This is a genomic window from Rothia endophytica (genome assembly GCF_039543885.1).
Lineage (GTDB): Bacteria > Actinomycetota > Actinomycetes > Actinomycetales > Micrococcaceae > Rothia > Rothia endophytica.
In genome coordinates, this window is sequence record NZ_BAABKP010000003.1 from 57672 (window position 1) to 115342 (window position 57671).

At 56.0% G+C, this 57671-nt stretch carries 49 protein-coding genes and 1 riboswitch (2 of these 50 cut by a window edge); of the genes, 25 read left to right on the forward strand and 24 right to left on the reverse strand.

Annotation, left to right across the window (positions count from 1 at the left end; all coding sequences use genetic code 11):
• The 8 genes from ABD982_RS08420 to ABD982_RS08455 form a co-directional block, all read left to right on the forward strand.
• On the forward strand, positions 1–6 hold the end of the coding sequence (locus tag ABD982_RS08420) for a DedA family protein (protein WP_345446419.1). Its footprint begins 621 nt before the window's first position; only the last 6 of its 627 coding nucleotides appear in the window; its start codon lies beyond the left edge, outside the window; it ends in the stop codon at positions 4–6.
• 165 nt (positions 7–171) lie between these two features.
• Positions 172–705, forward strand: coding sequence for an isopentenyl-diphosphate Delta-isomerase (idi, locus tag ABD982_RS08425; protein WP_345446421.1), 534 nt, complete (start codon positions 172–174; stop codon positions 703–705).
• Positions 706–707: 2 nt separating this feature from the next.
• Positions 708–1763 carry a polyprenyl synthetase family protein gene (locus ABD982_RS08430; RefSeq protein WP_345446423.1) on the forward strand — a complete coding sequence of 352 codons (1056 nt, stop codon included), beginning with the start codon at positions 708–710 and terminating at the stop codon, positions 1761–1763.
• The gene (locus tag ABD982_RS08435; protein WP_345446425.1) at positions 1760–2638 is read left to right on the forward strand and encodes a phytoene/squalene synthase family protein; all 879 of its coding nucleotides are present in this window, start codon (positions 1760–1762) and stop codon (positions 2636–2638) included. The genes ABD982_RS08430 and ABD982_RS08435 overlap by 4 nt, the downstream gene beginning before the upstream one ends.
• Positions 2635–4170: a phytoene desaturase family protein gene (gene crtI, locus ABD982_RS08440; RefSeq protein ID WP_345446427.1), complete on the forward strand. Its 1536-nt coding sequence runs from the start codon at positions 2635–2637 to the stop codon at positions 4168–4170. Before ABD982_RS08435 ends, crtI begins: the two co-directional genes overlap by 4 nt.
• On the forward strand, positions 4167–4532 hold the full coding sequence (locus ABD982_RS08445; RefSeq protein ID WP_345446428.1) for a lycopene cyclase domain-containing protein: 366 nt from the start codon (positions 4167–4169) through the stop codon (positions 4530–4532). The genes crtI and ABD982_RS08445 overlap by 4 nt, the downstream gene beginning before the upstream one ends.
• Entirely contained in the window at positions 4529–4870 is a 342-nt protein-coding gene (locus tag ABD982_RS08450) for a lycopene cyclase domain-containing protein (protein WP_251380315.1), read from the forward strand. Before ABD982_RS08445 ends, ABD982_RS08450 begins: the two co-directional genes overlap by 4 nt.
• A gap of 2 nt (positions 4871–4872) precedes the next feature.
• Entirely contained in the window at positions 4873–5748 is an 876-nt protein-coding gene (locus ABD982_RS08455) for a prenyltransferase (protein WP_345446431.1), read from the forward strand.
• A gap of 71 nt (positions 5749–5819) precedes the next feature.
• Here ABD982_RS08455 and ABD982_RS08460 read toward each other — a convergent pair whose 3' ends face one another.
• Both ABD982_RS08460 and ABD982_RS08465 read right to left on the reverse strand, forming a co-directional pair.
• Entirely contained in the window at positions 5820–7016 is a 1197-nt protein-coding gene (locus ABD982_RS08460; protein WP_345446433.1) for an RNase H family protein, read from the reverse strand.
• A 233-nt stretch (positions 7017–7249) separates the two neighbouring features.
• On the reverse strand, positions 7250–8278 hold the full coding sequence (locus ABD982_RS08465; RefSeq protein WP_345446435.1) for an ornithine cyclodeaminase: 1029 nt from the start codon (positions 8276–8278) through the stop codon (positions 7250–7252).
• Positions 8279–8431: 153 nt separating this feature from the next.
• Here ABD982_RS08465 and ABD982_RS08470 point away from each other — a divergent pair, with 153 nt between their 5' ends.
• Positions 8432–8863: an Lrp/AsnC family transcriptional regulator gene (locus ABD982_RS08470; protein WP_345446437.1), complete on the forward strand. Its 432-nt coding sequence runs from the start codon at positions 8432–8434 to the stop codon at positions 8861–8863.
• 77 nt (positions 8864–8940) lie between these two features.
• Here ABD982_RS08470 and ABD982_RS08475 read toward each other — a convergent pair whose 3' ends face one another.
• The 3 genes from ABD982_RS08475 to ABD982_RS08485 form a co-directional block, all read right to left on the reverse strand.
• Positions 8941–10509 (reverse strand): amino acid permease, encoded by a 1569-nt coding sequence (locus ABD982_RS08475; protein WP_345446439.1) that lies wholly within the window; start codon positions 10507–10509, stop codon positions 8941–8943.
• A 266-nt stretch (positions 10510–10775) separates the two neighbouring features.
• A complete protein-coding gene (gene ilvD / locus ABD982_RS08480; protein WP_345446441.1) occupies positions 10776–12620 on the reverse strand; it encodes a dihydroxy-acid dehydratase in 1845 nt (614 codons plus the stop codon).
• Between the two features lie 185 nt (positions 12621–12805).
• Complete coding sequence (locus tag ABD982_RS08485; protein ID WP_345446443.1) at positions 12806–13630, reverse strand: MerR family transcriptional regulator; 825 nt, start codon at positions 13628–13630, stop codon at positions 12806–12808.
• Positions 13631–13888: 258 nt separating this feature from the next.
• On the opposite strand from ABD982_RS08485, the gene ABD982_RS08490 reads away from it, so the two are divergent.
• From ABD982_RS08490 to treC, 3 genes are all read left to right on the forward strand, one after another.
• Positions 13889–15088 carry a cobalamin-independent methionine synthase II family protein gene (locus ABD982_RS08490; protein ID WP_345446445.1) on the forward strand — a complete coding sequence of 400 codons (1200 nt, stop codon included), beginning with the start codon at positions 13889–13891 and terminating at the stop codon, positions 15086–15088.
• Between the two features lie 454 nt (positions 15089–15542).
• Positions 15543–16280 carry a trehalose operon repressor gene (treR, locus tag ABD982_RS08495; protein WP_345446446.1) on the forward strand — a complete coding sequence of 246 codons (738 nt, stop codon included), beginning with the start codon at positions 15543–15545 and terminating at the stop codon, positions 16278–16280.
• Positions 16281–16418: 138 nt separating this feature from the next.
• Positions 16419–18074: an alpha,alpha-phosphotrehalase gene (gene treC / locus ABD982_RS08500; protein WP_345446447.1), complete on the forward strand. Its 1656-nt coding sequence runs from the start codon at positions 16419–16421 to the stop codon at positions 18072–18074.
• Between the two features lie 43 nt (positions 18075–18117).
• On the opposite strand, the gene ABD982_RS08505 is transcribed toward treC, so the two are convergent.
• The 5 genes from ABD982_RS08505 to ABD982_RS08525 all read right to left on the reverse strand — a co-directional run bounded on the left by ABD982_RS08505 (position 18118) and on the right by ABD982_RS08525 (position 24199).
• Complete coding sequence (locus ABD982_RS08505) at positions 18118–19215, reverse strand: ABC transporter ATP-binding protein (RefSeq protein WP_345446448.1); 1098 nt, start codon at positions 19213–19215, stop codon at positions 18118–18120.
• A gap of 27 nt (positions 19216–19242) precedes the next feature.
• Entirely contained in the window at positions 19243–20544 is a 1302-nt protein-coding gene (locus tag ABD982_RS08510; RefSeq protein WP_345446450.1) for an ABC transporter substrate-binding protein, read from the reverse strand.
• Positions 20545–20614: 70 nt separating this feature from the next.
• Positions 20615–21577 (reverse strand): carbohydrate ABC transporter permease, encoded by a 963-nt coding sequence (locus tag ABD982_RS08515; protein WP_345446452.1) that lies wholly within the window; start codon positions 21575–21577, stop codon positions 20615–20617.
• A 3-nt stretch (positions 21578–21580) separates the two neighbouring features.
• Complete coding sequence (locus ABD982_RS08520) at positions 21581–22522, reverse strand: carbohydrate ABC transporter permease (RefSeq protein WP_251380328.1); 942 nt, start codon at positions 22520–22522, stop codon at positions 21581–21583.
• 141 nt (positions 22523–22663) lie between these two features.
• Positions 22664–24199, reverse strand: a complete 1536-nt coding sequence (locus tag ABD982_RS08525; protein WP_345446455.1) for an MFS transporter — start codon at positions 24197–24199, stop codon at positions 22664–22666.
• Positions 24200–24296: 97 nt separating this feature from the next.
• On the opposite strand from ABD982_RS08525, the gene ABD982_RS08530 reads away from it, so the two are divergent.
• Entirely contained in the window at positions 24297–24866 is a 570-nt protein-coding gene (locus ABD982_RS08530) for a TetR/AcrR family transcriptional regulator (RefSeq protein WP_345446457.1), read from the forward strand.
• A 121-nt stretch (positions 24867–24987) separates the two neighbouring features.
• Here the strand turns inward: ABD982_RS08530 and ABD982_RS08535 are convergent, their stop codons facing one another.
• Positions 24988–25167 (reverse strand): hypothetical protein, encoded by a 180-nt coding sequence (locus ABD982_RS08535; protein WP_345446459.1) that lies wholly within the window; start codon positions 25165–25167, stop codon positions 24988–24990.
• Between the two features lie 151 nt (positions 25168–25318).
• Positions 25319–25410, forward strand: a riboswitch (SAM riboswitch).
• 79 nt (positions 25411–25489) lie between these two features.
• On the opposite strand from ABD982_RS08535, the gene ABD982_RS08540 reads away from it, so the two are divergent.
• The 5 genes from ABD982_RS08540 to ABD982_RS08560 are packed head-to-tail and all read left to right on the forward strand — an operon-like array spanning position 25490 to position 30507.
• Positions 25490–26305 (forward strand): methionine ABC transporter ATP-binding protein, encoded by an 816-nt coding sequence (locus ABD982_RS08540; RefSeq protein WP_345446461.1) that lies wholly within the window; start codon positions 25490–25492, stop codon positions 26303–26305.
• The gene (locus ABD982_RS08545) at positions 26298–26960 is read left to right on the forward strand and encodes a methionine ABC transporter permease (protein ID WP_251380333.1); all 663 of its coding nucleotides are present in this window, start codon (positions 26298–26300) and stop codon (positions 26958–26960) included. Before ABD982_RS08540 ends, ABD982_RS08545 begins: the two co-directional genes overlap by 8 nt.
• 34 nt (positions 26961–26994) lie before the next feature.
• On the forward strand, positions 26995–28359 hold the full coding sequence (locus tag ABD982_RS08550) for an LLM class flavin-dependent oxidoreductase (protein WP_345446463.1): 1365 nt from the start codon (positions 26995–26997) through the stop codon (positions 28357–28359).
• A 29-nt stretch (positions 28360–28388) separates the two neighbouring features.
• Entirely contained in the window at positions 28389–29264 is an 876-nt protein-coding gene (locus tag ABD982_RS08555) for a MetQ/NlpA family ABC transporter substrate-binding protein (protein WP_345446465.1), read from the forward strand.
• Positions 29265–29289: 25 nt separating this feature from the next.
• Positions 29290–30507, forward strand: coding sequence for an acyl-CoA dehydrogenase family protein (locus ABD982_RS08560; RefSeq protein ID WP_345446467.1), 1218 nt, complete (start codon positions 29290–29292; stop codon positions 30505–30507).
• 57 nt (positions 30508–30564) lie between these two features.
• On the opposite strand, the gene ABD982_RS08565 is transcribed toward ABD982_RS08560, so the two are convergent.
• The 3 genes from ABD982_RS08565 to ABD982_RS08575 form a co-directional block, all read right to left on the reverse strand.
• A complete protein-coding gene (locus tag ABD982_RS08565; protein ID WP_345446469.1) occupies positions 30565–31578 on the reverse strand; it encodes a magnesium and cobalt transport protein CorA in 1014 nt (337 codons plus the stop codon).
• 80 nt (positions 31579–31658) lie between these two features.
• Positions 31659–33968 (reverse strand): glycosyltransferase, encoded by a 2310-nt coding sequence (locus ABD982_RS08570; protein WP_345446471.1) that lies wholly within the window; start codon positions 33966–33968, stop codon positions 31659–31661.
• A 139-nt stretch (positions 33969–34107) separates the two neighbouring features.
• Entirely contained in the window at positions 34108–35397 is a 1290-nt protein-coding gene (locus ABD982_RS08575) for an adenylosuccinate synthase (protein ID WP_251380338.1), read from the reverse strand.
• Between the two features lie 302 nt (positions 35398–35699).
• On the opposite strand from ABD982_RS08575, the gene ABD982_RS08580 reads away from it, so the two are divergent.
• Together ABD982_RS08580 and ABD982_RS08585 are read left to right on the forward strand one after the other, a co-directional pair.
• The gene (locus ABD982_RS08580) at positions 35700–39608 is read left to right on the forward strand and encodes a S8 family serine peptidase (protein ID WP_345446473.1); all 3909 of its coding nucleotides are present in this window, start codon (positions 35700–35702) and stop codon (positions 39606–39608) included.
• A 166-nt stretch (positions 39609–39774) separates the two neighbouring features.
• Positions 39775–40764: a glycosyltransferase family 2 protein gene (locus ABD982_RS08585; RefSeq protein ID WP_345446475.1), complete on the forward strand. Its 990-nt coding sequence runs from the start codon at positions 39775–39777 to the stop codon at positions 40762–40764.
• A gap of 209 nt (positions 40765–40973) precedes the next feature.
• Here the strand turns inward: ABD982_RS08585 and ABD982_RS08590 are convergent, their stop codons facing one another.
• A complete protein-coding gene (locus tag ABD982_RS08590; RefSeq protein WP_345446477.1) occupies positions 40974–41414 on the reverse strand; it encodes a DUF4870 domain-containing protein in 441 nt (146 codons plus the stop codon).
• 125 nt (positions 41415–41539) lie between these two features.
• Between ABD982_RS08590 and nadE the strand changes: the two genes are divergently transcribed.
• A complete protein-coding gene (gene nadE / locus ABD982_RS08595; RefSeq protein WP_251380342.1) occupies positions 41540–42361 on the forward strand; it encodes an ammonia-dependent NAD(+) synthetase in 822 nt (273 codons plus the stop codon).
• A 120-nt stretch (positions 42362–42481) separates the two neighbouring features.
• On the opposite strand, the gene ABD982_RS08600 is transcribed toward nadE, so the two are convergent.
• Positions 42482–43783, reverse strand: coding sequence for a M18 family aminopeptidase (locus ABD982_RS08600; protein WP_345446480.1), 1302 nt, complete (start codon positions 43781–43783; stop codon positions 42482–42484).
• Positions 43784–43804: 21 nt separating this feature from the next.
• The gene (locus ABD982_RS08605; protein ID WP_345446482.1) at positions 43805–44956 is read right to left on the reverse strand and encodes a CPBP family intramembrane glutamic endopeptidase; all 1152 of its coding nucleotides are present in this window, start codon (positions 44954–44956) and stop codon (positions 43805–43807) included.
• A 106-nt stretch (positions 44957–45062) separates the two neighbouring features.
• On the opposite strand from ABD982_RS08605, the gene ABD982_RS08610 reads away from it, so the two are divergent.
• The gene (locus ABD982_RS08610; protein WP_345446484.1) at positions 45063–46349 is read left to right on the forward strand and encodes a hypothetical protein; all 1287 of its coding nucleotides are present in this window, start codon (positions 45063–45065) and stop codon (positions 46347–46349) included.
• A gap of 70 nt (positions 46350–46419) precedes the next feature.
• On the opposite strand, the gene ABD982_RS08615 is transcribed toward ABD982_RS08610, so the two are convergent.
• Genes ABD982_RS08615 through ABD982_RS08625 form a run of 3 tightly spaced genes read right to left on the reverse strand, consistent with a single transcriptional unit; the run spans position 46420 to position 48715 of the window.
• Positions 46420–47703 carry a glycosyltransferase 87 family protein gene (locus tag ABD982_RS08615; RefSeq protein WP_345446486.1) on the reverse strand — a complete coding sequence of 428 codons (1284 nt, stop codon included), beginning with the start codon at positions 47701–47703 and terminating at the stop codon, positions 46420–46422.
• Between the two features lie 4 nt (positions 47704–47707).
• Positions 47708–48160 (reverse strand): hypothetical protein, encoded by a 453-nt coding sequence (locus tag ABD982_RS08620; protein ID WP_345446487.1) that lies wholly within the window; start codon positions 48158–48160, stop codon positions 47708–47710.
• Between the two features lie 57 nt (positions 48161–48217).
• Positions 48218–48715, reverse strand: coding sequence for a DUF456 domain-containing protein (locus tag ABD982_RS08625; protein WP_251380348.1), 498 nt, complete (start codon positions 48713–48715; stop codon positions 48218–48220).
• Positions 48716–48794: 79 nt separating this feature from the next.
• Here ABD982_RS08625 and ABD982_RS08630 point away from each other — a divergent pair, with 79 nt between their 5' ends.
• Together ABD982_RS08630 and ABD982_RS08635 are read left to right on the forward strand one after the other, a co-directional pair.
• Positions 48795–51689, forward strand: coding sequence for a multicopper oxidase domain-containing protein (locus ABD982_RS08630; protein WP_345446488.1), 2895 nt, complete (start codon positions 48795–48797; stop codon positions 51687–51689).
• Between the two features lie 140 nt (positions 51690–51829).
• Positions 51830–52450 (forward strand): lytic transglycosylase domain-containing protein, encoded by a 621-nt coding sequence (locus ABD982_RS08635; RefSeq protein WP_345446489.1) that lies wholly within the window; start codon positions 51830–51832, stop codon positions 52448–52450.
• Between the two features lie 73 nt (positions 52451–52523).
• Here the strand turns inward: ABD982_RS08635 and ABD982_RS08640 are convergent, their stop codons facing one another.
• Positions 52524–53723: a cytochrome P450 gene (locus ABD982_RS08640; RefSeq protein ID WP_251380351.1), complete on the reverse strand. Its 1200-nt coding sequence runs from the start codon at positions 53721–53723 to the stop codon at positions 52524–52526.
• A gap of 232 nt (positions 53724–53955) precedes the next feature.
• Between ABD982_RS08640 and ABD982_RS08645 the strand changes: the two genes are divergently transcribed.
• Positions 53956–54339 carry a cupin domain-containing protein gene (locus ABD982_RS08645; RefSeq protein ID WP_345446491.1) on the forward strand — a complete coding sequence of 128 codons (384 nt, stop codon included), beginning with the start codon at positions 53956–53958 and terminating at the stop codon, positions 54337–54339.
• Positions 54340–54397: 58 nt separating this feature from the next.
• On the opposite strand, the gene ABD982_RS08650 is transcribed toward ABD982_RS08645, so the two are convergent.
• From ABD982_RS08650 to ABD982_RS08660, 3 genes are all read right to left on the reverse strand, one after another.
• The gene (locus ABD982_RS08650; protein ID WP_345446492.1) at positions 54398–55891 is read right to left on the reverse strand and encodes a DUF1846 domain-containing protein; all 1494 of its coding nucleotides are present in this window, start codon (positions 55889–55891) and stop codon (positions 54398–54400) included.
• Between the two features lie 180 nt (positions 55892–56071).
• Positions 56072–56794: a glycerophosphodiester phosphodiesterase family protein gene (locus ABD982_RS08655; protein ID WP_345446493.1), complete on the reverse strand. Its 723-nt coding sequence runs from the start codon at positions 56792–56794 to the stop codon at positions 56072–56074.
• A gap of 149 nt (positions 56795–56943) precedes the next feature.
• On the reverse strand, positions 56944–57671 hold the 3' portion of the coding sequence (locus ABD982_RS08660; RefSeq protein ID WP_345446494.1) for a LamB/YcsF family protein. 55 nt of this gene lie beyond the right edge of the window; 728 of the gene's 783 nt are visible here — the last part of the coding sequence; its start codon lies off the right edge, out of view — the gene reads right to left on this strand; it ends in the stop codon at positions 56944–56946.

A 57671-nucleotide genomic window follows, 5' to 3' on the forward strand; every position in this document is an offset into this window, starting at 1 on the left:
GCCTAAAGTAACAAAGAAGGACGCCGCACCCGGGCCGGGTGCGGCGTTCTTACTTTTAAAGAGGAAAAACCACTTTACCTTGGTTAAATAATAAAAGGGGGGTGTTGAACGCTTCAGACCAGCCAAAAACAAGTAGTCTTCTGATAATTGCTCCTGGGAGGATATGAACTTATGGACGTCGTGCTAGTCGACGAGCAGGGCCAGCCTGTGGGCGTCGCGCCCAAAAATATGGTGCACACAGCTAAAACGCCCCTACATCTTGCATTCTCGTGTCATGTGCTCAACGGGAACGGGGAAGTTCTGATGACCCGCCGGGCCTTGAGCAAGAAAACCTGGCCCGGGGTATGGACCAATTCTTTCTGCGGTCACCCCACGCCCGGCGAAAGTATCACAGACGCACTAACACGCCACGCACGGGGGGAGCTCGGTGCCACGCTAGAGAAGGTAAGCATCGAATTACCTGATTTCAGATACCGTGCCGTAGATGCCAGCGGTGTGGTTGAAAACGAAGTATGCCCGGTCTTTACCGCACATTTGAACGGTGGTTTGACCCCGCACCCAGCTGAGGTTCTAGAGTACCGTTGGGTTTCTCCATCCGACCTTAGGACTAGTCTTACCGCAACCCCTTGGGCCTTTAGCCCCTGGCTCACCTTACAGGCGCCTCTGATGGAACTCTATTCAAACTCCGCTGCAGAAAAGGGCTAACAGTGCTAGCTCCACCGGTAAAAACCCAGCAGTCCTTTGAAAACTACCTTTCCCAGCTTGTTGAGTTAAATACTCGATCAGCGGTTTCTATGGGGCCGCTCTATGAGCAACTATGGTTGAGTATTGCAACGCTCAGCGCATCGGGTAAACGAATCCGCCCCACCCTGCTTCTCACCGTATTTGACGCCTACGATGGAATCGCTCATGATGCCGCACTAAAAAGCGCTGCTGCGCTAGAACTATTGCACATCGCTCTGCTTATGCACGATGACATTGTTGATCAGGATCTTGAGCGCCGCGGTCACCCCAACTCTATTCAGGTTTTTCGGGATGCCGCCCTGCATGAAAACCATCCATCTAATATCGCTCAGCGCTGGGGTGAGGCTAACGCTCTGCTAGGAGGGGATCTGCTGATTTCCCTTGCCTACAAGCTTATGGCCTTAATCGATGTTCCTTTCGAGGTGAGAGAGCACTTGCTATCTGTTTTTGAGGAGAGCGTGCAGTATGCAGCGAGTGGGGAACAGCTAGATTTGGCGTATGGGCTGGGTATTAGAACACCGACCCTTGAGGATTTGCGGACGATGATGCATCGGAAGACGTCTGTCTACAGTTTTCAAGCCCCGCTCCTGATGGGGGCTATTCTGGCTTATGCACCACCAGCCCACCTTCACACGCTTTCTCGCATTGGCGACACCCTAGGGCAGATTTTTCAGATAACCGATGACCTCCTGGGCGCCTTCGGGAACCCTTCAGTAACCGGAAAGTCAGCCAGCACCGATATTGTGCAGGGCAAAGAAACGATGCTTATTGTCTACGCCCGGCAGCATGAGGGATGGGAGGAATATCGGCATTTGTGGGCTGACCCTAACGCCACAGAGGAACAAATAGATAGTTTCAGAGCATTTTTGGTAGCTAGTGGTTCGCGCCAGCGCACCGAGGAATTAGTTAACACCTACATCAGCTCATGTTCACAGGAGATTCGACAGGCACAGTTTCCCCCCGCTCTGCAAGAACATCTTCTAGCCTTTACCACCACTCTAGGGGGTCGTCTCTCATGAATCACACTGACCGTCTGGGGCTTTATTCCTTAGCCGCACGGCGTAGTAGCTACCCGGTGATTGGGGTCTACTCTAGCTCCTTTAGGCTGGCGAGTCTCATTTACCCGTCGGCTATGCGCACTTCTATCGCCTGCATTTATGCCCTGGTGAGAGTTGCCGATGAAATTGTTGATGGTACTGCTGCTGATGCCGGGCTCACCGTAAGCCAACAGCGCCAGGCTTTGGACGTGTTAGAACGTGAGGTCGAGTTTGCATTATCTACCGGCTTCAGTAGCAATCTGGTGGTGCATGCCTTCGCCAGAGAGGCTCGTGCCTGCGGCATCACAGCTGACCTGACCCGGCCCTTTTTTGAATCCATGCGCGTGGACCTTGATGAGGTCAACTTCGACACCGATGAACAGTACCAGCGCTATATTTACGGTTCAGCTGAGGTTATCGGCCTGATGTGTCTCTGCATTTTTCTTAAAGATAATCCCTGCCCCCCTCTTCAGCGGCAGGAACTTGAGGGGGCGGCTCGAGCATTGGGTGCGGCCTTTCAGAAAATAAATTTCTTACGGGACTACGCTGATGATTCAACTCGCTTGGGGCGAAACTATTTTCCTCACGTGGAGGGCAAACTTAATGAAGACTCCTTGGGGGTGATCATCGCCGATATCGAGCATGATTTAGCACATGCACGCTCCGGTATCGACGCTCTGCCACGCCGTGCCCGGTACGCTGTCCGTAGCGCCACAGCTCTCTACAAGCACCTGCTTGAACAGCTTCAAGCGGCCTCCGTTCGTGATATTGAACATCGCCGTTTCTCTCTTTCCACCCCGACAAAATTACGGTTAATTGGCAAAGAACTGATGCCACTATCGAAAGCAACGCTATGAAGCAAATTGTCATTATTGGTGCAGGTATTTCTGGTTTGGCGGCGGCCGCGCTGTTAGGGCGTCAGGGGCACACCGTCACTCTTCTTGAAAAGAAAGAAACCACGGGAGGACGCGCGGGTTCCTGGGAAAAACAGGGGTTCAGGTTCGACACAGGCCCTTCCTGGTATCTGATGCCCGAAGTTTTTGACCATTTTTACGAGTTGATGGGCAGCAGCACCTCTGAGCAGTTGGACCTCAGCCGCCTTGACCCAGGTTACCGCGCCTACTTCGAGGGCCAGCAAGAGCCTTTTGATTTAGCAGGAACCGCTGAAGCATTTGAGTCGCTCGTGGCCTTAGACCCCGAGCACAGGGAGGGGATCACAGCTTACGTAGAATCAGCCCGCGATACCTACAACATCGCTTTGAAGCGCTTTCTCTACGGATCTTTCCGTTCGGCTAAGGATTTGGTTCACCCCAGCGTCCTGCGCCGGCTCCCTCAACTGGTGGGACTGCTCAGCCGCTCACTGGATCAGAAGATTCAGGCGCATACAGCAGACCCACGGATGCGCCGTGTGCTGGGCTACCCAGCTGTGTTTTTAGGTGGCTCACCCCTAAAAACCCCCGCTATGTACCACCTGATGACGCATCTGGATGTAAATGCAGGGGTTCTCTACCCACAGGGTGGATTCAATCGCGTGGTAGAGAGCATCGAGACTCTAGCCCGCCAGTCCGGGGCAACTATCATTACCGGCGCTGATGCCCAAAAGATACTGGTGGACGAGGGCGTAGCAGGGGGCGTTGAATATATCGACAGCTCAGGTGAGAGACATCGTATCTACGGGGATACCGTGGTAGCAGCGTGTGACCTACATTTTGTGGAACATCAGCTTCTTGACAAAGAAAACCGCGATCATAGCGAGCGCTGGTGGGCTAAGGCAGACAGTGGACCTGGAGCGGTGCTCGCGATGCTGGGCGTTGAAGGGGAGCTTCCCGAGCTGGCACACCACACACTCTTTTTTGCTGATGACTGGGAAAAAGGCTTTGCTGAGCTTGAAGGCAACACGCTACCTGAAACCCCATCAATTTATATCGGTAAGCCCAGCGCCTCTGATGCGTCAGTTGCCCCTGACGGTTATGAGAACTTATTTGTACTAATTCCCGTGGCTGCGCGTCCAGAATTCGGCCACGGTGGTGAAGATGGCACCGGAGACGAGCAGATTGAACGCTTTGTAGACCGAGCCATTGAGCAGGTAGCAGAGTGGGCTAATATTCCTGACTTAGCTGAGCGTATAGTGGTACGCCGTACCGTGTCACCTGCAGATTTTCAGCATGAACTGGGGGCATGGAAAGGCACCGCTTTGGGGCCTTCTCACATCCTCACCCAGAGCGCGGTTTTCCGTGCTAGCAATAGGTCCAAGAAGGTAAAGAACCTGCTCTTTGCCGGCTCATCTACAATCCCCGGAATTGGGGTACCCATGTGTCTGATTAGTGCTGAGCTAGTGGTCAAAGAAATGATGGGTGATAAAAGCATGAAGGCGTTGAAGAGCCTATGAATTGGCTCTATCTCTTAGCACTTTTAGGCTCCATCGCTGGCATGGTGATTCTGGATGCCCGGTTTAAGGTGGCGCTCTTCCGGAGGGCCCTTAGTACCGTGCTGATGGTAGGTTTTGGGGTGGCTGCCCTCATCATCGTCGACTTTTATGCCATAGAGCACGCTATTTTTGTTCGGGGTGAGTCCCCTTATCTTCTGGGTATCTGGCTCACCCCGCATATGCCCCTTGAAGAGCCTATTTTTCTGGCTTTTCTGGGGTACTGCACCTTGGTCATTTATGGGCTGCTCAACAGATGGGTAGAAACTCGACGAAGTAGAGAGGGCTTAGCTCCTAAAGAGTCAGCCAGCGAGGTGCAGGCGTGAGCCCCTATAGCCAGCTGGCATTGATCGTCGTCGGGCTAGCGGTTGCCCTCACCCTACTCGGAGCGGTGGTTCTGCGCCGTCAGTCTCAGCGTTTACCGTTGGCGGCTATGGCTCTCACATTGTTGGTGATGCTGACCCTTACCTTGATCTTCGATAACATCATGATCGCTGTTGATTTATGTCGATATCCCGAAGAGAACTTCTCCAATATCACACTAGGCCTCGTACCACTGGAAGATTTTAGCTACCCCATCTTCACCGCTCTGGTGTTGCCTATGTGGTTCGAAGTCCTCAATAAAAGATTCGCTCGCCAGAGACCCCCACAGAAAGCGAGCTAGCGGTGACAGTATTATCTCTGTTCCAGCGGCTCTTCGTTGCCTCACGCCCCATTAGTTGGGTCAACACTGCATACCCTTTCGCTCTGACCTACTACCTCTTGACCGGTTCCGTTGATCTCACGCTAGTGGTTGGCACCTTCTTCTTCCTCGTACCCTACAATCTGGTCATGTACGGGGTTAATGATGTCTTCGATTACGCCTCAGACCTCGCTAACCCCCGCAAAGGAGGGGTTGAGGGAGCTCTGCTTCCTCCTGAAAGTCACCGGGCAGTCTTGCTGGCCTGCGGTCTGTGTTCCCTACCCTTCGTCCTCTATCTTTGGTGGGGGTCACCGCTAGTAGCTGGCCTTTTCCTAGCCCTACTAATGCTCGACGTGGTGGGCTATTCCATGCCTCCCTTGCGCACCAAAGAACGTGCATTTTTAGACTCCTTGACTTCTAGCATCCACTTCGTGGGCCCAGCCGTCTATGCCGTCTTCTTGACTGGCACCCCCTGGTCTGCCTCACTTATATTCATCATGGTGAGTTTTTTAGCCTGGGGCATGGCAGCTCACGCTTTTGGGGCAGTGCAAGATATCCTCCCAGACCGTACAGCGGGGCTCAGCTCTATCGCCACCGTGCTCGGTGCCTGTACCACGGTACGCCTTGCCGTAAGCTTCTGGGCCCTCAGTGGGCTTTTGTTACTCCTCGCGGGCTGGCCCATCAGCCTTCTCGCTGTTCTAGTCACTCCCTACATTGCGATGGCAGCACCCTTTATACACATCACCGACGACACCTCTATGAAAACCAATCGAGGCTGGCGCCATTTTCTGTGGATTAACTACAGCGTAGGTTTCCTGCTCACCCTCTTCATCATTGCAATCCACCTCATCGCAGACTAAACCCTCATAAAACTCATGGCAGGACGCCGCACCCAGCCTGGGCGCGGCGTCCTTACTTTTCTTGGGTTCAGTTACTTCCAAAGCCTGTTCTTAGTGTGCACACTGGAGGCCTTAATCTGCACCCAGTCAGGGCAGGGCAGGCGCAGTGCCTTCTCACAGCCAGACAGCGCGGTAATTATAGACTCACAGCGCTTATTGAACTCGCCTACATTGGTCTTATCAACAATCTGCCCCGGGAAGTGGCGGTGCATCTTAGAGACCGAATCAGAAGACTCCTGCAAACCGTGACCGGAATGCCCAGGAATGTGCTTCACCAGAACTCGGCGCTCGCGGATTGCCTCAGTGAGTTTCTGCATCTCATCAATGACCTGCTGATTCTGCACGCCTTCAGTAACCCATTGGTTATAACACCAGCGGTTATGAGCTAGCCGCAACACAAAGGTCAGGGCGCCCAGCGAGTCAGTGTGAATAATCAGCTGTCGACCACCGTGGTAAAAGATGTTGAAGGCAGCCAGCATGGCAGAAAGCTCACCGGTCATAATATTGGTGGCATCGTAATGGGAGTGAAAGAAGAAGCCGTCTTCACTCACGCCGCCTATGCCCATACGCCCACCCTTAAGGTAGCGCTTGTTATTGGTCGCTCTGAAAGAACAGTCGGTAAAGACACTGTACTCCACGAGCTTCTCGACAGGCAGAGGGGCAGTGTGCTTCTCCAACTCGTCATGAGCTAGACGTGAGGCTTCGTCCATGAGGTGCGGCATCAGCTCACCTGCCTGAGTGCCAATAAGCTTCACGTGAATCTCCCCCAGCGAGTGAACCTCATAGGGGTTCATCACCTTATCCAAAGAACGGTACTCCAAGAAACTCTTGAAGACGGGGAGCTTACGGAAGAGCAGCTTGAGGTAATGCTTATCTGCAGCCGCTGTCATCAGATTGGTCTTGTACTCAGCCGGAACCGCCTGAATAGCCGCCACAATAGCGCGACCCAGCATATCGGTATGCACCTCATCGCAGGGAGTCATCAACGAGTGTGTCAATGATTCAGCAATCGGCTCACACTCGATAACCTCACGGTCACCGTTCTCACGCGATACATAAATAAGAGTGGTCAGCCCAACATGGCAGTCCCCTGCCGCGCGCACCTGATCCATAATGACCGCAATAACGGCTACGCCCTGCTCAGTAAACCCTGCCGGGTAGGAGCTCGTATAATCCGGGGGCTCCCAAGTCAGCTCGCACTTTTTGATTTGTGCAGGTGTAATTTCCACATTATTCACCTCCGATGGGGGTGTCTATCTTTGTTTTACTTACGCTTTAAAGCTATACCACCCCATCAACGATTAGCCAACAGACTAGAGGAACAGAGTAAAAGCAACGGGGTAGGTCAGGTTGTGCCCAGTAGGTGGGCGCACAGCAGATTGGCTTTCTATCATGAAAAAATAAGGACGCCCGCCGCAACGTCACTGTTGCGGCGGGCGTCCTTAGCGTTGAGCGGGCCCTATTAGCTGATGGGTTTGAGAGAGCCAACCAGGGAGAAGAGGTCTTTGGGGTCCTCAGGGTCAGCAATAAGCTCAATGGAGTCCTGCAGTTCGGTGCCGGCGGTCAAGTCGCGCACACATCGCAAGGCGGCAAAGTCAGCAATAGCGAAGCCTACCGAATCGAAGAGAGTAATTTCTTCAGCTGAGCGGCGGCCAGGCTCCTCGCCAGTTAGAACCTTCCAGAACTCCACCACGGGAAAGCCCTCTTCAACCTGCTGAATCTCGCCCTCGATACGGGTCTGGGGCGGGAATTCAACGAAGACGGTAGAGTCGCGCACAATCTGCTCATCCAGCTCGGTCTTGCCGGGGCAGTCGCCGCCTACAGCGTTAAGGTGCACGCCAGGCTTGACGTGGTGGCGGGCCAGGATGGTGTTCTGCGCTTTATCAGCGGTGCAAGTGGTGATGATATCGGCGCCATCTACTGCCTCGTCCACTGAGGATGTAAGGCGGATGCGGAAGCCCAGGGGCTCCATGTTACGGCGGAACTTATCCATCGCTTCGGGGTCGGTGTCAAAGATGACGAGGTCTTCAATGCCCATAGCAGCGCGGAAGCCCAGTGCCTGGAACTCAGACTGAGAGCCGGTACCAATCATGGCCATGGTGCGCGAGTCAGGGCGAGCCAGTTTCTTAGCGACCATAGCTGAGGTGGCAGCGGTGCGCAGGGCGGTCAGCAGAGTCATTTCTGAAATGAAGGTGGGATAGCCATTATCAACGTCCGCCAGCATGCCGTACGCGGTAACAGTCTGGAAGCCGCGAGCAGGGTTTGAAGGGTGCCCGTTAACGTATTTGAAGGAATACTCTTCGCCGTCTGAAGTGGGCATCAACTCGATAACACCGAAGGGGGTGTGGCTGGCAACGCGAGCAATTTTGTCGAACTTTTCCCAGCGCTTGAAGTCGCGTTCTAGATAGTCAATCATGGTACCGATGATTTTTTCAACGCTTTCGCGCTGAATCCAACGAGCCATGTTGGTGACGTTAACAAACTGAACCATTCTAGAAAACTCCTCCTTGAGTTTGAACGGAATTAAACATAAACCTGTGACCTCGATAACGATACTCCGCTTTACCCACCACCGGTACCTCAAAAATGTGCATTTTTTGTAGGGTGAAGAGCAGATTGCATATACAGAGTTAGCATTATGTACATGAGATCATTAAGCGACCTAGAACATCGACTGCTCACCGAGCTCCGCTCTAACGGCAGAGCACCCGTTTCGCAGCTCGCCGAGAAACTTGGTGTTACGCGCGCAACGGTGACCAAGAAGATGGGGCAACTGGAAACACAGGGAATCATCGTAGGTTACACGGTGCGTACCGCTTCAGATGCCCTGGAGCCGGGTGTACGTGCCATCTCTATGGTGATTGTTGAACGCAAGAACTCCAGCCAAGCCATCGCGGATGTGCGTGGTATTCCCGAGGTAACAGCCCTGCACACCACAAACGGCCACTGGGACTTAGTCCTTGAAATTGCCTGCCGTGATTTACCGGATTTTGATCGAGTCTTGCACCATATCCGCTCAGTCAAGGGTGTGGTCAACACCGAATCTAGCCTGCTGTTACGCACTATTAGCAGGTAGCTGATGAACCAAGCTTCCCACGCGCTAAAAGGGCGGGCACTCTTTCACGAGTGCCCGCCCTTCTTGACGGTAACCAGCTAACGTTCGTCGCGCTGTTCAGAGTCCCCTTGAGGGAAATCTTCATGGACGTTCACGGCCCCGCGCTGACGCTCCAGGTAAGTATCAGCCGAAGGGACGTGGGCGACCACAGGGAAGTCACCGGTGTAGCCCTCGCGCACCCGGGCGATTTCGTTGACTCGCTTACGGACCAGGAACCAGCCAATAATCAGGATGGGGACCATCAGCAGGAAGGTACCCAGCGTCCAGGTACCTACCGGGTAATCAATAGCCATCAGTACAAGTACAGCAGCCAAGAAGACAAGGACAAGCCAGTCACTCACCGGTGAGAAGGGGGCACGGTAGTCCGGGCGCACATACTTGCCTTGCTTAGTCAATTTGATGAATTTCATGTGGGATAGGGTGATAGCTGCCCAGCCCGCCATGGTACCCAGGGCACCCATGTTGAGCACAATTTCAAAAGCGTTCTCGGGGACTACAAAGTTGAGGAAGACACCAGCAACTGCAACAAAAGCGGTTATCACGATTCCCCCGAAAGGCACACCACTCTTCGTTAGTTTGCCGGCAAATGCAGGGGCAGAACCAGCCTGAGCCATGGAATACATGATGCGGCCGGTGGAGTAAAGCCCAGCGTTAAGGGAGGAAAGCGCTGCGGTAATAACGACCAGCTGCATGATAGGAGCCGCGTAGTCCACCCCAATAGAACCAAAGAAGGTAACAAAGGGCGAGACACCTGCGGAGTAAGCAGTGTAGGGCAGCAGCAGGCAGAGCAAGAGAACAGAACCAACGTAGAAAATCGCAATACGCAGAATCACGGTGTTGATGGCCTGAGGTATGACCTTGCGGGCATCCTGAGTTTCTCCAGAGGTAGTACCGACCAACTCGATACCGGCATAGGCAAAGACCACACCCTGCACCACAATGAGGGCAGGTAGCACGCCGTTGGGCAACAGCCCCCCGTTATCCACAATGAGCGAGAAGCCGGTGGGGGTTCCGGTGGGGGTGCCAAAGATAACCATGTAAATACCCACGATCATGAAGATGACCAGCGCACCAATTTTGATGAGGGAGAACCAGAACTCCAGCTCACCAAAGACCTTGACCGAGAGCATATTGAAGAAGAGCACAAAGGCAACCACGAAGAGGGCAATAACCCACTGATCCAGCCCCGCAATAAACTCGCTGTACTGACCGAACCAGAGAATATATATCGCCACGGCGGTGGCATCTGCCACCAGAGTCATTGCCCAGTTGAGCCAGTAAAGCCAACCCGACACATAGGCCGCTTTCTCACCGTAGAACTCGCGGGAGTAGGACACGAAAGAGCCGGATGATGGGCGGTGGACGATAAGCTCACCCAAGGCACGCAGAATGAGGTAGCCAAAGAAACCGCAAATAGCGTAAAGAATGAAGAGGGAGGGGCCAGCAGACTCGAGACGCGAGCCCGCACCCAAAAAAAGACCGGTGCCGATGGCGCTACCCATGGCAATCATTTGAAGCTGACGGCGGCCAAGACCCTGGTGTAGACCAGCTTCCTCGTGCGCGAAGGCGTCGTCAGACGCAATCTGTTGTGGTGTCTTGTGTGACATGACGTCCCTATTTCTCTTAGTGAGGATTTCAAGCCACAGGTTTATAGTTAGCTAGATTACATTCATGACAGAACTTTGGGAAGTAGTCTCACTAAATTTCTCGGCCATTCTTAAAATTTCTGGCAGGACTTGGAGCGGGTAAAGGTGTACCCGCCCACACGACACCCCACCGCAGGTTCACTTTCTACCATCAAAAAAGACGCCCGCCGCAACATGAGCGTTACGGCGGGCGGCCTATAGGTTATGGGGTTAGGAGGTAAAAACTCTTAGTAACCTTCAGGGAGCACACGTACCCCGCCCTTATCGGCTGAGGACGCCATCATGGCGTAGGCACGCAGAGCTTTGGACACCTGACGTTCACGGGGCTTGGTGGGTGCCCAAGGCAGGGGGCCCTTGGCAGCACGGCGGGCTTCTAGCACTCCATCGGGCACATTGACCTGCAACAGGCGCTCGTGCACGTTGATTTCGATCTCGTCACCGGTCTCAATCAGGGCGATAGTACCACCGGCAGCAGCCTCGGGTGAGACGTGGCCAATGGAGATACCCGAGGTACCACCGGAGAAACGGCCGTCAGTGATCAGTGCACAGGTCTTACCCAGCCCGAGACCCTTGAGGTAGGAGGTGGGGTAGAGCATTTCCTGCATGCCGGGGCCACCGCGGGGGCCCTCGTACTGAATGACGACGATATCGCCCTCTTTAACGTTCTTGGAGAGAATTTCAAAGACGGCCTCGTCCTGAGATTCAACCACGAAGGCACGGCCCTTGAAATGGAAGAGCTCCTCATCAATGCCAGCGCTCTTGATGATTGCACCATCGAGGGCGATGTTGCCGCGCAGAACCGCCAGCCCACCGTCCTTGGTATAGGCGTGCTCAACACTGCGAATGCAGCCGTTCTCGGCGTCAGTTTCCAGGGATTCGTACTGGTTAGCGGTTGAGAAAGCCTGGGTGGTACGCACGCCACCGGGGGCTGCACGGAAGAGTTCCTTGGCACGTTCAGAGGCAGTGCCGGAGCGGACGTCCCACTCCCCCAGCCAGGTGTCCAAATTGTCGGCGTGAACAGAATGAACGTTCTGCTTTAACATCCCGGCACGGTTGAGCTCACCCAGTAGGGCGGGGATGCCGCCGGCGCGGTGCACGTGCTCAATGTGGTATTTGGTGGAGTTAGGGGCTACCTTGGCAAGGCAGGGAACTCGGCGGGAAATATCGTCGATATCCTGAAGGGTAAAGTCAACCTCAGCCTCGTTAGCAATCGCCAGGATGTGCAGCACAGTGTTGGTGGAGCCGCCCATAGCGACGTCCAGCGCCATAGCGTTCTCAAAAGCCTCTTTGGTAGCAATAGAGCGGGGTAGTACGCTCTCGTCGTCCTGCTCGTAGTAGCGCTTTGCAAGATTAACAATGGAGGTGCCGGCGTCCAGGAACAGCTGCTTGCGGGCGATCTGGGTTGCTAGGGTGGTGCCATTGCCGGGCAGGGCAAGACCAATTGCTTCATTGAGGCAGTTCATGGAGTTAGCTGTGAACATACCAGCACAGGAACCGCAGGTGGGGCAGGCGTTCTTTTCGATCTGGGCAAGCTGCTCATCGGTGACGGACTCATCCACTGCCATCGACATGGCATCGACAAGGTCCAGGCGGTGCTCAACAACGCCCTCAATACCTTCACCGGATTCCATGGGACCACCGGAGACGAAGATGGTGGGGATGTTCAGGCGCATGGCGGCCAGCAACATGCCGGGTGTGATTTTGTCGCAGTTAGAGATGCAAACCAGGGCGTCAGCGCGGTGGGCGTTGACCATGTACTCCACGGAGTCCGCGATGAGGTCGCGGGAGGGTAGGGAGTAGAGCATGCCGTCATGGCCCATGGCGATGCCGTCGTCCACCGCGATGGTGTTGAATTCTTTGGCGACGCCGCCAGCTTCTTGAATGGCGCCAGCGACCAGGTCGCCCATGTTTTTAAGGTGGACGTGACCAGGCACGAACTGGGTGTAGGAGTTGGCAATAGCAATGATGGGCTTGCCGAAGTCGTCATCGCCCATACCGGTGGCGCGCCAAAGCGCGCGGGCACCAGCCATGTTCCTGCCGTGAGTTGATGTTCGCGAGCGCAGTTCAGGCATTGTATTCCCCTTGATAACTGGTGGTAGTCGTCTTTGGGTATCTAGTCTACGCCGGGGCGCCGGTGAGGGTAGATGCACCCGCAGGTGTTCTCAGATAGTGGAGTTTTAGACGGTGATGGGTTTTTCTATGAGCAGCACCCGGGGCGGGTCACGGTTGCCCGCCACCCACCCCGGTATTACCCTGGTTAGGCCAGAGGGATACACACCTCAGTGACGAGCTGATCGGCGGGAACCTCATCCGGCGTAGTGAGATAGAAGCTGAAGTTTCTTGCTTCAAGGGAACCTCCACCCATAGGCACAAGCCCGTCCTCGGCGATTCTTTCGGCTAGCAGATTATATGCTTGCGTGATGCCTTCATAGGGGCCAACTAACCTAGCCACTAGGCAGTCGCGAGCAGGGAGCTCATGAATCATCAGTGGAGTAGCTACCTGTGTTCCTAACGCGACAGGAACAAAAATCTCCTGGTCCACATCACGCTCGGTGTACTCCCTATCGTGTTCGATCACCCCGCAGGGTGCACCAGCTTTAATTCCTTGACGGTCTAGCTCCGGCATCATGCGTTCCCAAAGCAGGTGCTCATCTGAGTAGGTAGGGATAACGCCACGTAGGGCGACAATAGTCATGGCGTCGATAGTGCGCCGTTCAATGGTGATGTCCATGCTGATTTCTCCTTCAATAAGGTGGTTGATAAGAGCCAGCCGAGCCTGGGCTGCGCGCGTCTCTTCAAGAACGGTCTGACGTTGGAGTTCCAACGCAGCTGACCATGTTTGAGTACCGCGGGCAACGAGAAGAGCTGAAATAGCTGAAACGCCAAACCCGACGTCGCGAAGGTTCCGAATATCAGCGGCATCCCGCAACTGGTGAGGTGCGTAGCGGCGGTATCCGGTCCAGGGATCAACGTGGACAGGGACGAGCACACCGTGAGCGTCGTAGTGCCGCAACATACGCACAGATAGACGTGTCAGGGAACTGAACTCGCCAATAGTCATGAGGTTCGTGGTTTCAGCCATAGCCCCAGTATGTGCCCTTACATCATGTCAGGGTCAATACAGACGTTTAAGGAGGCTTGCTCTTAAGGGTGGCGCCTTACGACGCACGCCACAAGAATGTTTTATGTAAGTCCCCTGTCACAAACCTGACACAGAGAAATATTGAAGGACTTAGCTTCAGGGCTTGGGGTTGGCGGCGGTCAAAAGGTTAGCTAGAAATACGGCACTTCCACACTGTTAAGCGCCGCTACAGCCGTAGGATCAACCCAAGGAGCAGCAATGCCCATCAACACAGACCGTATTTTGACCACCCACGTCGGCTCCCTGCCGCGCACCGACCGCTTGCGTGAGGCAAACGCCCGCCGCCAGGCAGGTGACCTGTCCGAAGCTGACTTCCAGCAGATTCTTACTGAAGAGGTCCACGCAATTGTTGCACAGCAGGTAGAGCTGGGCATCGATATTGTGAACGACGGCGAATACGGCCACGCCATGACAAATACCGTGGATTACGGTGCCTGGTGGACCTATAGCTTTGCCCGCACCGGTGGGCTAGAGCTAACGGAGGATAACCCGGCGTTTGAAGTTGTGCGCTCCACCCCCGGGGACCTGCGCTACACCAGTTTTGCTGACCGCCGTGATCGAGCTGCTTTCCTCAGCGCCTACGACGAGGTGGTAGACGTTGATCTCAAAGTCGTGGATGCCTTTCCTGCCGCCACTAGCGCTATCAGCTACATCGGGCAGGAGGACGTCGCCAGCGATGTCCGCAACCTCACCGGCGCGCTCAAGGGTAGCGGGGCGCACTCAGGTTTTATCGCAGCTCTTTCCCCCGGATCTGCAGCCCGCGTTGGCAACAAGCACTACGCCACCGACCGCGACTTCCTCTTCGCCTGGGCAGACGTCCTCAAGCAGGAGTACAAGGCAATTACGGACGCCGGGCTCACCCTGCAGATTGATGATCCCTCCATCGCAGAGGGCTGGGATCAGATCAACCCCGAACCCAGCGTCAGTGATTACCTCGCCTTTATTCAGGACTCAGTGGACGCGCTCAACTACGCCTTAGAAGACATTCCTACCGAGCTCACCCGCTTCCACCTTTGCTGGGGTTCCTGGCACGGCCCCCACACCACCGACCTGGAATTCAAACACATCGCCAAGACCATGCTCTCTATCGATGCGCAAGGCTACACCTTTGAGGCAGCCAACGTGCGTCACGCCCACGAATGGAAGGTCTGGGAAAACCTAGAACTGCCGGAGGGCAAGTACATTGTGCCCGGCGTTGTTTCGCACTCTACCAACGTGGTGGAACACCCCGAGCTGGTAGCTCAGCGCATCGAGCAGTTCGCCTCGGTGGTGGGCAAAGAAAATGTGGTTGCTTCTACCGACTGCGGCTTGGGCGGACGCATTCACCCAGAAATCGCTGTAGCTAAACTGGCATCCCTATCTCAGGGGGCCGCATTAGCGTCCCAGCGTCTCTTCTAAAGACGCAGACGCTTACTCACTGAACTGGCAGGGTGGCTAGGGCTTGGGCTCTAGCCACCCTGCCAGTTAAGTAGCACCTGCCAGAAGGCTTACTTGACGCCACGCTCCTCCTGCAGACCCGGGGTGCATATAAGATTTTTTAAAATATGACCGCAGTTTTCCATGACCAACGAATGTAGTTCGCAGCACCAGATAAAAACAAAAATCGAAGACCTGTCTAAAAATAGTTTGACCTGTCTATTCACTGTTTAAAGTACACCATTATTACGCGTAAATCTGTCAGGTAAAAACAGACTATATGTCCATAGCTATCGCAGATACTCCATTGATTCAGCGAGTCTCGCGCCCACCCAACATCCAACCCCTAAAATATTAAAAAATGCACCTGGAATCGTGAAACAATCTCTCACCTCTTGCATTTTCTGCACATAAATCATTCGCTTTAGGGAGCCCCATGGGAAAGTTCGAACGCATCTATCATGACCTTGCTCGTGATATCGATGAAGGTAAATACAAGGTTGGCGACCTGCTACCCAGTGAAAAAATGTTGACCGAAAAGTACGCTGTGTCTAGGGAAACAGCGCGCAAGGCCCTAGCCATCCTGACTGACCGTGGCTACATTCAGCGCATCATGGGGAAAGGTTCACTGGTAGTAGACCACAAACGCTACTCCATCCCAGTATCCTCCCTCATCAGTTACAAGGAATTTGCCGAATCTGCCAGCAAAACCGCTCATACTGAACTCATCTCCATTGAAGAAGGCATACTCCCTCCCGTGCCTTTTCAGCCCCTAGCAGTCAAAGAAGAGGTCACCTCCATCCCCGTGACCCATATCATTCGCGTACGTCATATGGACGGGATCCCCGCAATCATCGATTATGACTACATTGCGAAAAGCGTGGCTCCCATCATCCCCCAGCGTGCAGCAGAGAACTCCCTCTACCAATATTTTGAAGAGGAGCTAAACCTCAGCATCACTTCATCTGCTAAGCAAATTACAGTGGAACCGGCCACCCCCAACGATGCCAAATACCTTAATTTGCACGCTGGCGAATATGTAGCTGTTACTACCTCAATTACCGTATTAGAAGATGGCACAGCTTTTCAGTACACCATCTCACGGCATAGAGCGGACAAGTTCCGCTATCTAGATTTTGCCCATCGCCGTCAAAACATTCCTGAATCTGAATAAAGTGCCGGGAACTTTTTAACGCCTAGCTCCGCACCTGTCTAACAGGTAAGATTAAAGCTTGCCCAAGTGGCAGGCTTTTTCTTTTTCACTACGGACCCATCGCGCCACCAAAGGCATCCACGAGAGCAGTCGAACTTTATGAGCATGCGCAACGCCGTCGTCTACCAGATCTACCCCAAGTCCTTCTATGACTCTACCGGTAGTGGCACCGGCGACTTGCGTGGCATCATCGAGAAGGTTCCATACATTACCTCACTCGGTGTAGATATGGTCTGGTTCAACCCCTTCTTCATCTCGCCCCAAAACGACAACGGCTACGACATTGCCGACTACTACAATATTGACCCCACCATGGGTAGCATGGCCGATGTTGAAGAACTCATTGCGGCCCTCACAGCAGAGGGCGTTGGTGTCATGTTCGATATGGTGCTCAACCACGTTTCCATCGAACACGAATGGTTCCAGCGCGCCCTGGCTGGTGAGCAGGAGTACCAGAACTTCTTCTACCTCCGCCCCCTCCAGGAAGACGGATCACTCCCTACCAACTGGGAATCCAAGTTTGGCGGCAAGTCCTGGAGCCAGTTTGGTGAAACCGACCTCTACTACCTTCACCTCTACGACACCACCCAGGCAGACCTCAACTGGCACAACCCCCGCGTCCGCCGGGAACTCTTCCAGGTTGTTAACTTCTGGGCGGATAAGGGCGTGCGCGGCTTCCGCTTCGACGTCCTGAACGTCATTGGTAAAGACACCATTTTGCATGACGCGGCGCCAGGTGAGAACGACAAGCTGCTCTACACCGACACCGAACGAGTGCACCCCTGGGTGCAGGAACTCAACCGGGAAACCTTCGGCAGTCTGGAGGGTGCAATCACCGTAGGTGAGATGTCCTCCACCACCATCAAGAGCAGCGTGCGTTACACCAACCCCGCCAACCGCGAGCTAGATATGGTCTTTAGCTTCCACCACCTCAAGGTGGACTACGTGGATGGCCAAAAATGGTCCGATACGCCCTTCCGCTTTATGGAACTCAAGCAGCTACTCACCGACTGGGCTGTGGGCATCCAGGCAGGCGGGGGCTGGCAGGCGTCCTTCTTCAATAACCACGACCAGCCGCGCGCCCTCAACCGCTTTGGCGACGCAGGCACCTACCGGGTGCAGTCCGCTCAGATGCTGGCCGCGGCCACTCACCTGACCCGAGGCACTCCCTACATCTATATGGGTGAAGAGATTGGTATGACAGACCCTGTCTATGAGTCCATGGACGACTACGTGGATATCGAGAGCCATAACGCCTACAAGATTCTCTGCAATGAGGGCATGCACCCGGCTGACGCCTTTAAAATTATCACCAAGAAATCCCGTGATAATTCGCGTACCCCCATGCAGTGGACATCCGGAGCTAATGCCGGTTTCACCTCGGGCAAGCCCTGGCTACGCCCCACTTCACACGATGAAATCAATGTTGAGGCTGAGGAGCGCGAGGGGCAGATTCTGCCCTTCTACCGGCGCCTGGTTCAGCTTCGCCACGATATGCCGCTGATTGCGGAGGGCACCTATGAGCCCTTCGCCCGCGAGCATGAAAGCGTCTATGCTTTTGTGCGCGAACACGAGGGTCAACGTCTGCTGGTACTCAATAATTTCTACGGCACCGAAACTAGTCTTAAGATTCCCGTGGCCTTCGCTACTGGTAGCGTGCTGCTCAGCAACTATGGGCAGACCGAGCTAGGCGAAACCCTCACCCTGGCCCCTTACCAGACCCTGGCAATCCTGGCGAACGAGAAGACAGCATGAGGCACGGGGTGCGTCCTGTGTGCCGCACCCCGGTGCATGTAGCTTAGAGGTACTCGAAGTTAATCTCGGTCTCTCTATCGAAGAAGGTACAGCGGGTCGGGGCGATAGTAATGCGCATTCCCGCTTCGATCTCGTGCTTACCCAAGAGACGAATTGCTAACGAGCCGGTGCGCAGGGTGCCAGGAAGCTCACCGGCAGGACGCACGTAGGCGAAGGACTCTGCGCCCAGCTGTTCCACGTGGGTTACATCAACCGGCACACCGTCATCCTCAATATCCCAGTGTTCGGGGCGGACACCAACAATCACCTGGTCCCCTACCTTGCCCACGAATTCCTCGGGAATGGGCACCTCAATACCCGGGGCTATCTGAGCGGTGGTCACCGAGCCGGGAATCACTGGAACCTGCTCAATCAGAGCCATCGACGGTGAGCCAATAAAGCCCGCCACGAAGGTGTTGCCGGGGTGGCGGTAGAGGTGCATGGGTTCATCAACCTGCTGCAAGATGCCATCTTTGAGAACCGCCACGCGATCGCCCATAGTCATCGCTTCGGTTTGATCGTGGGTCACATAAATAGTGGTGACACCCAGTTTGCGTTGCATCTCGGCAATCTGTGCGCGGGTAGAGACACGCAGGCGGGCATCCAGGTTGGACAAGGGTTCATCCATGAGAAAGACCTGCGGTTCGCGCACAATAGCTCGCCCCATGGCAACACGCTGACGCTGGCCACCGGACATATTGGCGGGCTTGGTGTCCAGCAAAGGCTCCAGTTCAAGCATGGCCGCAGCGTTCTCTACCCGCCGGTTGATTTCGTCCTTCGCCATACCCGCGTTCTCCAGCGCAAAAGCCATATTCTGGCGCGCCGTCATATTGGGGTAGAGGGCGTAGGACTGGAAAACCATGGCGACGTCCCGGTCACGCGGACGCAACTCCGTCACGTCCTTACCGCCAATGAGCACGCTGCCCTCGTTGACCGGTTCCAAACCGGCGACCATGCGCAGGCAGGTCGATTTGCCGGAGCCAGAAGGCCCAACAAGGGTGAGGAACTCACCGTCCCGCACGTGAATATTCACGCGGTGCACAGCGGCAGGGCGTGAAGGGTCGTAGATGCGGGAGATGTGCTTAAGTTGGACGTCGACCATGGTTTTCCTTGTACTGACGGGCGTGGTTTAGAGATGGGGCTTGATGTCGCGGTCGATGACCTTCTGGGTTTCCTCCTGCAGGGAAGAGAGAACCTCAGTAACATCCTGACCTGCAACGATGCGGTCCAGTGCTCCACCGATACGCTTGCCACCACCATTGACAAATACACGGGCGTAATCCTGGGACGCAGTATTTTCGCTCAGCTGTTCAATGGCGGTGCGGGCGTTGGGGTTCTCATCCAAGAAGGCTGCCTCATCAGGATGCTCGGCGGCGTCCTTACGAACGGGCATGTAACCGGTAGCCTGAGTGAACTCAATGGTGCTCTCGGTGCTGGTGAGCCAGTCAATGAACTTAGCTGCCTTAGCCTTGCGCTCATCTGAGATGCCAGCGGGAATCGACAGACCAGCACCACCGGTGGGGCAGCCGGGCGCAGGGCCGGGCATAAAGGCGGTGATGAAGGGGACGCTGGCACTTTCGGTCATGCCGCCCAGAGAGCCGGTGGACGCCAAGGTCGCAGCGGTGTTACCCATACCAAACTCGTTTTCGGCGTCCTTAGAAATGACGATGTGGCCGGCCTTGACCTGGTCCTGTAAGAACTTAGCTGCTTCTACTGTCTTCTCGTCAGTGAAGGTGGGATCCCATTCCTTGGAGTAGTGACCGCCGAAGGTCCACATCATGCCCTGGAAGTACCAGTCCAGGTAGTTTGACCCGTCGGGGATCGACAGAGCCGCCTTACCGCCGTTAGCTTCTAGAAGTTTGGGCGCCCATTCGGCGAATTCCTGCCAGGTTTCGGGGCCGCGGTCGGTGGGCAGACCAGCTTTAGCTAACAGATCAGTGTTCAGGTACATGAGGCAGGTTGAGCGTGAGTAGGGTACGCCGTAGTGCTTGCCGTCGTAAACGTAGTCGCCTAGCAGGGTGTCAACGTAGGTGGAGGTGTCGATACCTTCTGACTCCCAGATATCGTCCAGCGGGGTCGTTGCCTCGGTGAAGGCGAAGTTGAACCAGGTGACATCCGATGCAACAACGACATCGGGTAGCTGTCCACCGGACAGAGCTGCGTTGAACTTCTGTGCCAGCTCCTCGTAGTTGGCGCCAGCATCAATGAGTTGCACCTGGTTATCGGGGTTATCTGCGTTCCACTGGTCGATAAGCTTCTGTTCAACATCGCGGGAGCTACCGGGGTGGTTTGACCAGAATTGTAGGGGGCCGCTAGCTTCCTGCCCATCTGAAGATGAGGTGGAAGTGCCGATTCCGGCGCAAGCGCTCAATAGGGCGGCAGAGAGACCTAGGCCTGAGACGCTCAGCATGTGACGGCGTGAAATGTTCATGTATTCTCCTGTGAGGTAAGAAGAGGTGAGTTGTTGGGTGGGGGCTTAAGAGATGCAGGTGGCAGGCGGTTTAGCCCTTGACTGCACCTGCAGTGAGACCCTTAATCATGGATCGCTGCAGGAGAAGGAAGACGAGAATCATGGGCAGGGTTGCCAGAATGGTGCCCGCCATGACGGGGCCCCAGTTGGTGAGACCCTCATTGTTTTGAAGCAGGGTCAGGCCGATTTGCAGGGGTGCCACACGCCCGGTGTCTGAGATAAGGAAGGGCCAGAGGTACTGGTTCCATTCATTGACCGAGGTGATGAGGATAAAAGCCATCAGGGTAGGCCAGGACATGGGCAGGACGACCTTGAAAAGGGTCTTGAAGAAGCCCGCGCCGTCCATGGTTGCCGCTTCCATAATCTCAGCCGGTAGGGATCGGAAGTGGTTGCGCATGAGGAAGGTACCGAAAGCAACGCCGGCCAGGGGCACGATAATACCTGTAAAGGTGTCACGCCAGCCCAGCTGAGAGACTAGGGCGTAGTTAGAGATAATGGTGATTTCGTTGGGTACCATCAAGGTGCCAATCACCAAGAAGAAGAGGGCATTGACGCCGGGGAATTTTATAAAGGCAAAGGCGTAAGCGCTGAGCACTCCCAGAGACACCTTGATGACCACCAGAATCGAGGTGATGATGATGGAGTTCATCAGGTACTGGTCGAAGTTGAGGGTGTTCCAGACGTAGGAGAAGTTCTGCGGAACCCAAACGCTGGGAACCCACTTGATAGGGTCAGCGTAGATATCGGCGTGATTCTTCAACGAAGTGATGACCACGAAGTAGAGGGGCAGGGCGATTACCAGGGCGGCAATGATAGCACCGGCGTAGCCACCGATTTTGCTCAGTGGGCTAATGCCCAGAGCCACCTGTTGCCGTGGCTTTTCTTTGCGTACTTTGGTCTTACCCGTAGCTTTGGAGCCGCGGCTGGCGGTCTCTTTTTTGGCAACAGGCGGGATGACCTGTTTGAAGGCGTCCTCAGAACGATGAGTGTTCATGGCTTACTTATCCCTTTCCTGCATACGAACCTGAACCACGGTGATAACTAGAACCGCCAAGAACATGATGGTTGCAATGGCAGCACCGTAGCCTGCACGGGAATTAACGAAGGTCTCCTGATAGACCTGGTAAACCAGGGTGGTGGTGGAGGTTTCCAGGGGGCCACCGCGGGTCATCACGTTGATGATGTCGAAGACCTGTAAGGAGTTCAGTAGCACGGTGATGGAGAGGAAGAAGGTAGTGGGACGCAGCTGCGGCAAGGTGACCTTGAAAAACTTGCGGAGGCGCGGGGTGCGGTCAATTTCTGCCGCTTCATCGAGATCTTTGCGCAGACCCTGCAAGGCGGCGAGGTAAATGACGAAGGTATAGCCCAGGTTTTTCCAGATATAGGTGGTCGTAATCATGAACAGGGCCCAGTTGGGGTTGGTGTAGAACTGGGGCGAGTCAAGACCGACCCTGCCGAGAAGGTCTTGAATCAGACCGTAGCCGGGGTCAAAGACAAACTGGAAGGCAACACCAACCGCCGCACCCGAAATAACGTAGGGGGCAAAGACCAGCGAGCGGACCGCGTTGCGCCCCCTGAGGGGGCGGTCCAGTAGCAACGCCAAAGCAAGACCAAGAACCATCGATCCAGCAACAGCAGCCACTGTGAAGATGGCGGTCTGCAGGACGATTTGCCAGCTGACGGGGTTTTGTGCCCATTCGATGTAGTTATCAAGACCGACGAAGGTGGCTGGGCGCGTGGAGGCGATGTTCCAGTTATAGAACGACAAACGAATGTTATCGATCAGGGGTCGGTAAGTGAAGACCAGTAGCAGGATCAGGTTGGGCAAAACCAGGGCAAGACCCAGCAGGGTTGCCTTGGTTCCGCGCTTGTATTTGCGCTGGGGCGGTTCGTGGGTGAGAGTCGAATTTTCGAGTCCAGGAATGGTGGGTGCGGTCACATAGCTGAATTTATCCTAAAAAAATGAACAGGTAGTGTATTGCATCACTCTGGCAACTAAATTGTGTCGCACTTTTAGGTTACTTCACCGGTCAGCATTCACCCCTGTAGCCAGTGCGCCCAGCCGTCCTGGTGCAGCACTCTACATTTTGACGCTGCGCAGAGTTCGCAGAGCCACAAGAGCTGCGAGCACCATGACCGCCGCACCGATTAGGGAGGTGTAGACCGCTCCAGAGTCGAAGGCATGACGGGCTGAATCCAATAGTTGCTCAGCCAGGGCAGGTTCTAGATGCTGGGCAACGCTGGTGGCCCCACCCAAGGTTTCACGGGCCGCGTCAGCTGCAGCGGCGTTTACCCCTTCTGGCACAACCACCCGAGCAGCATATACCGCGTTCAGAATGGAGCCCAGCACGGCGGTGCCCATCACCGAACCGGTTTCGTAAGCAGTCTCAGAGATAGCGGACGCCGCTCCCGCCTTGGGTGCGGGGACACTGGTCATAATGATGTCGTTGGAGAGGGTCTCGGCCATACCGATACCTGCACCCAGCAGAGCGAAAGCCAGAATAATACCCAGATCAGACTCCACCCGTGCCGAGTAGGCTACCAACGCAAAGGCTAGAGAGCTGAGCATCAGCGCAAAAGCCACCACATGGGAGGGTTTAAAGCGCTTGACCATTCTGACCACCAACAGCCCCATAATCACCGTTGTGGCAAGCCCGGGCAGCAGCAAGAAGCTTGCCTGCAGGGGTGAATGTCCGCTGACCAGCTGCATATGCTGAGAGACAAAGTACAAGAAGCCAACCAGAGCAAAGACTGCCAGTAGATTGGCGGCTACCGCACCCGAGAAACGCGGGTTGGTGAAAAGGCGGACGTCCAACATGGGGTTGTTGCGTGCCAGCTGGCGGCGAGTGAAAAGCACACCTGCGATCACTGCCACCACTAGGGTGAGCGCGGTTTGCAGATCAAACCCAGCGGTCGCAAAGTGCTTGATGGAGTAGACCAGCGGTGCCATGGTTAGCATGACCAAAGCGATAGAGAGCGGGTCAATAGCACCGGGGTTAGGGTCTTTAGATTCAGGCAACACCAGGGGCCCGGCAATGAGTAGAGGCAGGAGCACCGGTACTGCCATCAAGAAAATTGAGCCCCAGCTGAAGTGTTCAAGAAGCACTCCACCAACGATAGGGCCCAAGGCAGCGCCACCTGAGAAACCCGCAGCCCAAATAGCGATAGCGGTGCGACGCTCAACAGCGTCTTCAAACATATTTCTGATAATGGAAAGGGTGGCGGGCATCAGCATGGCTCCGAAGAGGCCCATAGCGGCACGGGCTGCGATGAGCCAGTCAGCTGTGGGGGCGAAGGCAGCAGCTGCCGAGATGACAGTGAAACCCGTGCCACCGACCAGCAGCAGACGGCGGCGGCCCAGGCGGTCCCCCAGACTACCGGCTGGCACCAGTAGACCCGCGAGAATGAGCGGGTAGATATCGGTAATCCACAGCAGCTGGGCGCCCGTGGGATTAAGCTGTGCAGAAATGACCGGCAAGGCAAAGGAAAGCACAGTGTTATCAACAGACACCAAAAGCACCGGTAGCATCAGCACAGCTAATGCCCACCAGCGTTTGGGGTAGGGCGTTGTTGAGACGGGGTTCACGGCTGGGATTTGGCCGGTTGCCGAGCGCATGGGCACCTCAATACTCTAGGGGTTAGTGATTCCTACCCAAGATACTGTACCGTCTGGACGGTTCTACATCAAGGGTTTTGCGTGTACCCTGGAATACATGAGTGCACGCGAAAAGATATTGGATGCCTACGAGAGAGTGCTTGTTGAGAACGGCGAACGCGCCGCTACTTTAGAGGCCATAGCTAAAGCTGCAGGTGTCTCCAAGGGGGGTTTGCTCTACCACTTCAAGGACAAGCGGGCTCTGGCATCTGGGCTTTTGCAGCGCCTTGAGACCCTAGCTGAACAAGACGCAGTTCTTATGAGCCAGGACCCCGCTGGGGCCACCGACTATTATGTGCGTACCTCGGTCTGGCAGGACTCGCCTCTGGACCGAACCATCATTTCAGTCACGCGCCTGGGCAATGATTTTCAACCAGCGGTGAATACCGCCATGAAGCGGGTGCAAGACCGCTGGCTCAGCCTGCTTGAGGATGAGGTGAAGGACCCCCACGTTGCGCGGGCGATTTTGCTGATTGGGGACGGCCTCTACTACAACGCGGTGCTATCACAGGCAGGGGATAGCAGCGAGAAAGCAACCTCAGCACAGGGGCAGAGCCCCTCCCCCAGCCCAGCAGATATCAAAGGTCTACTGGGGGCTATCAGCAAACTAGTAGGCAATGCAGCCTAGAGCTGCTCAGGCAACCCATAGATCCTGAGCTTCTACAATAACTAACCTATTGGTGAAGATGAGTACCTGATAGCAGTGATGCCGGGTGGCTTCCCTTGGCTCTCAGCTCTCTTCCGTTGGGCTACCGCCATCTCTCCCACCACTGCTGTAGCACCGCTGAGTTAGTCATTTCCTCATCTGAGAATTTTTTAGACCTATTCTCTTGGCCATGGATGGCATCATGCGCACCTTCCATACGCTCATCCAGCTCAGCTGTTACGCGAGCATTTTGGGTCAGTCCTTTAACTAGGTATTCAGGCACAGGGAAAGGCTATTCTTCCCGCTAAATCATTACACCCCACCCTTAATGTGGTGTGCCCTGGTTCATAATTCTTCATACCTAGACTTTTCACGTCATCCTCTGTCTTTCGTTTGCCAACCCCTACGAGGCATGATTAGAGTCAAACCCAACAAAACCATCAAGAGCGACCGAGAGACCTGGCTCAGTGACGTCGCAGCAACCAGCCCTTTGAGGCCCGGTGCTCCCGCCAGGAGGCGATGGAATCCCTTTTCCGCTCCGGCCTCCCCTCTGGATAGGCTTATGCTGTTCTAGGTTTCCCTCGCATGTCTACGAGGAGTAAACAGTGATTCAACTGGATAACGTTTCGGTGAGCTATGGACGCGGCGAGCGCAAATTCTGCGCAGTCAAGGACGTCTCTCTCCACGTTCCCAAGTCATCTATACAAGGCATCATTGGGTTCTCTGGGGCAGGTAAGTCAACGCTTCTTCGTTCGATAAATCTGTTGGAGCGTCCCAGTGCTGGGCGGATTCTCATTGATGGGACTGACCTGACCAATCTCAACCCAGCGCAGCTACGCGAAGCCCGCCACAACATTGGCATGATTTTCCAGCACTTCAACCTGGTCAATAACCTAACCGTGCGCAAGAACGTTGAACTTGCCCTGAAATTTGCTGGTGTTAGCCGTGCGTTTAGAAAAGAGAAGGCGCGCCAGGCTCTTGAAATTGTGGATTTGGCGGGCAAAGAAAATGCCTACCCCGGGCAGCTGTCAGGGGGCCAAAAACAGCGGGTAGCGATAGCCCGTGCCCTAGCACCTCAGCCTCAGATTCTTCTCTGCGATGAGCCGACCTCCGCCGTCGACCCACGCACCACTGGAAGTATTTTGCAGTACCTCAAAGATATTAATACTGAATTTGGAATTACCACTGTTCTGGTTACCCACGAGATGAACGTAGTCAAGGCTTTGGCCGATGAGATTGCGATTCTTGAGGGCGGCGCCTTGGTTGAGCAGGTGAGCACCAAAGATATTCGCCGTAAAAATTTCATTCCTACTAGCGACATTGGCGCCTACCTGCTTGATGACTCCATCAGGCTTAACCCCACCGTTGAGCTAGCCGCATCAGAACCCGTCCAGTCTGTAGAGGAGCTACACCATGTTTGAGCGCATTGTTGAAATTTATCCGGAACTTCTGACAGCACTGGGGCAGACCTTTACCATGATTGCAGTAGCTATTCCCCTGGCTATTGCCGGTGGTACCCCCCTGGGGATTCTGCTGTACCTTTGGGGGCCAGATGGGCTCTCCCCTCGACCTAAAGTGCACAAGGTACTCGACACCGCGGTGAACATAGCCCGCTCTTTTCCCTTTCTGATTTTGCTCATTGCCATCATTCCCTTCACCAGACTTTTGGTGGGAACAACCATCGGCACCGCCGCGGTCATCGTCCCTCTCACCATCAACGCAGTGCCCTACTTCGCCCGTTTTGTAGAGCAGAACCTCACACAGTTAGGTCAGGGCACTGTAGAAGCAGCCCTTGCTATGGGAGCTAAACACCGCCAGGTAATTTCTCATGTTCTGCTGGTGGACGCAATTCCCGCCCTGGTTGGGTCTGTCACCATCATGACGGTCAGCTTTATTTCTTACTCAGCTATGGCAGGGCTGGTAGGCGGTGGAGGTATAGGCGACTTCGCTATCCGCTACGGCTACTACCGTTACGAAACCCCGCTGATGGTCCTAGCGATTCTTCTTATGATTGCCCTGGTATCTCTGGTGCAGGTCAGCGGATCTCGTCTTTCACGGGCCCTCGATAAACGCTAACACTATAAAAACTTCACCCTGCACGAGGATAACTATGTCTACTTTTAGCCAGCGCCCCCGCCTACTGTTGAGCGCTTTTGTTATGAACACTGGCAACCATATTCGCGGCGGTCAGTGGCGCCATCCCGATGCCCAGCAGCACCGTTTCAACGAGCTAGCCCTCTGGACTGATTTAGCCCAGCAGCTAGAAGCTGCCCACTTTGACGCGCTCTTCCTGGCAGATGTGGTGGGTCTGTATGGAAACCATGAAGGCAGCACAGACTCACTTATTCGTAAAGGCCTTCAAGTTCCTTCCAACGACCCGCTGGTACTGGCATCAGCTCTGGCTGCTGTCACTCAGAACCTGGGGTTGGCTATTACCTCATCGGTGATTCAGGCGCACCCCTTTACCTTTGCCCGCCAACTCTCAACCCTTGATCACCTGAGCGGTGGCCGGGTTGCTTGGAACATCGTTACTAGCTCTTTAGAAAACGCCCACAAGAACTTTGGTAGTTCCTCCATCACGGAGCACGACCAGCGTTACGACTGGGCAGATGAATATTTGGAGGTCTGTTACAAGCTCTGGGAGAGCTCCTGGCAGGAGGGTGCGCTGCTCACAGATAAAGAGTCCGGTATCTTTGCTAACCCGTCAAAGGTTCACAAAATCAACCATTCTGGCCAACGTTATTCTGTGGAGGGGCCGCATCTGGTGTCTCCTTCACCCCAGCGAACTCCCTTACTGTTTCAGGCAGGTAATTCAACCCGGGGCACGGTATTCGCCGGTAAACATGCCGAAGCTGCTTTTGTTTTTGCTCCCTCTCCCGACTACGCTCAGAGGTTTTCAGAAAAGCTGCGGGTGCAAGCAGAGGCAGCAGGACGGCGTCGGGAGGACATCAAGCTCTTTGCGGGCCTGTCCTTCACGGTTGGCTCCACGCAAGAGGAAGCTCACCGCCTGCACGAAGCAGAGCGGGAGTACCTAGATGTTGATACGGTGCTGGCCCATATCGGCGGAAGCCTGGGCATCGATTTAGGTGGACTTCCCTTAGATACTCCCTTAGGTGACATCGAAACCGAAGGCTCACGTGGGATCCTAGATGCGATTAAGGCCTCTACCCCGGGCCAGAATCCTACGTTAGAGGACGTTGCCCGCTACCGTACCGAGGCCCAGCACCTGGTAGGAACCCCAGAGCAGATTGCCGATCAGCTAGAGCGCTGGCAGGACGCCGGAGTGGCTGGAATTAATGTCATCAACTCCTTCTTACCCAGCTCTTATACGGACTTCATCGACCATATTCTGCCCGAACTGACCCGCCGCGGACTAGCCCAAACGAGCTATGCTCCCGGGACTCTGCGCGAAAAATTTGGGGAATCCCAACCCTACAGCGCCAACCCTACTGCAACTTTTTACCGCACACACTAAAACCTCTTCTTATCCTAAGGACGTACACCATGAGCCTCTCTATCAACCGCCGACAGCTTCTCATCAGTTCAGGCATCGCAACCCTAGGCGCACTGGCATTCAGTGCCTGCGGCACTGCCGCTAGCGGTAACGATAAAACCATCACCATCATCGCTACTGAATCAGCCCCCTACCAGGAGCCCACCAAAATCGCCCAAAAAATTCTGAAGGAAAAAGGCTGGGACCTACAGGCAACCTACGTCACCGATATCGTGCAGCCCAACCTCGAGGTTTCCCAAGGCACCTATGACGCTAACTTCTTCCAGCACGGGGCATACCTGCAGCAGTTTAAGCGGGACAAGGGGCTTGATTTGGTGCCCCTTTTCTACGAGTACACGTCCCCTGCTGGTGTCTGGTCACAGAAGTATTCATCCCTGGATGCCCTACCTCAAGGGGCGAGGATCGCCATCCCGGTCGACACCTCCAACAACGGCCGTGCTTTAGCTCTTCTTGCCCAGCATGGTCTTCTCACCCTTACCGAAGGTAAGCCTGTGACCCATCTTTCTCAACAAGACATCCTAGAAAACCCCAAAGATCTCCAGTTCGTAGAGGTCGACCAGCAGTCTCTGTCCAAGACCCTACCGGACGCTGACGCCGGTTTTCTTTTTGTCCGTCTCGCCTCAGAAATTGGGTTGGAACCTCAGGCCGCGCTGGCTTTTGAAACCACTGAAGACGCCCTGCCCTACATTTGCCTGGTAGCTGCCCGTCCAGATTTTGTTGGCACAGAGAAAGCTCAGGCACTACAAGATGCCTTCCACTCAGATGAGGTTCGGCAGTGGTACAAGGACTACATCGGCGGGGTGCTCGATACCCCCTGGGACCGAGACATTAAAGCTGATTTTGCCTCCTGGGACGTAGACGCCTAACCCCATCTGGAGAGAAGAACGACACATGACACTTTCAATTTTGCCCACTTTTACCACCGTCCAGCGGAAGGCAAGCCACAAGCACTGGGTGGAGGTTGCCCATAAAACCGCTGAGAAACTGCGGGCAGATGTGGTGGAGCGCGACAGCGCTAATTTACCGCCGTTTGCTGCTAAGAAAATACTGCAAGATTCCGGCCTACTTCCCCTAAATATCCCTCGCTCGTTAGGCGGTGAAGGTCTGAACCTGCATGAGGCTTTTGAGCTGGTTCAGATCATTGCCCGGGCTGATAACTCAACGGGGCAACTCCTGGGGTACCACTACCTCTTTCAGGTTTTCCCCTACTTGGATATTGAGGGTGAGCGCGCTCAGCAACTGGCAACAGACAGCATCACCAACCGTTGGCTATTCTCGTCCACAGGCACACCTCAGGGGAGCCAGGTGCAGGCACAACGGGTAGAAGGTGGCTACATCATTAATGGTCTTAAGCCTTTTGCTACCGGTAGCAGGGTGGCAGATCAAATTTTTGCCCGCGTCTTTACTGCTGAGGGGGACCGTATTGCTCTGCTGGTTGATACCACTGTCGATGGGGTTGTGCTGCATGATGACTGGGATGTTTTGGGGTCCCGTGGGACAGCAACGAATAGCATTGAGTTCCGGGACGTTTTTGTGGCCCAAGAAGCGGTCATTGCCGACGTTGGGCCAACCGACGCTGACCGGGAAGTCTATAAGACCCTGTCAACGCTCGGCTTTCAGCTGCTCTTTGGCACGGTCTATCTGGCTGCGGCAGAGGGCGCCTTCCTTGAGGCGCTAGGATACACGCGCGATACATCGCGGCCCTGGTTTCACGCTGATGTACAAAAGGCCACAGACGACCCCTATATTGTGCGCACCTACGGGGAGCTGGCCAGCAAACTACAGGCACTGAGCGCTCTAGTGCAGCAGGCGACCGATAGCTTGGATTGGCTCATCAGCCAGGGCAAGGAAATCACTCTTGAGCAGCGCTCAGCGGTTGCTGAGAATATTGTGGCTGCCAAGATTACTGCCCACGAGGTGAGCCTGGAGGTCACTCAGAGAGTCTTTGATGTGACCGGTGCAAGAGCCACCAAGACCGAACTTGGGTTAGACCGCCACTGGCGAGATGTCCGCACTCATACCCTGCATGACCCTGTTGCCTATAAGTGCAAGGAGCTGGGCACCTACCTGCTGAACGGTGAGTTGCCTGTTCCTAGCGCCTATCAGTAAAACGCAGAGGCGCGACCTCTCCGCACACGTAAACTGCGCGGGGAGGATTGGCAGGTTTTAGAGCCACTCTTTCTTTTTGAAAACCAACCAGAGTCCCAGGGAAACCGCCACCATCAACCCCAGCGCAAAGGGGTAGCCAAAAGTCCAGTGGAGCTCGGGCATATCGTCAAAGTTCATGCCGTAGATTGACCCGACGATGGTGGGGGCAACGAAGATAGCTGCCCACGCTGAAATTTTCTTCATGTCATCATTCTGACGTTCAGCAACAATCGTGGCATTGACCTGCAGAGCATTTTCTAGGGAAGTGAACAGGTCATCCACCCGCTCGCTAACGTGCACCGCATGATCGTGCACATCGCGGTAGTGGCGCAGGAGTTCCAAGGTTTCTTCTTGTTGCTGCTCGGCACTCGCGTTGGCTTGCGTGCGCAGCCTGCCCATAATGAGCTCTAACATCTGGGCCACCGGTTTGACAGCGCGCTTGAAGTCACTGACTTCATTGAGCAGCCCGTAGATGCGCTGGGAGATTTCTGAGGCTTCATGATTATCTCCAAAGAGGGAGTCTTCAATCTCATCCCCGTCATTTTCTAGACCCTCGACCACGGGGATATAACCATCGACTAGGCCATCCATGAGCTGGTGTAAGAATTTCATGGGGGTGGGCTCGTCTTCAAGACGGGCGAAAGCGGCTTCCATGACTTCTTGGGAGTGAACCTCTGAGCGCAAGGAGTCTTTAATAAGCCAGATTACGAAGCGTGGACCAACAAAGACGTGGGCCTCACCGAACCTGATTTCCTCGAGTTCATCGACATAGACGGTGGGCTTAAGCACCACAAAGTAGATATCACCGTATTTTTCCATTTTGGCGCGCTGGTGGCCAAATTGAGAGTCTTCGACCGCTAGACGGTGCAGGCCAAAGGTGTCAGTGAGCCAGGCGAGGTCAGTATCGGTGGGGTTGCTAATCCCGATAAAGGCTTGTTCACCGGCACGGTAAGCATCGATCGTTTGTTGTACCGAATCGCTAGGTCGAGCAGCGCCGGCGTCAGGGTTGAGGACATTCAGGAGAAGAGGCATGGTCTCTATCTTAGGGCAGGACGCAGTGCGCGGCAGGGTCAGCGGCCTCAGCGGAAGGAGCCCCCACTGAGCAAGGAAGATTAGGGTCGATTCTCCTCCATGAGCGCCGGGCGAGGAATTCGCCGTAAAACTCTGTAAAGGATGGTGCCCTGAAGGATGCCCAGGGCATACCCCAGGTCACTGAAAATCTTCACCCTTGTCTCTAGGTCGCGATAACGAGCCAGACGGTAGGGAGTTTTGAGCAGAATGGGCATCTGCTTGATGACCGAGGTATTTGTCTGCACCTGCGCAGGGAAACGGCTTGTCACCAGCACATCATTGAGACCGTAAAAGCGTTGACGTTTCAGTTGCTGAGCCGGGCTATGTGAAATCCGATAGGCAACTGCTGCCCCGTAGGCTTCTACCTGCCGCATACCTGCTAAGCGAGCGCGGGCAAAGAAATCCCAATCATCCCCGCCTCGGGTGTAAGAGGAATCGAAGCCTCTCAGCTGAAGCCCTGCTTCCCTGCGAAACGCTAAAGACCCCCCACCGATGAAGAAGTGAGTTTCAATGGGGGCAGAAGGGTCAGGGTCCTGAACAAAGACGTCCTGCCATTTAGGTTCAGTGAATAGCCGCTGCACCTCGGGGTGCTGCAGGCTCAGCCCTCCTTCGTCACTGATATAGAGGTATTGACCTAGCACATAGGCATCGGGATAGGTGCACATTGCATCATACATCGCACGCACCCACCCCTGGGATACGAAATCATCAGCATCGCAAATCATAATAAAATCGCACTGCGATTCTTGAATCCCCACGTTCCGGGCGTGGGAAACCCCCTGAATCTGAGAAGAATCCACGATGCGCACGTTGAGCCGATTCCGATATGGTTCAACCGCCGCTGCCAACTCATCTGTGCTGCCGTTATCACTGATAATTACTTCAAAGGTGGGTGCTGACTTTTGGAGCGACAGACATTCCAGCTGATCACCAATGGTGTGGGCGGCATTGTAGGCAGGAATAATAACGCTGACCAGGGGCTGACCTGCCACCCTTCCAGTAGGGTGGGCAGCGCGGTAGTCCGCCCAGGACCGTTCCCTATCATGCTGAGCATGTGCCAACGTCTCGCTCAGTGAAACCTGGGCTACTTTGGCCCTGCGAGCAGTGTTCTGCTTAGACCAATCCCCCACCTTAAAGGTGGGAGCAGGGCCGAGATCCATCAGACCCCCGGAAGCTCGTTGCCCCCGAAGCTCGCTGGCAACAGCGTCCCACCAGGAAACAGAGAAAATTGCCAGCTCACGTGAACGAGATTGTAGGTGAGCGGTAATATCTTCACGCCGTTCAATCGCTTCAGTGAGAGCCTGATCAGCAACCTCAGCGATAAGCTCCTGAGACACAGCAAAACCCTCAACACCGTAATGAGCCATCAAGCCCGCTATCCGTATATCGGTGAATGCATCCGGTATGAGCGCAATATAGGGAACACCAGCTGCCAGAGAGAAAACACCGGGGTGGTAACGGTTAGAAAAGTTAAGGTGAGCGCCTTGGTGTATCGCTACCGTAGAATCTGCGTGCAGGATAGGAAGCACCAGGGAAGGTGAAGTCATACACTCAGCGATGCGCCGTGCAACAATAATGTCGTCAAGGGCGTCCCCGGGCCTACCCTTATGCTGCACCAGCACGGTAGTAAACCCATACCTTCGGTAAATATCATCCAACCGCGCAGCGATTTTCTGCACTTCAGAGTCACTCAGGTTGGTGAAGGTGGCACAGATATAGTCGCTGGGTAGCGTAAAATCCGGGGCATGGGGAAGGTTTCGCTGACCTACCTGGTAGAAAGTCGCGTCATCCAGGCAATGTCTCGCATCTATTCCTAGCGCACGCACCCGGTCAAAGGAGGTCTGCTCGCGCATACCGACCAGCTGTGCAGCGCTCAGAAGCTCCGCCAGTGTACGCTCGTCCCGGTCGGTCAAAACAGGGCCAATAGACTGCCCTGAAATCACTAGAGGAATCCCGAAATGTTCTGCCACCAGAGCATAGGCTGCCCGCTCATACAGGAGCCAGCCGAAGACAGAGTTCATGTTTCCGCCACCAGCTATCAGAATGGCATCCATGGCAGAAACATGATGGATGAATTCGGCAATCTCCCGCGCCACTCGGGCACCGCTCAGACAGGCTCGCACCTCTTCAAGATATTCTTCACGGCGAGCAGGCTCACCCGGAAAAATCAGGGTTTCTATATAACCTTGGGCAGAGCCAATGTAGGCGCGGGAGTGATCGGTCGAACGAGTAGCGATATAGGTTTCAAAACCCCGCTCTTCTAGAGCTACTTGGGCAGCGATACCCATAGCCTCATCACCGACGTGGTAATTTTCTTGCCCAAGATCCGCAAGGATTAGGACCTTTGGCACTTGATATACCTCATTCCAGACTGTGAGCTGCAGATTTCAATTAATGACAGAAGATAAGACCGCCAATGACGCCGCGTAACTGTTTCCACCAGCTACTGAGCCCACAATGGCGGTCTTTTAGTGACTTTGACGAAGCTGTCTAGCTTTCGATCAGGTCGCGTACCACAATGGTCTGCTCGCGGCCCGGGCCGACACCGATTGCAGAGATGCGGCAGTCTGAGATTTCCTCCAGCTTTTCCACGTACTTCCGTGCGTTGGCTGGGAGATCCTCCAGGGTCTTAGCCTCGGTGATGTCCTCAGTCCAGCCGTCGAAGTACTCGTAGATAGGCTTAGCATGGTGGAACTCTGACTGGGTCATGGGCATCTCGTCATGACGCACGCCGTCCACCTCGTAGGCAACACATACAGGGATCTTCTCAAGCCCGGTGAGCACGTCCAGCTTGGTGATAAAGAGGTCAGTAAAACCGTTCACGCGCACTGCCTGACGTGCTAGCACGGCGTCATACCAGCCGCAACGACGGGGGCGGCCGGTGTTCACACCAAACTCGCCGCCGGTCTTCTGCAGGAATTCACCCATCTCATCAAAGAGTTCGGTGGGGAAGGGGCCAGCGCCCACACGGGTGGTGTAAGCCTTCTGAATACCAATGACTCGGGTGATACGGGTGGGGCCTACACCGGAGCCAACGGATGCACCGCCAGCGGTGGGGTTAGATGAGGTGACGAAGGGGTAAGTGCCGTGGTCAACGTCCAAGAAGGTCGCCTGGCCGCCCTCCATCAGCAGGATCTTGCCCTCATCCAGTGCCTTGTTCAGCAGCTGAGTGGATTCAACAATCATGGGGCGCAGGCGGTCAGCGAAGCTCATGAAGTAGTCCACAATTTCTTCAACCTCGACGTGCCGGCGGTTGTAGACCTTGACCAGCAGTTCATTCTTCTGACGCAGGGCACCTTCGACCTTCTGGCGCAGGATGGACTCGTCCAGAATGTCCTGCACACGAATGCCCAGGCGGCCAATCTTATCCATGTAGGTGGGGCCGATACCGCGGCCGGTGGTACCGATGGCGCGCTTACCCAAGAAGCGCTCGGTGACCTTATCCATGGTCTGGTGGTAAGGAGCTACCAGGTGTGCGTTAGCTGAAATTTTTAGTTTGGAGGTGTCAGCGCCGCGTGCTTCAAGACCGTCGATTTCTTCAAAGAGAGCCTCGGGGTTAATCACCACACCGTTACCAATAACAGGTACCGCGTTGGGTGACAAAATGCCTGCCGGAAGGAGCTTAAGCTCGAACTTCTGACCGTTCACAACTACGGTATGGCCTGCATTATTACCGCCGTTAGGCTTCACCACGTAGTCAACGCGGCCACCTAAAAGGTCAGTCGCTTTACCCTTACCTTCGTCGCCCCACTGGGCGCCGACGATTACGATCGCTGGCATATATTCTCCTGTACTAGGATCTTCACCGGCCGGATTTCACGGCGGTGTGGTGTAGAACGAGAATCCAGTATCCAAGGCAGGTTTACGCGGAAAAATCAGAACACACCAGCTTCTAAGAATACCCGTTACCGGGGCGGGGTGCTATTTTTGCCCGATATTTCACCTCCTCAACAGTTGGCCCTGACGTGGAGCGGTCAGTAGATGCAAAAGTTACGTTGATAACACGTGTCACAGCCCACCTTTTCAGATAGAGTGAATCACATCACCCGCATACGTATTGGATCTACCCGAAAGGAATCCCCATGAAAGAAACAACCTCGCGTCAGCAAGTTCTTCGTTCATGCGCGGTAACGACGCTAGGGCTGGCTCTCGCTCTCCCCCTCACCGTCCTACCCACCGCACATGCGACAACCGATGCAGATGCAAATCTCGCACCAGTATCATCCCTCCAAGATGCCCTACTCTCAAATTCTGACGGCCAGAAAGTTAGCTCTAACCTCGATGACGCAGAGGGATCCGTTGCTGTTTTCGTGCAGTTCAAGGGTCAGGGCGCCTACGAAGCTACACAGCCTAGGAGCGTCCTCGACGGGATATCAGACCCGGTGGATACCGCTTCACAGGTTCGTAGCATTCAAAGCGCCGTTGAATCTCAGGCAGCTCAGGTGGCTGGCGAATCAGGTTCTGACGTCATTTACACCACCTATAACTCGGTACGAGGCGTCGCTCTTCAGGGCAATGCGGAGTCCCTGCGCAAACTTGCCGAACGCAACGACGTTGAGCGCATCTCACGTATCATTCCCAAGGAACGAGTCAACGGCACATCAGACATTGACACCGCAGCACTAGCAACCTGGGTCAACACCGGCAAGACCGGTAAGGGTGTCACCATCTCTGTAGTAGATACCGGTGTCGACTACACCCACTCAGCCTTTGGTGGCCCCGGCACCGATGAAGCATACCAAGAGGCTCAGGCAATGTCTGAAATGCCTTCAGCCGATAGCGGCCTTTATGACCCCGAAAAGTTCATCGGCGGTTATGACCTCGCAGGTGATGACTACAACGCTTCTGATCCCACCAAGAACGTCCCTTCACCCGATAACAATCCCCTGGACTGCGCAGCTGCAGGTCACGGTAGCCACGTAGCCGGCACTGCAGCCGCCTACGGCACCAACGCTGATGGAAGCACCTTTGACGGGGACTACTCTAAGCTAACCTCAGAAGATGTTCAGACAATGCAGATTGGCCCCGGTTCAGCACCCGAAGCTCAGATAGTGGGCCTGCGCGTCTTCGGCTGTGAAGGCTCAACCAACCTCACCGGTCAAGCTCTTGACCGCTCCCTAGACCCCAACGGTGACGGCGACTACTCAGACCGTGTTGACATCGTCAACCTTTCACTGGGCTCAGACTTTGGCCCCATTGATGATCCTGACAATATCATCATGGATTCGCTCTACCGCAACGGCGTTCTTACCGTTACCGCTGCCGGTAACGCCAATAACTTTGGCGGTCAGGGTGATACCTATTCAGTACTGGGCACCCCCGGTAACACCATCTCATCTCTAACCGTTGCTAACACCATTGGCTCCACGGGCTACGCAGATGGTGCTGAAATTCTTGCACCCGCCGATATCGCTGGCCCCGTTGTAGGTGACTACAGCGTCAACTTCAACTACAACACCGCCACCGAAGAGCAGCTCACCGGCGAAGTTGTAGCAACCACCGCTGAGAACCCCTACGCTTGTGAGGCTTACCCGGCAGACACTAACTTCGCTGGCAAGTGGGTCTTCATCGACTGGTCGGATGAAACCGGTAACTTCCCCTGCGGCTCAGCAGTTCGCTTCAACAACATCCAGAATGCTGGCGCTGAGGGCGTCGTCCTTGCCTCCCAGGTTGTGAAGGAAGATTCGGGTATTGCCGGTAACGCCGGCATCCCCGGTGTTCGCTTGACTGCTCAGGATGCCGAAAAGGCTCGTCCCGCTGCTGAAGCCGGCACCCTGAAGATTAAGCTTGACCCTGAGATGATCGGCGCTGCCCTCCTTGAAACCGGACAGCATGATAACGCTAACCCCTCGACCGCTCGCGGCCAGCACGGTTCAGCAGGTTTCACTAAGCCCGACGTTGCAGCCCCTGGCACTTCCATCAAGTCAGTTGCAGCTGGCGGCGGCACCCAGCCTGCCGTGATGACCGGTACCTCCATGGCAGCTCCTCACGTTGCTGGTATTGCAGCTCTCGTGCTTGAAGCTCACCCCAACTACTCGCCTGCCTCACTCAAGGCAGCGATCATGAACTCGGCTAATCACGATCCCAAGGATCTGGATGGCAACACCTACTCGGTAGAACGTGTTGGTGCAGGCCGTGTTGATGCCCTGCAGGCTGTGAACTCAGATGTTCTGCTTTACAACGCTGATCGCGCTGAGCAGGTTTCATCGAGCTTCGGTGTAACCGAGGTTGCTACCGGTGACGTCCTCACACAGACCCGCAACTTCACCGTTGATAACCGTGGCGATCAGGATCGCACCTTCGCCATTAACTTCAACGACAGCTCCTCCCTGCGGGGCGTAGAGCTGTCCGCACCAGCCAACGTTACTGTTGCAGCTAACTCGAAGGCTACCTTCACCGTTACCGCAACCACTAACGGCGCTGAACTGGCGAAGACCATGGACCCTGCTCAGCTCGAGGAACACCGCGGTATTGCTCGCCAGTACCTGGCTACCCTGTCAACCCGCATGATTCTTTCTGACGGTGGCACCACTCTGCGCGTTCCTGTACAGGCTGCTCCTAAGCCCGTTTCAGAGATGAAGGCCGAGGCTATCCACTTTAGCGGTACATCCGCTCAGGAAAAGGTTAAGCTCTCAGGTACAGCTCTGAACCAGAACGGCTACGTATCAGGTCTGGGTGCCTTCCAGCTCGGTGCTGAAAGCGCCCGAATCCCCACCGGCAAGCTCGGTCAGCCCTCTTTCCAGGCAGTTGACTTGCAGTACGTTGGTGCCAACTCCACCATTCGTGAACTCGGTGGACTTCAGAACGGCATCCCTGCCGGCGCTATGTTGAACATTGGTCTATCGACCTGGGGCAACTGGGAAACCATGACCCCCTCTGTAGCGTTTGAAGCGAGCATCGACGTAAACAACGACGGTGTACCTGATTTTGCTGCTGTAACCACCCGCATCACCGGTCTTGACTACCCTGTCGTCAACCTGTTGCGCCGCATGGATAACGGCTCCTGGAGCCCCGTTGACACCCAGCCCCTCAACGGCGCTCTCGGTGATGTTGACACCAACATCCTCGACACCAACGCCGCTGTTCTCCCTATCTCACTAAACGCACTGAACCTGACTTCCGCTCAGGCTCAGAGCCTCAGCTACAAGGTACACGGCATCGCGAACGGTGAAGTCATCGAAAGCACCGACTGGATCAAGTACAACCCCTACGATCCTGCACTGTCTTTCGCCTCTAACCAAAAGCTAACGGATTCGCTCTTCATTGATGCTCCGGACACCGAAATTACCGCGACCCGGACCTCAAGCGACTCAACCCGTGCTCTCTTCTTGCACATGCACAACTCAACCGGCGACCTCTCAGGTATCCACAAGGATGTTGTAGGCAATAAGGCACAGGTAGTAGACGTACAGAACAGCCCATCAGATCCCACCGTGATGAACCCCCGGTTCACCGACGTCCCCGCTGATCATCCCTTCTACACCGAGATTAACTGGCTTGCAACACGCGGTATTACCACCGGCTGGTCCGATGGCACCTTCCGCCCCAACGAGTCAGTAGAGCGCGGCGCGATGGCAGCATTCTTCTACCGCCTAGCAGGGTCACCGGCTTACACCGCACCCAGCGAATCCCAATTCAAGGATGTTCCCACCGATCACCCGTTCTACAAGGAAATCAGCTGGTTGGCAGAACAGAATATCACCACCGGCTGGTCCGATGGCACTTTCCGCCCCAGCGAACCCGTGAACCGTGACGCGATGGCAGCCTTCTTCTACCGCATGGCAGGGTCACCGGCTTACACCGCACCCAGCGAATCACCGTTCAACGATGTTCCCACCAACCGCCAGTTCTATAAGGAAATTAGCTGGTTGGCAGAACAGAACATCACCGATGGTTGGGAGGACGGGACCTTCCGCCCGAAGACCCCCATTGAGCGTGGTGCGATGGCAGCCTTCCTCTACCGCTACGATGCAACCGTGCTCAGTCAGTGAGGAAAATAGCTGACATAAGGCTCGAATGTAAGTAGAAATGGTGCCCCCGGTTTCAAGATCGGGGGCACTTTTCTTGTCTCCCACGCGTTCCAATTCTGCTTTCGATAGGCACACGCTACGATGGTTCTAAGACGTCACCTTTCCGAATTTAGTTATCGTGAGGCCCATGAATACTCCCTCTGTTGCCATCATCGTCCGCACCAAGGACCGCCCAGTTTTCCTAGCGCGTGCTCTCTCTAATATCGCGGAGCAAACCTTCACTGACTACACCATTGCGCTCATCAACGACGGCGGCGAGACAGAGGCAGTCGATGCCCTCCTAGCAGAACAGCCTGCTGAGTTCCGCAGTAAAATCCAGGCCTTGCACCGACCTGAGTCAACCGGCATGGAAGCCGCAACCAACGCAGGCATCCATGCAACTAACAGCACTTTTATTGCGGTGCACGATGATGACGATCTCTGGGAACCTACCTTTCTTGAAACTACCGTGCGCACCCTGGTCGAAACCGGCGCTGCTATGAGTGTGGTTCGCACTGACGAATACTTCGAACGCATTACCGATGATGGCTTTGAATTTATCGACTCTGTCCCTTTCTGGGGTTACCTCGAATGGATGAGTATTCAGGATTTCTTCCGCATCAATCGCGCGGTGCCTATCAGCATCCTCTACCGCCGGGAGTTACACGAGAGCCTGGGGTACTATAATGAGTCTCTGCCTGTGGTGGGTGACTGGGAGTTCAACATTCGGGTGGCGTCCGCCCACGAGGTGGTTTTCATTAATGAAAATCTAGCCCACTGGTCAAAGCGTGTAGAAGCTACCGGCGCTAACGCTAACTCGGTTTACGCCGGGCAAAATCTGCACGCCGCCTACGATTCCAAGGTGCGGGCAGAAGCTATCCGTGAGGATCTCGCAGCAGGTGGCCGCCCAGGCCCCTACCTCTACCAGGCTCACCTTGCCAACGAGGTTCAGGACGCTGTGCACCGGGTGCTAGAGGTAGCCGAACGTAACCAGTATTTGCTGGGGGAGCTAGAGCAACGTATCACAGAGCTTGAACGGCAAAATGCCCACCTCAACCAGCAGATAAGTCGCAGAAACCCGAGAAAAATCGCACGGCGATTGACCGGTGGTTTCTCGCGGCGCGATACTGGCACGTAGAGCCAGACAAGCGAGCTTCTAGGCCAGGTGGCTACCGACATGACCAAGGAACTCTAAGGAACTCTTCTCCACCGAAAAAAGCAGGAAGATGGCAGAAACTGCCATCCCCATCCCTTATAAAGGCAGTGCAGAGGCAGAAGATATCGGCCCTTGTTCACGCCTTTTTCATGAACGCTGAGAACTCACGGATGACCGGGCAGGTTCGCTTTTTAGCTCAGGAGCTTAATGGTCATGGGGTAGGTGTAAACCTCACCCTGGTTAGCCTTAATTGCTGCAAGAATATGTAGCACGAGCAAAGCCACACCAATGGCGAGGAAGATGACCCAGGTGAAGATTCCTGCAAAACCAAGGGTCAGGACTGTCACCAGAATGGTCGCGATATAGACCAGCCAGAGGGTAAAACTGAAGTTAAAAGCACCGGCAGCGGCAACGCGTACAAAAGCATAACCGGGGCGGTCCTTATAGATAAACCAGAAAACCAGAGGGCCAATAAAGCTGGCAAAAGAAGCGGTAAGGACGAGCCCCAACAAACCCGAAAGGTGGGCCAGGGTTGCCATCACTTTTGCATCAGAAGGGATAGGGTTGCCGTACGCGTCGAAAGCTTGCGCGGGCTGCTGCCCATTAAAGTTCTGTCCGTATGATTCAGTCATGATCTGTGCCTTTCTCTATTACTGCCAGCCTACCCAAGGGTTCGGGCGGCGGTAAGAGAAAAACCCCAATTTCATTCCTAAGGATGATAGGGAGGCTCTCAGTATTCACGGAGTAAGATGGAGGCATGCGCGAACTACAGGCTCACATCATTGAAGAATTGGGCGTGAAGCCCACCATCAATCCAGCAGAAGAGGTGCGCAAGCGCGTCCAATTCCTGGTGGACTATCTCAAAGCCACTGGCACCCGCGGCTTCGTCCTGGGCATATCAGGCGGGCTAGACTCCACCCTAGCAGGGCGTCTTTGCCAGCTAGCTGTAGAAGAGCTAGAACTTGAAGAGATTGAAGCGGAATTTATCGCCGTTCGTCTGCCCTACCAGGTTCAGGCGGATGAGGACGATGCCCAGGCTGCCCTGCGTTTCATCATGCCGCAGCAGACTGTCACCTACAACATCATGGACGCCGTGAATGGCTTCGAGAGTGCCTTTGAAACCGCTACCGGCCGCGAAATCGCTGACTTCAATAAGGGTAATGTCAAGGCCCGTGCCCGCATGATTGCCCAGTACGCCCTAGCCGGGGAGAAAAATCTGCTGGTTGTAGGCACCGACCACGGCGCTGAGGCAGTCACGGGCTTCTTCACCAAGTTCGGCGACGGTGGAGCGGACATCATACCTCTGCACGGTCTCAACAAGCGTCAGAACCGCGAGCTGCTCAAGGTGCTGGGAGCTGACAAGCGGCTCTGGGAGAAGGTGCCCACCGCGGACCTGCTGGACGGTAAGCCCGGCAGAACCGATGAGGATGAGCTGGGGCTGACCTACGACCAGATTGATGACTACCTAGAGGGTAAAGACATCGACCCGGCGGCTGCCGAAAATATCGAGGGTAAGTTCCTGCGCTCCCGCCACAAACGCACCACCCCCGTCACCATCTTTGATAGCTGGTACAAGTAGGTAGCGCACCTCCGCGAGTGTGCGTCTTATCGCCGAGCGTGCGCCTTAGAGGTGCACGCTCGGCGTTTTAGTGCACGCCCGTCAGTAGGCATGACCGTACCCACCGATGATAGGCCCCCCTTAGATGGTGAAGAAGCCTTCAATTGCGCCGGTCAGGTGGGCCATGTCTGCCACGCTGACCATCTCGCGTGCCGAGTGCATAGAGAGCAGACCGACACCGACGTCCACGGTGCGCATCCCCAGACGGGTAGCGGTGATGGGGCCGATGGTGGAGCCGCAGGGCACGTTGTTGTTAGAGACAAACTGCTGATAGGGAACCCCCGCTTTGGCACAAGCCTGGGCAAAGATACCCGCGCCTACGGAGTCGGTCGCGTAGCGTTGGTTGGCGTTGATTTTGAGCAGGGGGCCGCCGCCGGGAACAGGGCGGACGCTGGTGTCGTGGTGTCCAACGTAGTTGGGGTGAGCTAGGTGTCCGGCGTCCGCTGATAGGCAGACAGATTCAGCAACCGACCTGCGGTAGACCGCCGGGCTTTCACCGCGGGCTTCTGAGAGCCGCACCAGGACGTCCTCAAGGAAGGGGCCAGCGGCACCTGATCGGGTTTCAGACCCGATTTCTTCGTGGTCGAAAGCTGCAAACATGAGGCTGTGATTCCCCACCGTGCCAGCCTCTGCCACCCGCTGCAGCGCGGTGAGGCCGGCATGAACCGAGGAAAGATTATCCAGGCGTCCAGAGGCAAACAGCTCGCCATTCTCACCAAAAGTGCGCGGGGTCTGGGCATCCGCAAAGAGCAGGTCGTAGCCCACGATAGCGGCAGGGTCTAGGGCCCCGCCCTCAGCTCGTTCTGCCAGGTAGGCAAGGACATCCCCGCGAGAGTCACCGAAACCCCAGACCGGGTAGAGGTTGCCCTGCTTATCCAGCTTGAGCCCGGCGTTGGCCTCGCGGTCCAGGTGGATGGCGAGCTGCGGGATACGAGCAATGGCATCGGTGGCTACCAGGCGGGTTTCAAGTTGACCGTTGACGAGTACGGTCAGGCGGCCTGCTAGGCGCAGTTCGCGGTCTAGCCAGGAGTTCAGCAGAGGGCCGCCATACACCTCGACGCCCACCTGGTTCCACGCCAAAGTGCGCACCGATGAGGCAGGTTTGACCTTGAAACCCGGTGAATCGGTGTGGGCACCGAGCACCCGGTAGCTCTGGTGGGTGGGTGACCCTATCCAGGCAATAATTGCCCCGTCGCGCACCACAAAATGCTTGCCAGTGGCGGCTTCATCGCCCCAGAGCTGGCTCTCCTGCAGTTCGATAAAACCGGCAGCCGTCAGACGGCGAGCGCTCTGCGCCGCGGCATGAAAGGAGGTAGGTGACGCCGCCACAAAATCGGCAAGGTCGGCAATGTTGGTCTGAGGATCAAGGGCTTGAAGAGTCATAGGACACAGTCTAGCGAACTGCTAGCGAGCGCCGGTCACCTCGTCCTTAACCCAGACCTGAGCAGTGCGGGTACGCGCCAGTTTCCGCTTCTTAGCAGCCCAAAGCACTACCAGCACGAAGAGGCCCTGGGTGATGACTGCCGATACCAGGTTGACCCAGGTGGAGCCCTCCAGGACGAAGGGGTCAGCCAGACCGTAAATGCCGAAGGTCATAGCCACCAGGTTATTGACAACGTGCAGGGCAATCGCTGCTTCTAAGCCGCCGGTGCGCCAGGTGACAAAACCAGCGGCGAGTGCCATCACTAGGATGGAGAGCTGCGCCCAAAGATCGTAGGCATGGCCTAGCATAAAGAGCGGAGCGGGAAGGACAATCGCCCAGGCGGGGTGCTTGAGCCAGCGGCCTACGGTTTGTAGCAGATAGCCACGGAAGACCAGCTCCTCCGCATATGCCTGAAAGGGAACGATGAGTACCACCAGCAAGAGCAGAACCGCCAGGGTGCTGCCCTGAGTTTTGGGTTCGAAGGTCAGGTTCCCCCCGGTTGCAAGGTCAAGAGCGACAGGGAACACTACAAAAAGCAAGGCAGCGATACCGCAGCAGGTGAGTAGCCAGTCCCAGCGTATGCGCCCTGCCACCGAGTGCACCAGGCCCCAGGGTTTAGGGCCAATAATGAGGCGGGCCAGCCACATAACGGGGAACATGAGGGCGATTGAACCGAACATGAGGGTAAAGCTAAGGGGAGATTCTAAAGCTGACCGCTGAAGTGTCTCCATCGTGGAGGTCATTTCCCCCGCATCCATCGGCGACTCAGCAGAAGAAACAGCCTGCAGCACCAAGGGAATGCTCATCAGAAGACTCAGAACAAAGTAAATGGGCACCCCGATGGCGGCCTCCACCAGAGGTGACCACCAGCGGTTCTTGGGGTCCGCTAGCGCTAACCGGTGGTAGCCCAGCTCTTGGGTTTCAGCGCGGTAGCCCGGACGCCACCCCGGCGGTGGTACCTGTAGGGGCGGAGCTTGGTCGTTGCCAAGGAACGGGGCCGGAAGATAGCCACCAGGAGATTGGTGCAGCGGCGCCTGCGTGTAAGGGCTCAGTGGTGGCTGGGTGACCTCTGGGCCGGGCACGTCCTGCCCGTCTGCACCCCAGGGGGTGTGTTCTCTGCTGTTTTCGCTCATACTCCAACCTTACGCAAGAAAACCGGTTGTCACAGACTTTTAAGGAGGCCAGGAGTGAAGGGCAAGGCGGTACGGTAGAAGTACAGGAATTCAGAAAGGCATACCCGTGGCTCTCATCTTCAATCCTCCGCCCAATTGGCCCGCACCACCCACCAAAGATTGGATACCGCAACCAGGCTGGCAACCTGACCCCGCCTGGGGTGAGGCGCCTGAAGGCTGGGATTTCTGGGTTGAAGAAAGTGACCTAGCTAGTGCCCATCAGAGCCATGCAGATGAGGCAGACCGCACCGCAGTCCTGTCATCCGAAACTGAAAAAGATTCAGCAGGCACCAACTCCTATGCCGCCGTTTCTGAAGCGATACGCCAAACCTTACCAGAGGATCAGCAATCCTCACCTGCCAGAGATGAAGCGACGGGGAGCTTGCGGGCAGGTAGTGCCGTGGGCGATACATCTGATGACGCGGCGACAGTCCCCCGTGTCACCGCAACCCAGCCCGGTTTTACCAGCGCTTACCCCGGTTCTTCAGCCGGCACCTATGCTAACGGCGGTGGACCAACAGGGCCGGGGACCTCCAACGGCGCGGCGCCCTACAATGCTCAGCCAGCAGGTGAGCAGCCCAAGAGCAAAACCGGGCTGATCATCGGCGTGATTGGTGGCATCTTACTACTGCTCTTAGCCCTCATTGTCGGTCTTATCTTTATCATCGGAGGGATTAGCTACAACACTTCTACCACTAGTGATTCAGGTGATTCTTGGTTCTCAGACGGCACCGATAACTCCAGCGATACCGGTAATAGCGGCTCAGCTGATACCCCGGTCTATAGTGGTAGTGGCGACAGCACCTTTACCATCGAAAAACCGGGCGGGGAAGACAGCGTTGTCTGGTTAGAGTACACCTTCACCGGTGAGGACAAGTACGCCTCTTTTAATGTGCATTCTCTCGACGCAGGCGGAGAAACTAACAACTCTGTTTATGGTTCGGTTTACAGTCCGGAAAGCAGCGGGTCTTACTGGCTAGATTCAAACCTCTATGATGTTGAGGACCGCACCACCCAGCTGGTGATTGAAGCTGAGGGCGACTGGACGGTTACGCTTCACACCCCCGATAAGGCACCGGCGCTGAAATCCGAACAAACCCTTACGGGTGAGAACGCTACCGCTTTTCGGATTGATGAGGGCGCGGAGATAACCGCCGATATCGGCTTCACCGCCACTGATGAATACGGTGGTGACCTGGAGATTAGTTCCAGCACCGGATTAGTGGATGACTATGAGGTAACGGTACTACACACCAGCCTAAGCCCCTTCAAAGGTAGCGTCACCTTCCCCACCGGCAAGCAGTATATTTTGGTGGAACCCTATGCCGGGTCCTGGGAGATTAAGGCCCACTAGCTCAGAGACAAAAATGCCCGGGCGGGTTTCCTACAACTACGGAAACTCACCCGGGCATCTCTTTGTGCGTTTAGATTTCCTGCGCTCGGGGCTTACGGTAGAGCCACACTGCTGCCAGCCAGATGAGAGTGAGCAGGGTCAACGCAGCCATGGGCAGGGACGAGATCAACAGGGATGAAGCGCTCAGCTCATCCAGGTTGTGGGTGGTGGGGTCCAGCTTGATGGCAATGTTCATGGGGCCATAGCTCACCCCGGCAACACCTACCAGCGCCAGTGCACCCGCCAACCAGCGCACCGCCGCGGGGGCTGACCGGAAGAAAACCGGAAAGGCGTCCAACACCAGCGCTGCGATAAAGACCGGTAGCCAGATGAAGTGGTGGGACCAGGAGATGGGCGAGAGCGCCATCATCAGAAAAGCGTTAAGTGAGATTTCCGAGAAAACCATACCGCGGCGGTGGAGCACCGGGATGGCAGCGGCGGTTCCCATAAAGAGCAGAGCAAGGATACTCAAACGCAGGGCAGAGAGTAGCGGGCCTTCGTCCAGCCCCAGGTGCATGAGCAGACCCTGAACCGAGATGTTATCGACGTAGCCGATGTTGCCCACGCGTGAGGGGTCTGAGATCGCGAAGAACCAGAAATCAAAGGCTTCATCACGCATGAAGATAAAGCCGGCGGCAACGGTTGCCGCAAAGCTGGCACCCAGGGTGAGAACGCCCTTATAGTCCCGGCGCATGAGCAGAATCAGACCGAAGGCAAGCGGAGTGAGCTTAATACCGCCGGCGATACCAATCAGGACGCCGCGGGGCACCCGGGTGCCCGGGCGTAGTAGGTCAATCATGACCAGCAGAAAGATGAGCGGGTTGATTTGCCCCAGCTCGATGCCGCGATCCCAGGGCGCTACCAGCGTCATGAGAGTCGCCAGAAAAACCACCAGAGTGTAAGACCCGAAGAAGCTCTCACCGGGCACGCTAAAGCCGCGCGAATGAGCATAGTTAAACACTAAAATTGCCAGCCAAAACGCGGCGAGTAGGGCTAGCAGGGTCATAAAGCCCGTGCCTGCTGCCAACGGCAGGAAGGCAAAGGGAGCAAAGATCATCACCGCAAAGGGTGGATAGGTGAAGGGCAGGGTAATGGGCTGGCCATTCTCTAGGTGGTAGTCGTAGAGGCCCTTGCCCTCATACATGCCAGCGAACATGACCCCAGCACCGCTGCGGTAGACCTCAAAGTCCTGACCAGAGACCACCATGGAGGTGTAGAAATGGTCGAGGGCGATGTAGATCAAACAGGCAGCGGCTAGCAGCAGAAAAATCCAGTGCCTACCGCGCACCGGGGCATCAAGTGTGAGAAGACCCAAAGGTTTACTCGCCTGCTGGCGTTGAGCCGTTGCCGGCGTCCTTCTTGACCGCTACCAAGTTGGTGCCGCGCTGGGTCTTCTTGCGGCGGGGTTCACGCACCGGCTTATCTTTTTTGGGTAGGGCAGCGATACGCAAGCCCAGCTCTAGCACTAAGAGCCCCAGCGCTACGTAGTAGACGTAGGCCGAGGGGTAAAAGTAGTAGAGGCTAGCGGTCATACCCGCAAAGCTTGCAGCTAGCGCCACCACGGCAAGCGCCACAATAATGATGTGCAGCACAGCAAAGCGCCCGGTACGTTCCCGGTTCTTCCAGGAGATGTAAACCGCCATCAGTGCGAACAGCACGGGAAAGAAAACCTGCCCGGTGAAGCTCATGGTGTTCTCGGTGTAACGGAAGATTGCGAGCGCCTGCATAATTGCGGTGACACTCAGCAAAAGGGAGGCTGGCAATGATTTCATGAGTCACCACTTTACCGGCTGGGCTGTGACTGTGCACCGGCGGCGCGATGCGATGGGTTAAAGGGTGATGAAGTAGGTGAAGGCGGCGATAGTAAAGACGCTTCCAGCGGTGAGCGCGCAGGCGAATTCAACCAGCATGCCCAGCCCCATTGAACGAAGGGCGGCGCCGGTGTTACGCAGGGAGGTGGTGAAATCCCCGCTGTTGCGAGTGGTTTCGCTGATGAGAAGCGCCGCGGCGAAGCCGACGAAAAGACCAACCACGGGAATGACGAACATACCGATGACCGCACCGATGACTCCCCAGAGGATGGACTTATTGGGGATGGCCCGCTTCTTCATGGTCCGGCCGGTCAGTGCCGCCTGGGCTAGCATGCCCGCAATAACCAGCGTGCCACCGAGACCCAGCGTCCACCAACCTTCGGGGCCGCGCACCGTTAGGCCCCAGAGGATGAGGCCGCCCAGCACGGCGAAGGAGCCGGGCAGAACGGGGTAGATAATGCCGATGCAGCCCACGGCAATCAGCAGGGCGGCGATGATGGTGATGAAAATGATCATGGGCTTAACTCTATCGGTTCGTGGTGGCTGAGGCTCGCGCGTATAATCGGTACAGCAAATACTAATTTTTGGAGTGGTGATGACCGGGCAGGATGCTGGAAGGCAGGCAAAGCAGCAGGGTGCAGAGGGTGCAGGTGGAGGTGACGCCAGCTCAGGCGCTACCAGCGCTGACCTGGGCCAGACCCACTGTGAGGGTCTCACCCTGGGTAGCCGTCCAATAGATGCACCCGGCTCCCCCCTCAGCAGCCAGCAGGCAGGCAGGATTGCCAGCGGCAGGGCAACCTGGCACCGGAGGGCGTCCAAGCCTGTGACCTACTGGATTGTTGCCCTCTTTGCGGTGCTCATGACCCACCGGTGGATCCCGGAATCTATCTGGCTCATGGTGCACATGGTGACGCTTGGCTTAATCACCAACTCCATTCTCATTTGGAGCCAGCACTTCACCGAAGCTCTACTCAAACACCGTCTGCCAGATTCTGCCCGCCCGGTACAGCTGGTGCGTATTTACGCACTGAATGTCAGCATGATTCTGCTGATGCTCAGCATCGTTTTTAGCATCTACCCCCTCACCGTTCTTGGATCGTTTGGCGTGGGAGCAGTCGTCGCCTGGCACGGTCTTGCTCTGCTTAATCAGCTCAAAGGGGCCCTGCCAGCCCGCTTTAACTCGACCGTTAAGTATTACATTGCCGCTAGCTGGTTGCTGCCCCTGGGGGCGACCTTCGGCGCCATTCTTGCTCATGACGGCCTGAATGCTAGCTGGCACGGCCGTCTCTTGCTGGCCCACGAGACTGTCAACATTTTGGGTTTCGTGGGACTGACAGTGGTGGGCACCCTGATGACGCTCTGGCCCACCATGTTGCGCACCAAGATGCTGCCCAGCGCGGTCACCGATTCCCTGCGAGCGCTGGGCGTTATGTGCGCTGGCCTGGCAGTGACGGTGGGTGGCGCTCTGGCAGGCCTCAACCTGCTGGCAGGTGCCGGGCTGATTCTCTACGCCGCCGGGCTGCTGCTGGTCGCTGTGCTGCTACTCAGAACCTGCCGCCAGAAGAAGCCGGTAGAGTTTGCCACCATGTCAGTGGCAGCCGGGTTCGCCTGGTTCTTTCTGGGCACTCTGTTCACTGCCTATCTGGTCTTTACCTCGCCTTTTGATGCCCTGCCGTTGCGCAGTATGACCCCCATTCTGGTGGTGGGCTTCCTGGTGCAGGTGCTCCTCGGTGCCATGAGCTACCTCCTGCCCGCCCGCATGGGTGGCGGTCCCAAGGCCGTACGGCAGGCAAACCGGGAGTTCAACCGTTTTGCCGCCGGTCGCGTCCTCATGGTTAATCTCTGCCTGGCTATCTTTGCCCTGCCGGTCAGCTTGACCGGCTCCCTAGTGCGCACCCTGGTGTCCCTAGTCGGTGCCTTCACCCTCTTTGCTTTTGTGCCGCTGATGATCCGCGGGGTCAAAAAATCGGTGGCGGTCCGCAAAGAAATGATCCAGGCACGAGCACGCGGTGAAGCTCCCAAGCCCGACCCCGAAGCTATGACTCCAACCCCGCTGCCTCACCTGCGTAATGCGCTCATCGGTGCCCTGGCGGTCATCTTGGCAGTCACCGCCGGCATAGCCTCTGACCCTGCCTCTGTGGGACTGAACTTTAGCCGCGGTGCAACATCCACCGGTACCGGCCAGACCACCACCATTTCAGTGGAGGCAACCAGCGACATGCGCTTTACCCCCGACACCGTGGAGGTGCCCCTGGGCGACCGCCTGGTCATCGAGGTCACCAACACCGACACCGCTAACGCCCACGATCTGACGTTTGCTAACGGCACCTCCACCGGCCGCATCGACCCCGGCGCCACCAAGACCGTGGACGCCGGCATCATCACGGGCGCACTGGATGGTTGGTGCTCGGTGGTGGGGCACCGCGCCATGGGCATGACCTTCACCGTCACAACTACCGGTACCCTGGAAAGCGGGCACCACAACGGTCAGGGAGCCAGCGGCACTAGTGCTGATGGTGTAGCTGGCACCGGTGCGCTCTTACAGGGCACAGATATTGATTTGCAGGGGGAAACCTCAGAGAATTTTGAAGCCCGCTCCCCCGTCCTAGAGCCGGTGAAAGCCGGTGAGGTAGTAGACGGCAAGACCGTGCATCGCCAGACTCTTGAGGTCAACGAGCTACAGCGCGAAATTGCCCCGGGTGTAGCGCTGGACGCCTGGACCTTCGGTGAGGACTACATGGGCCCCACTCTGCACGGAAAAGTTGGCGATATTTTTGAAATTACATTAATTAATAATGGTTCCATGGGGCACTCGGTGGACTTTCACGCTGGCACCGTCTCGCCTGATGAGGTCATGCGCACCATCGCCCCGGGTGAGAGTCTGGTCTACCGTTTTGAAGCGGTGGCTAGCGGCATCTGGCTCTACCACTGCGCCACAGCACCCATGAGTGTCCATATGTCTGCCGGTATGTTCGGTGCGGTCGTCATTGACCCACCGGATCTGCCAGAAGTTGACCGGGAGTTCCTGCTGGTTCAGAACGATGTCTACCTGACCGAAACAGGCACCGCCGACGCCCAGGCGGGTGGTGGCGTCCTGACCTCCATCAGCCCAGAGGGTATCGCGGCGGGTACCCCCAGCCTCACCCTGTTCAACGGGCACGCCACCCAGTATCTAGAGAACCCCCTGACCGCCACCACCGGTGAGCGCGTGCGCATCTGGGTGCTGGCCGCCGGGCCAAGCGGCGGGACCAGCTTCCACGTGGTCGGCAGCCAGTTCGACACCGTCTATAAGGAGGGTGGCTACCTCCTCGATAAGGGTGTGGACGCCTTCGGCAAGACCGGCGGTGCCTCCCAGGCACTGGACCTCTCCCCCGCCCAAGGTGGCTTTGTGGAAATGACCTTCACGGAGCCGGGCACCTACGTCTTCGTCAACCATGACTTTGCCCAGGCAGAACGTGGGGCTAAGGGACTCATTGAAGTGACAGGCTAAGGACAGCATGGGTAGACCTCACGAGCATGGACCAATCCCCCTGCTCATGAGGGATGAGACATGCTGGTCTGGGACGCCACACCGTAAGTTCGGTTCCCCGGAACTGCGTTTAGTACCCAGGTGAAGTAATCTAGAAATCAATGACTTCTGAACCTAAACAGCGAAACCTCCTGCTCCGAGCAGGTGCCGGGCTTCTGGCGCACTGGCAGGTGGTGGCGTCCGCGGTATTCATGACTGCGGGTGTCGCCGGGCTTTCTGCTACCTATGAGGACTACTGTGGGCAGACCGATCTGACCTTTGCCCCCACCGAACTGCGCGACGATATTGAGGCAGCAGCTCAGGTAGCGGGCATGCGCCCGGGCGTACTAGCAGCACAGCTTGAAACGGAGTCTCAGTGGCGTAACTCGGCCCATTCCCACGCTGGCGCTCAGGGTTTGGCACAGTTCACCGATGACACCTGGGAAATCTGGGGGGAGGGCGACATTAACAACCCAGAAGCATCTATTGCCGCCCAGGGGCGTTACCTCGCCTATCTTTCAGAACGACTGGCACCCTACACCAAGGACGGGGTCAGCCTGCAGGACGTCACCCTGGCCGGTTACAACGCTGGACCCGGCGCGGTGGAAGAACATGACGGCATCCCGCCCTACTTTGAAACCCAGAACTACGTAGTCAAGATTGATGACCTCGCCAACTCCAAGTACGCGGTGACCTGCTCCCCTTCTACTGAATACCGGCAAGCCAAACTTGTCATAGACTAGATTTTTACCTGAGCTAAGGGGCGCGAGAATCTTCTCACACCCCTTTTATCTACCCTGCTCAGACTCTGGAAAGTTAGCTGATACGCGTCAGGACTTTAGAGTAACCAGCTGCCGGGTAAACAGCATTCTGGGTGGGGTTAGCTCCACCGAACTCGATAAGATCAGTTGTAGCTAGCAGCTCTTCCATGAGCACCCTCAGTTCCAGACGAGCCAGCGGGGCACCTGGACATACGTGTAATCCCTGTCCGTAGACCAGGTTGTTCTCTTGGGAACGATGGGGGTTGTAGGTTGTGGCGTCCTCAAAGGCGTCTTCATCCCGGTTGGCAGATGCCCAGTTGATGGTAACCTTGGCACCGGCGGGGATGCTCCTGCCACCGATTTCTACCGGCTGGGTGGTGACGCGGCGGTTAGTGACTAGGGGGTCTTGAAGGCGCATGACCTCTTCAACGGCGGCAGCAATTTCAGCGGTCTTTCCTACTGCTAGGCTGGTGCGCAGGCGGTCTTGTTCCTGCGGGTGCTCTGCTAAGAAGGCAAGGATGATGCCGGCGCAGGCAGAGACGGTGGACAGTTCACCGACCGTCCAGTTGCGAATCAGGGAGATCAGCTCTTCGTCAGTCATGGTGCGGGGGCCGCCCAGGTCTTGGGGCAGGTCTATAACGTCCTGTATCAGTTCAGCGGTGATATCGGCAGCAGCGTCGGCGCCCCGGCGTTCGTCGAGCAGGGCACGGATGTAGCCATCAAATTCTAGGGCGATCTTGCCCATTTGTTCGCGGTCACCGGCAAGTGTAGCACGGCGGTTCTTCTCTACCCACTCGATCAGGGGCTGCTCTAAGCTGGCGGGCCAGCCCATGAAGACATTCTGGATGCGCACGGCGTAGAGCTGGGCAAAGCCGTCCATGGCGTCGAATACTTCATTGCGAGGCAACTTACTGACCAGAGACTTCACAACCTGGCGAATTTGAGGCTCAAAGACCTGCATACGGTCAGGGGTGAAGTACTTGTCGTTAACAGCACGGAAGGCGGTGTGTTCGGGGGCATCCATACCGTTGGGGACGGCAATGTGGCGGGTTGATACCTTATTAGAAAAAATTTCTGGGTGCTCCAGGGCGTACTTGATGTCTGCGTTTTTGAGCAGGGAGTAGCCCATGTAGTCATCGTGAGCGACGGGGCATTTACTACGCATGGCGTCGTAGGCGGCGACCTGGTCGGCTTGGACGTCGGGTGAGCGGGTATCCCAGTCGTTGGGGGTTGTTTCTTGAGGGTTAGTGGTCACGGAACACTCCTAAATTGGCATATTGAATACTTATTTATATTTTCACCCTAACACCGCCACTCACCCCATTTCTGCACGTTAGAATGTGAATCATTAGATAAACCCCTATGGGAATCATCACCCCAAGGCTAGCCATCAAGCTTCTCTGCCATAAAAGTCGTGTTGAAATCTCCCCAAACTAACCCTGGCTGTTTAGGGTTAGAAGGGAAACCCATCACCCCAGGAGGTAACCATGACCGATTCACTCTTTCCCCTCGGCAAGCCCGCTCCCGTCGGCTCCTTTACCGGCCAGGCCTACATGCACCCGCTGGCCCCCAGCAAGGAGCTCCAGTCCCTCGCAGTGACCTTCGAAGCCGAAGCCCGCACCAACTGGCACACCCACGACGTTGGCCAGCTCATCGTGGTCACCTCGGGCACCTGCGTCTACCAGCTCCAAGGCGAAGAACCCAAACTACTGACCCCCGGCGAAGCCTTCTTCTTCGAACCCGGCATCAACCACTGGCACGGCGCCACCAGCGATGGACCCATGACCCACATCGCCGTGACCCCCTTCAATGACAAGGGTGAATTCGTTAACTGGGGTGAACCCGTGGACGACGCCACCTTCAAGAGCTAAAAGGCTACCACCGGAATCAACCGGTGGCAGCCTTTACATTTAAGAAAGCTCCTTGAGGCTAGCGCTTCTGGTAGAGCGCCTTCTTCTGGAACTTGGGGTCAGAGGTAACCAGCATGCCCAGGGCACGGAAGACTCCCTCATCCACTGAACCCAGGATGGTGGTGGTGTGCACGTCCGCGCCGCGCAGGTTTTTGACCTGCTCAAGCGCTAGACGGGCGTCCTCATCGTGGGCAGCCGAGGTTGAGAGGGCAATCAGCACCTCGTCGGTGTGCAGGCGGGGGTTCACGCTACCCAAATGCAGGGTCTTGAGATCCTGAATAGGCTTAATGGACTTATCAGACAGCAGGTGCTTAGCGTCATCCAGGCCAGCCAGGTGCTTGAGAGCGTTCAGCAGGGCAACGGCAGAGCAGCCTAGCAGGTCGGTGGTCTTACCGGTCACGATGGTGCCATCGGCCAGCTCAATTGCGGCGGCGGGGGCGTTGGTTGACTCAGCACGCGCGCGCGCAGGTTCAACCACGGGACGGTCGGTGGCCTTTAGGTTGGCCTTTGCCATCACCACGGCGGCGCGGTCTGACTGGGTGGAGTTCAAGCCGTCGCGAGCCTCGTCCACCAGCGCCTTAAAGTAGCGGCGGATGATCTCCTGCTCGGAGGCGTAGCGGCAGGCGGCGTCATCGGTGATGCAGTTACCAGCCATGTTTACGCCCATGTCAGTGGGTGATTGGTAGGGTGTGGTGCCGGTCATTTTTTCCAGCAGAACCTTGAGCAGTGGGAAGGCCTCAACGTCGCGGTTGTAGTTGACGGTGGACTCCCCATAAGCAGTCAGGTGGAAGTGGTCGATGACATTGGCATCATCGAGGTCAACGGTGGCCGCTTCGTAAGCCAGGTTGACGGGGTGTTCCAGGGGCAGGTTCCAGATGGGGAAGGTCTCGAACTTGGCGTAGCCGGCCTTCACGCCGCGCTTGTTCTCATGGTAAACCTGCGACAGCGCAGTAGCTAGCTTGCCTGAGCCGGGGCCGGGAGCGGTGACAACCACCAGGTTGCGGGTGGTTTCGGCGAACTCGTTGCGGCCCAGACCATCCTCAGACACAATTAAGTCGGTGTTAGCAGGATAACCGGGAATAACGTGGTGGCGGGAGACTTTCAGCCCCAGACGCTCCAGGCGATCCTTGAACTCTGCGGCCTTGCTGTTCTCGTCTTCCATCTGGGTGATGACCACGTGCTCAACCAAAAAACCGCGGTCACGGAAAACGTCCACGAGGCGCAGCACATCGTCTTCATAGGTGATACCCAGATCGGCACGGATTTTGTTGCGCTGAAGGTCTTTGGCATTCAGGCAGACTAGAATCTCGACCTCATCGCGAATCTGCTCAAGCATGGCGATTTTGTTGTCGGGGGTGAAGCCAGGCAGCACACGGGATGCGTGCATGTCGTCAAAAAGCTTGCCACCCATTTCAAGATAGAGCTTGCCGCCGATTTCTTCGCGGCGCTCCTGGATGTGTCGAGACTGCATCTCGATGTATTTCTCACGGTCAAAACCAATTGCATTTACCATGGAATACCAGTCTACAACGAGCAGGTTACCGCCACGTTTTACGGGTGTATTTTTTAGGTTTACTGCATCCCTTTTCAGCTACTACAAAAGGCGGTATCCTGGCAGCATTTTTACAGTGTTTTGGCGGGTTCTACGCGGTGCAAAAATTGCCCTGAGATTTAACCATCACACTTTACGGGCTCAGATTCGGGCAACTTCTGCAGAGTCGGTAAAGACACCGGTGGCGCCCCAGTTGCGCAGTTCGTTAGCGCGGGCACGGCTGTTGACCGTCCACACATTGACGTCGTAGCCAGCGGCCCGAAGCTGCTGGACGGTGGCTCGGGTGAGGCCTTCGGAGTGGATGTGCACAGCGTCTGCGTTGATGAGTTCTAGCACCGAGAGCCAGTCAGGTTGCAGCATTTCGCGGGTAAAGAGAGCGCCGACTCGGTACCGAGGTGCCCGGCGCTTGAGTTCAGCTAGCAGCAGGTGGTTGAAAGAAGAGACCAGCACCTGGCGCCCCGGTTCTAAACGGTCTAGCTGCTCGATGACGGCGTCTACCAGCTGTAGGGAACGTTCCCTGCCCTGCTCATTGGATTTCAGTTCAATGTTGGCATTTAGCCCACGCTGGTTCATGAGGTCGATGAGCTGAGCCAGAGTGGGCACCGGTTCACCGGCATATTCGGGGGCAAACCAGGAACCGGCGTCCGCCGATGCAAGTTGCTCTGCGGTGTGCTCGTAGAGGCTACCGGAGAGATTGGTGGTGCGATCCAGGTCAGTGTCATGTAGCAGGACGGGGGTGCCACAGGCAGCCAGGTCAACGTCGGTTTCACACCAGGTGAAGCCGGCATCTACGGCTGCGTTAAAAGCGGCCAGGGTGTTCTCTGGGTGGGTGGCGGATAGCCCGCGGTGCGCAAAAAAGATCATGCTTCTATTCTGGAGCAAATGGAGCGCTCAGCATAGGAAACAGCATCTGTAGAGCAACCAAATTTCAGTGGTACTTTCCGCCCAAAAGTGGTGATAAACCGCCACTCACGGGCAGAAAGTACCACTTTTTTATCAAGAGCTGAGGGAGCTTATAGTCCTTTGGAGAAGGCGCGCACCTGCACCCCGGTGTCCTCAAGTTTGCTACGCACAGCGCCGGCGAGAGCAACAGCGCCGGGGGTATCCCCGTGCACGCAAATACTGTCAGCTTCGAGTGCCACGCGGTTGCCATCTACGGCGATAACCTCGCGGTCCACCACCATGCGCAGCACCCGCTCCGCTACCTGCACTGGATCATGAATGACGGCACCTGTCTCGCGGCGTGACAGCAGCGTGCCCTGCGGAGTGTAACCACGGTCAGCAAACGCTTCATAGAAAACCTCCACCCCAGCGTCCTTGGCGCGGCGTTCAATTTCACTGTTAGGCAGGCAGAGCACCGACAGGTTGGTGCCGGACGCTCGGTTAAGCTCTGCGAGCGCCGTGGCAACTGCCTGCGCCTGGGCCTCGTGGTGCACGATGGCGTTGTAAAGCCCGCCGTGGGGCTTGCAGTAAGTGACCTGCCCGCCGGTCATGCTGGCGACTGCTTGCAGGGCACCGATCTGGTAGATGACAGCGTCAGTGAGTTCGGTGGCGGTCATATCCATGAAGCGGCGGCCAAAACCCGCTAGATCCGGGTAGGCAACGTGGGCGCCGATGGCTACACCCTGGGCGACGGCAGCGGTGCAGGTTGCACGCATGACGCTGGGGTCACCGGCGTGGTAGCCGCAGGCGATGTTGGCTGATGAGACGATGCCCATCATGGTTTCGTCATCGCCCATGC

Coding starts and splice junctions, on each gene's coding strand:
- idi (WP_345446421.1), top strand. CDS start 172: ATGGACGTCGTGCTAGTCGACGAGCAGGGCCAGCCTGTGGGCGTCGCG.
- ABD982_RS08435 (WP_345446425.1), top strand. CDS start 1,760: ATGAATCACACTGACCGTCTGGGGCTTTATTCCTTAGCCGCACGGCGT.
- crtI (WP_345446427.1), top strand. CDS start 2,635: ATGAAGCAAATTGTCATTATTGGTGCAGGTATTTCTGGTTTGGCGGCG.
- ABD982_RS08445 (WP_345446428.1), top strand. CDS start 4,167: ATGAATTGGCTCTATCTCTTAGCACTTTTAGGCTCCATCGCTGGCATG.
- ABD982_RS08465 (WP_345446435.1), bottom strand. CDS start 8,278: ATGGTTCAGTTTGTTAACGTCACCAACATGGCTCGTTGGATTCAGCGC.
- ABD982_RS08470 (WP_345446437.1), top strand. CDS start 8,432: ATGAGATCATTAAGCGACCTAGAACATCGACTGCTCACCGAGCTCCGC.
- ABD982_RS08475 (WP_345446439.1), bottom strand. CDS start 10,509: ATGTCACACAAGACACCACAACAGATTGCGTCTGACGACGCCTTCGCG.
- ilvD (WP_345446441.1), bottom strand. CDS start 12,620: ATGCCTGAACTGCGCTCGCGAACATCAACTCACGGCAGGAACATGGCT.
- ABD982_RS08485 (WP_345446443.1), bottom strand. CDS start 13,630: ATGGCTGAAACCACGAACCTCATGACTATTGGCGAGTTCAGTTCCCTG.
- ABD982_RS08490 (WP_345446445.1), top strand. CDS start 13,889: ATGCCCATCAACACAGACCGTATTTTGACCACCCACGTCGGCTCCCTG.
- treR (WP_345446446.1), top strand. CDS start 15,543: ATGGGAAAGTTCGAACGCATCTATCATGACCTTGCTCGTGATATCGAT.
- treC (WP_345446447.1), top strand. CDS start 16,419: ATGAGCATGCGCAACGCCGTCGTCTACCAGATCTACCCCAAGTCCTTC.
- ABD982_RS08505 (WP_345446448.1), bottom strand. CDS start 19,215: ATGGTCGACGTCCAACTTAAGCACATCTCCCGCATCTACGACCCTTCA.
- ABD982_RS08510 (WP_345446450.1), bottom strand. CDS start 20,544: ATGAACATTTCACGCCGTCACATGCTGAGCGTCTCAGGCCTAGGTCTC.
- ABD982_RS08515 (WP_345446452.1), bottom strand. CDS start 21,577: ATGAACACTCATCGTTCTGAGGACGCCTTCAAACAGGTCATCCCGCCT.
- ABD982_RS08525 (WP_345446455.1), bottom strand. CDS start 24,199: ATGCGCTCGGCAACCGGCCAAATCCCAGCCGTGAACCCCGTCTCAACA.
- ABD982_RS08530 (WP_345446457.1), top strand. CDS start 24,297: ATGAGTGCACGCGAAAAGATATTGGATGCCTACGAGAGAGTGCTTGTT.
- ABD982_RS08545 (WP_251380333.1), top strand. CDS start 26,298: ATGTTTGAGCGCATTGTTGAAATTTATCCGGAACTTCTGACAGCACTG.
- ABD982_RS08550 (WP_345446463.1), top strand. CDS start 26,995: ATGTCTACTTTTAGCCAGCGCCCCCGCCTACTGTTGAGCGCTTTTGTT.
- ABD982_RS08555 (WP_345446465.1), top strand. CDS start 28,389: ATGAGCCTCTCTATCAACCGCCGACAGCTTCTCATCAGTTCAGGCATC.
- ABD982_RS08560 (WP_345446467.1), top strand. CDS start 29,290: ATGACACTTTCAATTTTGCCCACTTTTACCACCGTCCAGCGGAAGGCA.
- ABD982_RS08565 (WP_345446469.1), bottom strand. CDS start 31,578: ATGCCTCTTCTCCTGAATGTCCTCAACCCTGACGCCGGCGCTGCTCGA.
- ABD982_RS08575 (WP_251380338.1), bottom strand. CDS start 35,397: ATGCCAGCGATCGTAATCGTCGGCGCCCAGTGGGGCGACGAAGGTAAG.
- ABD982_RS08580 (WP_345446473.1), top strand. CDS start 35,700: ATGAAAGAAACAACCTCGCGTCAGCAAGTTCTTCGTTCATGCGCGGTA.
- ABD982_RS08585 (WP_345446475.1), top strand. CDS start 39,775: ATGAATACTCCCTCTGTTGCCATCATCGTCCGCACCAAGGACCGCCCA.
- ABD982_RS08590 (WP_345446477.1), bottom strand. CDS start 41,414: ATGACTGAATCATACGGACAGAACTTTAATGGGCAGCAGCCCGCGCAA.
- nadE (WP_251380342.1), top strand. CDS start 41,540: ATGCGCGAACTACAGGCTCACATCATTGAAGAATTGGGCGTGAAGCCC.
- ABD982_RS08600 (WP_345446480.1), bottom strand. CDS start 43,783: ATGACTCTTCAAGCCCTTGATCCTCAGACCAACATTGCCGACCTTGCC.
- ABD982_RS08605 (WP_345446482.1), bottom strand. CDS start 44,956: ATGAGCGAAAACAGCAGAGAACACACCCCCTGGGGTGCAGACGGGCAG.
- ABD982_RS08620 (WP_345446487.1), bottom strand. CDS start 48,160: ATGAAATCATTGCCAGCCTCCCTTTTGCTGAGTGTCACCGCAATTATG.
- ABD982_RS08625 (WP_251380348.1), bottom strand. CDS start 48,715: ATGATCATTTTCATCACCATCATCGCCGCCCTGCTGATTGCCGTGGGC.
- ABD982_RS08630 (WP_345446488.1), top strand. CDS start 48,795: ATGACCGGGCAGGATGCTGGAAGGCAGGCAAAGCAGCAGGGTGCAGAG.
- ABD982_RS08635 (WP_345446489.1), top strand. CDS start 51,830: ATGACTTCTGAACCTAAACAGCGAAACCTCCTGCTCCGAGCAGGTGCC.
- ABD982_RS08645 (WP_345446491.1), top strand. CDS start 53,956: ATGACCGATTCACTCTTTCCCCTCGGCAAGCCCGCTCCCGTCGGCTCC.
- ABD982_RS08650 (WP_345446492.1), bottom strand. CDS start 55,891: ATGGTAAATGCAATTGGTTTTGACCGTGAGAAATACATCGAGATGCAG.
- ABD982_RS08655 (WP_345446493.1), bottom strand. CDS start 56,794: ATGATCTTTTTTGCGCACCGCGGGCTATCCGCCACCCACCCAGAGAAC.